Source organism: Arthrobacter sp. efr-133-TYG-104 (assembly GCF_030208915.1).
Taxonomy (GTDB): Bacteria; Actinomycetota; Actinomycetes; order Actinomycetales; family Micrococcaceae; genus Arthrobacter.
Genome location: NZ_JARVTA010000036.1, coordinates 1 through 46,676, shown reverse-complemented (window position 1 = coordinate 46,676; position 46,676 = coordinate 1). Strand labels below are relative to the sequence as shown.

Genomic DNA, 46,676 nt, shown 5'->3' with positions numbered 1-46,676 from the left:
CACCTTGGCAAGGTGGTGCTCTACCAGCTGAGCTACGTCCGCACATGTTGTTTGCTGGAAAACCGGCACTCAACAACAAACAAGTTTCCTTGTTCTGGTGGGCGATACTGGGATCGAACCAGTGACCTCTTCCGTGTCAGGGAAGCGCGCTACCGCTGCGCCAATCGCCCATTCTCCCGACGTGAGCCGGAAGGCATGGATTAACCGAGGTGGGTACGGGATTCGAACCCGTGTAAACGGCTTTGCAGGCCGCTGCCTCGCCTCTCGGCCAACCCACCGTGTAAGCAGATTCCGGGGAATTCGTGCCTTGACAGTGCCTTGCGAGCGGACGACGAGATTCGAACTCGCGACATCCACCTTGGCAAGGTGGTGCTCTACCAGCTGAGCTACGTCCGCAGTGCCGTTTCGGCGGGCAGCCCAGTGGGCATTCCGTCGCTTTCCGACGAGTAAAAACTCTATAGGAGGTTGCATCAAACTCCAAATCGCACGGGATTTTGGGGTGGACGGAAGTGGTGCGACGGCGGCAAATGGCGCGTATTCACGCGGTTCCCGCGAGTTTCATCATTGTAATTTCACCGATGTTGTTCAGTGGTGGCGTCTAGTCACCATTGGCTATCTGGGTGGTTTTGCATTCGGGCCTGTGTCCGTTAGTCTTCTATATGCACCTGGGCCTTGAGGCCGGATGTGCCGAAAGGCTGGTGCACAGGGGCGATTGGCGCAGTGGTAGCGCGCTTCGTTCACACCGAAGAGGTCACTGGTTCGAACCCAGTATCGCCCACCATCGGAGAGCCTGTCCGGACTGGAATACCTGGTATCGCAGTCCGGACAGGTTTTCCTTTTTAACTCCTTTTTAGCTTTCAGCTCGTTCTTAGCGCAGGATTTCCTTTCAGCCTCAGTACTTTTACGTCACGATGTCCGCATACGCTGCACATGCTGAGCGTGAGCGAACAAGAAGCCCAAACAGCTGGTCCTGTCCCTCTGCCGTATGCGGTGCCCGCTGACCTCGCCGCCAAGGCCCCCATCCTGGCGGCAAAACTCGAAAACCTGCCGGCCGGACAACTACTCATGCTCTTCCCGCCGGAGAATTCTGTCGGTGCCATGTGACACAGTCTTTGTATGACTGCTCCACTGCTTGCCCACGCTACTGACTACGGACGAATGTATGCCCGCTCCACCACTGAGCAATTCTCGGTCCCTTCCATCACCACCGTCATAGGACAACAGGCCCACGCGCTTGACGGGTGGTTCAGTTACATGGGTGCGAGCAGTCTTGCTGCTGATCCCGAACTTCCGGCGCTTCTTGGCAGCCCTGCCAGGATCCGTCAGGCCGTCAACAAAGCAGCGAAGGCTGCGGAGGCATACCGTGACCAAGCTGCTGCGCGGGGAGACCGCGTCCACACCTACTGCGAGCAAGTAGCACTGAGGGCCCTTGGCCTTCCCCACCGGATGCAAGATTGCCGGGAAGAGCTTGCCGCACACGGTGAGCAAGCCTTCGCCGCAAGGTTTGATGAATGGTGGGAGCTTTACCGGGTGGAACCGCTGGCACCGGAAATAACCGTATGGAATAAGACTGTTGGCTACGCGGGCACGCTGGACCTCGTGGCAAGGATCAACGGCCGGATCTGCCTGATCGATTACAAGACCAAGGGAACAACCCGTGAGGGCACCGTGAAGGCCTTGGACGACAAAGTCGTCATGCAGCTTGTCGCCGGGATGAAGGCGGAGGAGAGCTTGGTTGACCCCATTGCCGGCCAGTGGGAGCCCTGGGCGTATGGGGATAATCCCATGCTGCTTGCCGTTGCCATCGGGGAAACGGAGGTCCGGCCCCAACGTGCAAACCCTGAGATCCTCAAGCATCACTGGTGGAAGTTCTGCGCCCTCCGCCGCGTCTGGGAAATGAATGCGGATGTGGTGGCCGCTGGGCAGGCACTGCTGCCGGTCGCGCCGCCGGTCTACTCTGCGGCTAATCCGGCACCCGTGGACAGCGCCCGCCTCGTGTCCTCCACTAAACTGGCTTAGGCTCCGCAAGACCCGCGGCCTGCTTTGACGATCGTGAGGACTGACAGTACATGGCAATTTTGAGTATCAGAATCATTGGGGATCCGGTGTTGCGCACCGTGGCTGATCCCGTCACTGATTTCGGTCCCGAGCTTGCCAAGCTGGTATCAGACATGACAGAAACCATGGAGGACGTGGACGGCGCAGGCCTGGCCGCTCCCCAAGTCGGGGTGAGCAAGCGCGTCTTCACCTACCGGATCGGTGGAGTGGAGGGGCACATCATCAACCCCGTGCTCGAAAACAGCGAGGATTTCCAGCCCGACCAGGTTGAAGGTTGCCTCTCGATCCCCGGACTGGGATTCCCTGTCCGCCGATACCGGAGCACACGGGTAACCGGGGTGGACCTGCACGGCAATCCGGTGTCGGTGGAGGCTGAAGGGATGCTTGCACGCTGTTTCCAGCACGAGACAGACCACCTGGACGGAATCTTGTACACGGATCGGTTGGAGGGGGAGGACCGCAAGACCGCCCTGCGCGCCATCCGCCATGCAAACTATCACGCCATCACCGAGCAGACGGCCACCAAGCGGGCCGGTACCGTGGGCTCCAGCTTCGGTGGCGGCAGCTTCGGGGTTCCCGAGTGAGGGTACTTTTTGCCGGGACTCCCGCCGTCGCGGTTCCGGCGCTGAACGCACTGGTGAAGGCAGGGTTCGACGTCGTAGCTGTCCTGACCCGACCGGACGCGCCCGTGGGGCGCAAGCGGACCATGACGCCCTCTCCCGTAGCAGCGCGTGCAGAGGAACTCGGCATTGAGGTCATCCGGGCAGCAAAGGTGGATGCAGAGACCACCGAACGCATCTCAGACTTTGCCCCGGATGTCGCGGCCATTGTTGCCTACGGCGGAATTGTTCCCCCGGCTGCGTTGGCAGTACCCCGGCATGGTTGGGTCAACCTGCATTTTTCCCTCCTTCCGGCATGGCGCGGCGCCGCTCCGGTGCAGCGTTCCATCATTGCCGGCGACGACATCACCGGCGCGGCAACTTTCCAACTCGAAAAAGGCCTTGATACGGGGCCTGTCTTTGGCACCCTCACCGAAACGGTTCACCCGGAGGACACCGCCGGGCAGCTTCTCGAACGGCTTTCGGACAGCGGCGCAGTCCTTCTGAGCCAGACGCTCTCCGCGATCGATGCTGGACGAGCCGTTGCCCAACCGCAAGCGGGGGAGGTGTCCTTGGCTCCCAAACTGACGCTGGAGGACGGGCGCTTGGACTGGCAGCAGCCTGCCCTGGCACTGAATCGACGGGCTCGGGGCGTAACCCCGGAGCCTGGAGCTTGGACCACGTTGGAGGGCCAAAGGGTCAAACTTGAACCAGTTCGGCTAAGACCCGACGTCAAGGACCTTGCACCAGGAACCATCAAGGTGGACGCAGGCACGGTCCTGGTGGGCACTGGATCCCATGCAGTAGAGCTGGGCCGGATTCAGCCGGCCGGTAAGAAAATGATGTCGTCGGCCGACTGGGCCCGTGGCTTGGCAGCACCCGAGAGAGTGGTATTCGAATGAACGAGTCCGGCCGTCGTGGGCCCAGCAGCAGTGGCAACCGGGACGAACGTGGCAACCGGGATGCCGCTGGCAACAGCAGGCGGAACGCCCAAGGCCGGGAGCGTAACAGGGGCCCGCAGCGTGGCTTCTCGAACAACGCCCCGTCCCAGCGCACGCGTAGGGCAGATCCGGCCCGCCTGGTGGCTTTCGAAGTCCTCCGTGCCGTGGCCTCTGAGGACGCCTACGCAAACCTTGTTCTTCCCGCCCGGATCCGCGAGCACCGCCTCGACCGCCGGGATGCAGGATTTGCTACGGAGCTAAGCTATGGCGCCCTGCGGGGACAGGGTACGTACGATGCCATCCTGGCCCGTTGCGTTGACCGGCCGCTTGACCAGTTGGACCCCGCAGTTCTCGATGCGCTGCGGATCGGTGTCCACCAGATACTCTCCATGCGGGTCCCGGCCCACGCCGCCTTGGACCAAACCGTTGGTTTGGCGCGCGCAGTTATCGGAGCAGGCCCGTCCGCGCTCATTAATGCTGTTCTCCGTAAAGTCACGGCCCATACGTTCGACGAATGGCTCGGCATCCTGCTCCACGATGAAACGGATGAGACCAAAATCGCCGCCCTGCGCCATGCGCACCCCGAATGGATCGTGCGGGCGTTGCGCCAATCGTTGGTTAACCATGGACGTCCTAAAGCCGAGATTGACTCCTTGCTGGAGGCCGATAACGCTGCGCCCGTGGTGAACCTCGTGGCGTTGCCCGGGCTGGGCGACCTTGAGGAAGCCTTCGAGAACGGCGCCACTCCGGGTGAGCTCGTGGAAGATTCGGCACTCTCGGCCGGCGGTGACCTGGGTCGCTTCGAGTCGGTCCGGCGCGGGACCACGCGCGTTCAGGATGTCGGATCGCAACTCGTGGCGCGCGCCTTGGCTGGCATCAGCCTCGAGGGTGCCACACAGGGCGGGGAACGGTGGCTGGACCTGTGTGCGGGGCCGGGCGGAAAGGCGGCGCTCCTTGCAGCTTTGGCGTACCGCGAGGGCGCGACGCTCTTGGCGAACGAACCTGCGCCGCATCGAGCAAAACTGGTTCAACAAGCACTCTCGGCTGTGCCGGAGGAGGCATGGGCGGTGCGGACCGGTGACGGGCGGCAGGTCGGCGTCGAGCAGCCGGAATCCTTCGACCGCGTGCTGGTGGACGTGCCCTGCAGCGGCCTCGGGGCCCTGCGTCGGCGCCCGGAGTCGAGGTGGCGCCGGACGCCGAAGGACATTGCCGACCTCGGCCCATTGCAGCGTGAGCTGTTGAATTCCGCTGTTGACGCCGTCAAGCCCGGCGGGGTGGTTGCCTACGTGACGTGCTCTCCGCACCCGGCTGAAACAACCACTGTGGTGGGCGACGTCCTCGCGAAGCGGGCGGACCTGGAACTGCTGGATGCAGGACGAGCACTTGACCATGTCAGCCTCACAGGTAACTTGGGGGCCGGACACGAGCTCATGGCCCAACTGTGGCCCCATGTGCACCAAACAGATGCAATGTTCATGGCCATTATCCGAAAGAAGTCCTAACCGCAGAACGCCTTCTGCGGGGTCCGCGGCGCGGGCCGCGGCCGCCGTCGCTCCCGAAACCATTTACCTGAAGGGCCTGCCTTGTCCCAGTGCTGTATCAACCCGAGCATCCTGTCCGCGGACTTCGTCAACCTTGAGTCGGAACTGCAGCGGATCAGCAATGCCGATGCTGTCCACGTGGACGTCATGGACAACCATTTCGTGCCCAACCTGACCCTTGGCCTGCCCGTGGTTCAGCGGATACAAGCGGTCAGCCCGGTTCCGTTGGATGTCCACCTCATGATTTCCGACGCCGACCGCTGGGCGCCTGCCTACGCGGACGCCGGCGTCGCTTCCGTCACGTTCCATGCAGAAGCGGCCATGGCACCGGTCAAGTTGGCCCGTGAGCTCCGGGCCCGGGGATCCAAGGCAGGGATGGCGCTGCGGCCGGCCACTGCGGTGGAGCCGTACTTGGACATGCTCGGTGAGCTGGACATGCTGCTCATCATGACAGTTGAACCGGGTTTTGGCGGCCAGTCATTCCTGGACATGACCTTGCCCAAGATCCGGCGTGCACGCGCTGCGGTTGAGGGCTCGGGGATTGGCGTGGCCATACAGGTTGATGGCGGCATCACGGAGGAGACCATCACCCGCGCCGCAGAGGCAGGCGCCAACGTATTTGTTGCGGGCTCGGCCGTCTATGGTCACCAGGACCCGGCGATGGCGATCGAGCGGCTCCGCGCAGCAGGGCAAGCTGCCATCGCGCAAAGCGCCTGACCGGCGCCGCCACACATGTTACGCAGATCGCCGGGAATAGCCTGGCCGCGTTGGCAGTTGTGGCAGAATAGCAAAACACATACGTGCTCCGGGGTCGGTGTAAGTCCGAACCGGCGGTTATAGTCCGCGACCCGCGAGCCATCGGATTCCAAGTGATTGGAAGCCGACGGCGGACGGTTGAACCGGTGGAATTCCGGTACCGACAGTTAAAGTCTGGATGGGAGAAGCACGTACAGTCATGCTGTGGGCGCCCGTTGCGGGCGCTCCCGCAGTGCGCTGTCGTACACCCCCGGAGTCATCGCGGCTTACTGGGAAGGAACGGCATGGATTTTCTGCGATGGCTCTTCGAAGCACAGATTCCCATTGGGGGATCTGCGCTTGTTCTACGCGAAGTGCTTGGAAACATTTTTGGGCTCCTCAGCGCCCTTGGCGGTATGCGCCGTAAAGTCTGGGCTTGGCCCGTTGGCATTATTGGCAACGGCCTCCTGCTCACCGTGTTTCTCGGAAACATCTTTGGTGCTGCCACGCCAGCAACCCTGTGGGGCCAGGCTGCGCGGCAGGTCATGTTCATCGGGGTCGCCGGCTACGGCTGGTACCGGTGGCGCCAAGCACGCATCTCCGGCTCGGAAGGGCAAGCAATCGTCCCCGGTTGGGCGGGCAACAACGTCCGCATCGCCTTGGCGGGTGCCATGATCGCAGGCACGGCCGCGCTGACCCCGCTGTTCGGCGCCCTCGGTTCGTACCCGCCAGTCTGGGCAGATGCGTGGACTTTCATGGGTTCCCTGCTTGCCACCTACGGAATGGCCCGTGGATGGACTGAGTTCTGGCTCATCTGGGTTGCCGTTGACATTGTCGGGGTTCCCCTGCTGTTCAGCGCCGGCTACTACGCCAGCGCCGTCATGTATCTGTTCTACGGGTTCTTCACCCTCGCCGGGTTCTTTGTTTGGTGGCGGGCCGACAAACGCGAACACCGGTCTGTCGGTGCCGCCGCGGTGACGGTCGGAGCCGCCCTATGAATGCTGCCGACACCGCATACACCTCCGCTGAGCGTGCTGCCATGGGTTCAGCGCTGACCGCGGCCTTGCGCGGACCGCGCGGTGGAAACCCCTTGGTGGGCGCCGTGATTTTGAGCCCCAGCGGAGAGCCTCTGGCTACCGGTTACCATAGGGGCGCGGGTACGGCCCACGCAGAGGCTGACGCCATTTTTGAGGCAGCACGCCAAGGCATCGACGTCCGGGGAACCACCATGGTGGTCACCTTGGAGCCTTGCAACCACGTGGGCCGGACGAATCCTTGCGCGCAGGCCATCATCGGTGCCGGAATCGCGCGGGTTGTCTACGCCGTCGACGATCCCCACGACCCGGCCGCTGGTGGTGCGCGCACTCTGCGCGCCGCCGGAATCGACGTCCGATCGGGGCTGGAAGCGATCGAGGCCACGAATCTCAATCGCGAGTGGTTCGACGCCGTGGCCGCTAATCGCCCGTTCGTCACCTTGCACATTGCCCAGACGTTGGACAGCCGTATAGCCGCCGGCGATGGCACCAGCCAGTGGATCTCCAGCCCGGAGTCACTGGCTGATAATCATGGGTTGAGAGGCCTGATCGACGCGATCCTGGTGGGGACCGGGACGGTCCTTGCGGACAACCCCAGGCTTACCGCGCGCGAACCTGACGGCGGCCTGTCCGCCCGCCAGCCACTGCGGGCCGTCATGGGTTTGCGGGACGTTCCCCCGGATGCAGCCGTGCGCGGCGATGACGGCCGTTTCCGCCATCTGCCCACCCGGGATCCGGCGGAGGCCCTCAGCACCCTCTTCGCCGACGGCGTACGCCACGTCATGGTGGAAGGCGGCTCTAGTATCCTGAGTACTTTCCTGGCCGCAGGGCTGGTGGACGAGTTGATCGTCTACTTGGCTCCCACCCTGCTGGGCTCCGGGACTCCTGCCCTGAACGACCTTGGCATCTCCACGCTTGCTGATGCGCAGCACTGGTCCTGGGACGAAGCAGGAGGCGGGTCCGTCCGCACGCTTGGCAACGACCTTCGGCTCCATCTTCGACCCAACCACAGGGCCGCCACCCCACCAAAGAATTCCGTTCCGGGCGTTGAAGCTGCGGAACCTGTCACAGGAGGACACTGATGTTTACGGGAATTGTTGCCGAACAGGGCACCGTTGTGGGCATTGAGCACGACGGCGAGGCCAGCGCCACCTTGCGCCTGAAGGCGCCCACGACCACGGACGGTCTCGGCTTGGGTGGGTCCATCGCCGTCAACGGTGTGTGCCTCACGGCGACGCAGATAGACGGGCAGGACCTCAGCGTCGATGTCATGGGTGAGACGCTCGTGCGGACCACCATCGGTGAACTCGCCCCAGGTGACAGTGTGAACCTGGAACGCTGCGTCCAGGCGGGCGGGCGCTTGGACGGCCATGTGGTGCAGGGACACGTCGACGGCGTCGGGCAGCTTGTGGAGCGGGAGGCGCTGGGAAACTGGGATCGCCTACGGTTCGCCGTGCCCCCCAACCTTGCCCGGTACATCGCCGAGAAAGGATCGATCGCCGTCGACGGTGTATCCCTGACCGTTACCGCCGTCAGCGCAGCATCCGAGCCTGACCCGTGGTTTGAAGTTGGACTGATTCCCACCACGCTCGAGGAGACGGGCCTGGGCGCCAAGACGGTAGGAGGGCGTGTGAACCTCGAGGTTGACGTGCTCGCCAAGTACACCGAGAGGCTCTTGTCTTTTGCTCCGCAGGGAGACGCTCGATGAGCGCCATCACCACCCCGAGTGCGCTGGGTGCGCAGCGTCCCGGGCTCGACCCCGTGGAAGACGCGTTGGCGGCCATGGCTGCGGGCCGGCCCGTCATCGTTGTGGACAACGAAGACCGGGAGAACGAGGGCGACATCATCTTCGCCGCCGAACATGCCACGCCTGCCCTCATGGGGTGGACAATCCGTTATTCCTCCGGTGTGATCTGCGTCCCGCTGTCAGGCGAGCGGGCGGACGCCTTGGACCTGCCGCCCATGGTGGCCGTGAACCAGGACGCCAAGGGAACCGCCTACACAGTCTCTTGTGATGCTGCAGACGGCGTGAGCACCGGAATTTCGGCCACGGACCGGGCCCTGACGGCAAGGATTCTGGCCGATCCGGACAGCAGTCCTGCATCAATTACCCGTCCCGGGCATATTTTCCCGCTCCGAGCCGTTAATGGTGGAGTGCGTGAACGTCCAGGACACACGGAAGCTGCCGTGGACTTGTGTCGTCTTGCCGGGCTTGCTCCGGTGGGTGTGATCGCTGAGTTGGTACATGATGACGGTGAAATGATGCGCTTGGATAGCCTGCGTGCCTTTGCCGCCGAACACGACTGCCCCCTCATCTCCATCGAGGACCTGGTGTCGTACGTTGAGGCGGTAGAGTCCCAGACGGCACATCTTTCACGGGCAGACGAGGAGAAGCGATGACCGCAACCACAGCACGCAGCAGCGACCACACGGACCCTGCGCCCCAGGCGGTAAGCGGCGGCCCCGTCGTTCAGTTGCCCACGGCGTTCGGCAACTTCGTGGCGCAGGCATGGACGGATCATGAGACGGGCCACGAGCACTTGGCAGTGAGCTCGCCCAATCCGCCCAAGGGCGGCAAAGCTCCCTTGGTAAGGCTGCATTCGGAGTGCCTGACGGGTGATGTCTTCGGCTCCTACCGCTGCGACTGCGGCGAGCAATTGGCCTTTGCCTTGGAACTGATCCACGCCGAGGGCGGCACCTTGCTGTACCTCCGCGGGCAGGAAGGACGGGGCATTGGCCTCGCCAACAAAATCAAGGCGTACGCGCTGCAGGAGGCCGGCTTCGATACCGTCGAGGCCAATGAGCAACTGGGCCTCCCCGTCGATGCGCGGTCCTACACCGCGGCCGCGCAGATCCTTGCGGAGATGGGCCTGCACGAGGTCCGGCTGCTGAGTAACAACCCGGATAAGCAGGACCGCTTGGCCCAAGCCGGGGTCACGGTTGTGGAGATGGTTCCCACCGAGGTTCCTTCCCGGGAACAGAATTTGCGTTACCTCCAAACCAAGAAGGACCGCATGGACCACCTGCTGACCTTGGACACCGCTCCAGTCGGCAACGGCAAGGCGCCGGCTGTCCGCCCCTTCGATACCCAACACGACTGAACGGATCCACAACCCAATGAGCGGACACGGCGCGCCCACTATCGACCTGAGCACCCTCAACCCGGAGGAAACATCGCAGCTTCGGCTGGCCATCGTGGCGGCAAGCTGGCATACCCAAATCATGGATGGATTGGTGGACGGCGCTTTGCGCGCGGCGAAGGAAGCCGGCATCGCCGAGCCTACGCTGCTGCGGGTTCCAGGCAGCTTCGAGCTCCCTGTCGCCGCCGCACGCCTGGCCCAGCACTTCGACGCCGTCGTGGCTCTTGGTGTGGTCATCCGCGGCGGAACACCGCATTTTGACTACGTCTGCCAAGCCGCGACGTCGGGCCTTACGGACGTCAGCGTTCGCACCGGCGTCCCGGTGGGCTTCGGCGTCCTGACGTGCGACGACGAACAGCAGGGCCTGGACCGTGCCGGTCTTCCCGGTTCCAAGGAAGACAAGGGCCATGAGGCTGTGACGGCCGCCCTTGCCACGGCTGTGACCCTGAAGCAGTACAGCTAAGACGAAGGGATGTGAGTGTGTTCTCACTCACATCCCTTTCGTCATGCAGGGCCCCAACACGCGGGCAGCGGCCCGGAGCAAGTAGTCTGGAGGGCGTGAAGAATTTCGAGACGCTGTTCGCAGAACTGAGTGAGAAAGCAGCGACCCGCCCGGCAGGCTCGCGTACTGTGGCCGAACTGGACTCCGGAATCCACGGCATCGGCAAAAAGGTGGTCGAAGAGGCCGCCGAAGTCTGGATGGCCGCCGAGTACGAATCCGATGAAGCAGCTGCCGAGGAAATTTCCCAGCTCCTTTATCACCTGCAGGTGCTCATGCTCGCCAAGGGCCTCAGCCTGGAGGACGTTTACAAGCATCTCTAGCCACGCCACTCCGCTCACAGCATGCGGTGTCTGTTGCGTGGCCAAGGTGCCTGAAACCTCCCCTCCTAAAGAAAGCCAGTCCAATGCTCCGTGTAGCAGTCCCCAACAAGGGATCCTTGTCAGAAGCAGCCTCCGCCATGCTTTCCGAGGCCGGCTACCGCCAGCGCCGTGACTCCCGCGAGCTGGTCATGGTTGATCCTGACAACGATATTGAATTCTTTTTCCTCCGCCCCCGCGATATTGCCGTTTATGTAGGGCAGGGCACCTTGGACGTCGGCATCACAGGCAGGGACCTCCTTCTGGATGCCCAGGTGGAAGCCGAAGAGTTGCTTCCGCTGGGCTTCGCTGCCTCGACGTTCCGCTTCGCCGGTCCCGTAGGTGACTTCACCGCCGTCGAACAGCTTGAAGGCAAGCGGCTGGCCACCAGCTACGACGGGCTCCTGCGCGACTACCTCGGTGAGCGTGGCGTCAACGCAACAGTGGTCCGGCTTGACGGTGCTGTGGAATCTTCCGTGCGGCTGGGCGTCGCCGATGCGATCGCCGACGTCGTTGAAACCGGCAACACGCTCAAGGCCGCGGGCATGGAAATCTTCGGCGAGCCCATCCTCAAATCCGAGGCAGTACTGATTCGCCGCACCGGTTCAGGGGGCGCTGCCAATGGCACCGCCAAGGAGATCGACATCCTGATCCGCCGCCTGCAGGGTGTGCTGGTGGCACGCCAATACGTCCTGATGGATTACGACATCCGCAAGGACCTCGTTGAAGATGCTGCCGCACTGACCCCCGGACTTGAATCGCCCACCGTTTCGCCGCTGCGCGATTCGGAGTGGGTGGCCGTCCGGTCGATGGTTCCCAAGAGGGAAACCAACCGCATCATGGACGAGCTGTACGACCTTGGGGCGCGCGCCATCCTGGTCAGCAGCATCCACGCCTGCCGCATCTGATCCACTGATCGGATCAGTGTATTGGTCGAGCAGAGCCCAGCAGAATTGAGGAGCAGCACATGGCTGTAGCCGTACGCGTCATTCCCTGCCTGGATGTCGACGCCGGTCGCGTCGTCAAGGGAGTCAACTTCGAAGGGCTGCGCGACGCCGGTGACCCGGTGGAACTGGCCCATCGTTACGATAACGGCGGCGCCGACGAGCTGACGTTCCTGGACGTCACGGCGTCTTCCGGCAACCGCGAAACCACGTTCGACGTCGTCCGCCGCACCGCCGAGGAAGTTTTCATCCCCCTGACCGTGGGTGGAGGTGTTCGTGGCGTGGCGGAGGTGGACAAGCTCTTGCGCTTCGGCGCCGACAAGGCCTCCATCAACACCGCGGCAGTTGCGCGGCCAGAGGTCATCGACGAGATCACCCGCCACTTCGGTTCCCAGGTGCTGGTGCTCTCCGTGGATGCGCGCCGGACCCGGGCAGGTGATGTCCCGACGTCGTCTGGCTTTGAGGTGACAACGCACGGTGGCCGGACCGGTACCGGGATTGACGCCATTGAGTGGGCCAAAGAAGCCGCGGATCGGGGAGTGGGGGAGATCCTCCTCAATTCCATCGACGCCGATGGCACCAAGGACGGGTTCGACCTTGAGCTCATCAAGAAGGTCCGGGCGTCGGTCAACATTCCGATCATCGCCTCGGGCGGGGCTGGCGTGCCGGCCCATTTTCCGCCGGCGGTGCAAGCAGGGGCCGACGCCGTGCTGGCAGCGTCCGTCTTCCACTTTGGCCCTGACGACATGATCGCCCAGGTCAAGGCCGCGATACGGGCGGCCGGATTCGAAGTCCGCTAGTCAGAGGCCGATGTCAGCGGTTTGCAAAAGCGCGACGGCGTCCGGCTGGCCTTCGAAGGTGACGAGGGCCTGGCCGGTACGCCCGTGGGCGTGCATCAGCAGCTCCCCGGGTTCGCCGACAATCGCCACGGAAACCGGAGCGCGTTTGGCTACGTGCCGGGGGCCGCTGGGGCGGACAAGCACAATCCCCAAATCGACGCCGCGGTAAAGGAAAGCTGCGCGTTTGATCAGGTCGTCCCACAGGGCGTCCGAGTACGCTTCATCCAGCGCCCGGGGAGCCCAGCGATCACCTGCGCGCCGGATGTCTTCGGTATGCACAAAGTATTCAATGAGGTTGGACGTCTCATCCAACGCTTTGATCTTCATGGGTGACAGGGCAGGGGGCCCGGCCCGGAAGGTCTTGATCAACCGGGCGTAGGCGTCCGGGCTTTCCAGCTTGGCTGCGAGCTTGGACGTTGCCTTTTCCGATGCCTTACCCAAGCGCGGGATCATCAGGCCGACGCCGACCGCGATCTTCCGCTCCCGCAGGTACAAGTGTGCAGCGAGGTCCCGCGTGCGCCACCCTGCGCAGAGCGTGGGGGAGTCAGGTCCGGCCGCCAGCAGGGTTTCAGCCAGTACTTCTCGGGAAGGTTCGACGAAATGCATCACTTGTGAAAGTAGCACGATCCGGGCCCTCTTGCGCAGTGGAACCGCCGCAGAAAACGGGTCTCGCCGCAGGCACTAGACTTGATCTGATGTCAGAGCAGTCCGCCTCCAGTCCCGCTCCCTCCGTGGAGCTTTCCAGCGACCCCTCAAGCCCGTTGCCGCAGGAGATTGCACGTGCCTTGAAGCGTGACTCCGCGGGGCTTGTTGCCGCCATTGTCCAGCAGCACGACACCCATGAGGTGTTGATGCTCGGTTGGATGGACGATGAGGCGTTGCACCGCACTATGACCACGGGCCGAGTAACTTTCTACTCCCGTTCCCGCCAGGAGTATTGGCGTAAGGGTGATACGTCCGGACACGCTCAGTTCGTCAAGTCTGTTGCCCTCGACTGCGACGGCGATGCCCTCTTGGTCCGTGTGGACCAGGTCGGCGCAGCTTGCCACACCGGAACCCGCACCTGCTTCGACGGTCGCGATTTCGATGTCGTCACGGGCAACCGCGACTGAGGCATTCTTTACGTCCCACTGAAGCAGCACCGCAGAACTAAGGCACCCCACAACTAAGGCGCCCAGAACTAAGGCACCCAGACCAAAGGCGGAGAACAATAGCCATGCAGGACCTTGGAATCATCAGCCCGGGCCTGGAAGAGTTCCGTGAACTCGCCGTCCACAGCCGTGTCATCCCCGTGCGGCTTAAGGTGCTCGCGGACGCAGAGACGCCCATAGGCCTTTACCGGAAGCTCGCCAAGGGCCAGCCAGGCACGTTTCTGCTGGAGTCCGCCGCCGTGGGCGGTGCATGGTCACGTTACTCCTTCATCGGTGCCAAGTCGCGCGCTACGTTGACCACTAAGGACGGCCAGGCGCACTGGATCGGGGAGCCTCCCGTTGGTGTGCCGGTGTCCGGGAACCCGGTTGAAGCCGTTCGCGACACCGTTGCTGCCCTGCAAACTGACCGCTTTGAGGGACTTCCGCCGTTCACCTCGGGCTTGGTTGGCTTCCTGGGGTGGGAAGCCGTTCGGCACTGGGAGCGGTTGACCAGCCCGCCTGAGGATGATCTGAACCTTCCCGAGATGGCACTGAACCTTGTCACTGACATGGCAGTTCACGACAACGTGGACGGAACAGTCCTCCTGATCGCCAACGCGATCAACTTTGACGACAGTTCCGAGCGCGTGGATGAGGCTTGGCACGACGCCGTTGCCCGGGTAAAAGCCCTCTTGGACCAGGTCAGTACACCTGTGGCGCAGCCGGTGTCCGTCCTCCAGGGCGCAGCCTTGGATTTCGCCTCAAGCGTGCAGGAACGCTGGGATGAGGCCAAGTACTTGGAGGCGATTGATCGCGGCAAGGAAGCAATCGTCGACGGCGAAGTCTTCCAGGTGGTCATTTCCCGCCGCTTCGAGATGGAGTGTGCGGCTGATCCCCTGGACGTCTATCGAGTGCTCCGCAATACCAATCCGAGCCCTTACATGTACATTTTCAGCTTGGCTGACGCCGAGGGTCGCGAGTACTCGATCGTTGGATCCTCGCCGGAGGCTCTGGTCACCGTCACGGGGGATGAAGTGATCACCCACCCGATTGCGGGGTCACGTCCGCGGGGGAAGACGGTGGAAGCCGACAAGGCCCTGGCCACGGAACTCCTCGCTGACAAGAAGGAACGTGCCGAGCATTTGATGCTGGTTGACCTATCCCGTAACGATCTCTCCAAGGTCTGCGTTGCAGGAACTGTTGACGTCACCCAGTTCATGGAGGTGGAGCGTTTCAGCCACATCATGCACCTGGTTTCAACGGTGGTGGGTGAACTTGCTCCTCAAGCCACGGCTTACGACGTCCTTAAGGCCACGTTCCCAGCAGGCACCCTCTCCGGTGCGCCCAAGCCACGTGCCTTGCGTCTGCTCGACGAACTCGAACCACACCGGCGCGGCATTTATGGCGGTGTGGTGGGATACCTGGACTTCGCCGGCGACATGGACATGGCGATTGCCATTCGTTCCGCACTGCTTCGCGAAGGGCGCGCCTACGTCCAAGCGGGTGGAGGGATCGTAGCCGACTCGCACAAGCCGTCCGAAGCACTGGAGACCGTCAATAAGGCCGCAGCGCCGCTTCGCGCCGTCCATACGGCCAGTTCACTGCGGAACGTTACGGCTGAGCCCGCCCCTGACGGCCCTCTACTCGACGACGGGACCCCCGCCTCATGAAGCCAACGGCAACGGTCACTTCACGCAGCACCAAGCCTCCGCGTTGGGCCCGAAAATCAATGCTGGTGCTGGCCATCACCGTCCTTGCCATCGCAGTCTTCGGGACCAGCACCCAGACATGGATCGAGGTCCAACTGGATCCGGCAGGTGCCTCCAGCAGCGCGCTCCACGTACAGGGCAACAAGGCAGCAACCGCGGTGACCGCACTGGCACTCGTGGCGTTGGCCGGGGGTTTGGCAGCTTCCATCGCCGGTAGGGTGGCCCGTTGGATCATCGCGGCGCTGATCACCCTTTCCGCCGTCGGCATTGTTGCAGCGGTGATCTCCGTCCTGGCGAACCCGTTAGGCGCGGCCCAAGGCTCCATTGCCGGGGCAACAGGGGTATCCGGCGGTCAGGCCAACGTGGCGCCTACGGCTTACCCCGTCATCGCGTTGGTGGCCGGCGTCCTCTTGGCGATCATCGCCGTCGTGCTTCCGCTGGCTGGCCGCTACTGGAAGTCCCGGACAAAATACGACGCCGGTCCCGCCGGTGCCGGGCCGGCAAGCGGACCAGTGGATGAGATCGACAGTTGGGACCGCCTGTCCCGCGGCGAAGACCCCACCTAAAGCGTCATGAGGGCCCAGGGCACGCCCAGTAAAACAACAGGCGCGGCACTTGGTGAATGTCCCAGCCGCCCTCAAAAAATGGCAGAATGTAAGCAGTATTCATCCTGAGGAGATTTCACATGAGCAAAACCACAGTGTCCGATCACCAAGCTGCTTCAGCGATGGCCAGCCACAGCGATGCCATCGGTCACGGCAACAGCCCGGCAGCGTGGACGTGCGTCATCGTGATGCTGGTTGGCGCCCTCATTTCCTCCATCGCTTTCGTCATTGCCAGCACCCCGATCTTCATCGGCGGCGTAGTGGTACTGGTCATCGGCCTCATCGTAGGTTGGGTCATGCGCAAGGCGGGCTACGGAGTGGGCGGCAGCAAGCTGCAGAACAACGGCCACTGACGGTGACCGTTCTTGACGACATCATCGTTGGCGTCAAGGAAGACATGGAGGCACGCCGCGGCCTCGTCTCCCTTGCCGAGCTGAAGGATAGGGCAGCCGCTGCGCTACCAGCCCGGGATGCCTGGGCCGCGTTGGGCGGTCCGGATGCCAGCCGCACCGATCTCAAGGTCATCGCAGAGATCAAGCGTCGCAGCCCGTCCAAGGGCGAGCTCGCCTCCATCGCGGACCCCGCTTCGCTGGCGGTGCAGTACTCTGACGGCGGTGCCTCCGTGATCAGCGTCCTCACGGAACAGCGCCGGTTCGGCGGATCCCTTGCGGACTTCGATTCGGTGCGCGCCGCCGTCGAAACGCCCCTGCTGCGCAAGGACTTCACGGTAGACGAGTACCAGATCTGGGAAGCCCGCGCACACGGCGCTGACCTGATCCTCCTCATTGTCGCGGCTCTTTCTGATGCCCAGCTCGCGGAGTTCAGCGCACTTAGCCACCACTTGGGCATGAACGTCCTGGTGGAGACGCACACTGAGGACGAGATCGAGCGTGCCGTGGCGGCGCAAGCCAGGATTATCGGAGTCAACGTCCGCAACCTCAAGACGCTCGACGTCGACCGTTCCGTTTTCGGATCGCTGGCCGGGTTGATTCCGGCTGAGGCAGTCGTGGTGGCAGAGTCCGGCGTCCGTGGTGCAAGCGATGTTGCGGACTACGCAGCCAAGGGGGCCAACGCCATCCTGGTGGGGGAAGCCCTTGTGAGCGATTCAACGCCTCAGGAACGGATCGCCGAGTTTAAGGCCGCGGGAGCCGCGGCCATCGCCGTCAGGAGCTGACTGGCAAGACTGGGCTGGAATACCGCGGTGGCGCATTCACTGACGTGACCGCCGACTCGTGGAACACCAAGCTCGTGGAAATACCCGATGAACTAACGTGAACAGGACGGTGAGACCGATGGTCGACGCGCCAACACCCACCCCGAACGTGGATGCCGCTGACGCATTCCTGCAAGGTGGCCCTTCGCTGCGCAACGCCTCCGGGCCGTACTTCGGCAGCTACGGTGGCCGTTGGATGCCCGAGTCGCTGATCGCCGCCCTGGACGAGGTGCAGGACACCTTCGAGAAGGCGAAAGCGGATCCCGATTTCATCGCCCAGCTCAAGGACCTCAACAAAAACTATTCGGGCCGCCCCTCCCTGTTGACTGAAGCCAAGCGTTTCTCCCAGCACGCAGGGGGAGCACGGATTTTCCTCAAGCGCGAAGACCTGAACCACACGGGATCTCACAAGATCAACAACGTTCTGGGGCAGGCACTGCTTGCCAAGCGCATGGGCAAAACCCGCGTGATCGCTGAGACCGGAGCTGGCCAGCACGGTGTCGCCTCGGCCACGGCAGCTGCCCTGTTGGGCCTCGAGTGTGTTGTCTACATGGGGGCCGAGGATTGCCGCCGCCAAGCTTTGAACGTGGCCCGGATGCAGTTGCTCGGAGCCACCGTTGTTCCGGTGACGAACGGTTCCCAGACGTTGAAGGACGCCATCAACGATGCCCTTCGCGACTGGGTCTCGAACGTGGAGCACACGCACTACCTCTTGGGGACAGCTGCTGGAGCCCACCCTTTCCCGGCGATGGTCCGTTACTTCCATGAAGTTATTGGTGAAGAGGCCCGCAGCCAGATCCTGGAGCAGACAGGGAGGCTTCCGGACGCCATTTGTGCCTGCATCGGTGGCGGGTCGAACGCCATTGGCCTGTTCCACGCCTTCCTGGACGATGCGTCCGTGAAGATCTATGGCTTTGAAGCCGGTGGCGAAGGTGTGGAGACCGGCCGGCATGCGGCCGCGATCTCACTGGGCCGTCCCGGGGTCTTGCACGGCGCCCGGTCCTACTTGATGCAGGATGAGGACGGCCAGACCATCGAATCCCACTCCATCTCGGCAGGTCTGGACTACCCGAGCGTCGGTCCGGAGCACTCCTACCTGGCTGACATCGGAAGGGTGTCCTACGAGGCAATCACGGACACCGAGGCCATGGATGCCTTCAGCCTGCTGTGCCGGACAGAGGGCATCATCCCGGCCATCGAGTCATCCCATGCCCTTGCCGGTGCGATCAAGCTCGGGAAACGGCTCACCGAGGGTAAGGACACGGCATCGGACGTGACCATCATCGTGAACCTTTCAGGGCGCGGAGACAAAGACGTGGAGACCGCTGCGGCCTGGTTCAACATGCTGGATTCGGAAGGCCACGTCAAGGGCACCACGTTGTCCACGCGTAAGCCCAAGGGACCCACGGATCGGTCCTCCGATGCAGCTTCCCATCACAGCGAGGACCAGAACCGATGACCGAAGAATTTGCCAGTAAGTCCGCAGCAGCGATTGATCGCGCAGCAGCAGAAGGCCGTGCCGCGTTGGTGGGCTATCTGCCCGCAGGCTACCCGTCGGTTCGGGAGAGTATCGCTGCAGGGATCGCGTTGGCCGAAAATGGCGCGGACCTCATCGAGATCGGCATCCCCTATTCGGATCCCGTCATGGATGGGCCCGTCATTCAGGCCGCCACCACCGAAGCAATCGCCGGCGGGTTCCGCGTCGCTGACGTATTCGACGTCGTCGCAGGCATCACTGCCGCGACCGACGCCGCCGTCTTGGTCATGACGTACTGGAATCCTGTGATGCGCATGGGGGTGGACGAGTTCTCCCGTCGCCTCGCCGAAGCCGGGGGAGCAGGGCTCATCACGCCGGACCTTATTCCCGACGAGGCTTCCGAGTGGTTCGAGGCTTCGGATAAGTACGGGCTTGACCGTGTTTTCCTTGTGGCACCTTCCTCCACCCCTGAACGCCTCGACATGACCGTCAAGGCCAGCCGCGGGTTTGTTTATGCCGTCTCCATCATGGGTGTCACCGGAACCCGGCAATCGGTCAGCAGCAGTGCCGAGGCCGTGGTTGCCCACGCCCGGGCAGCCGGGGCAGCGCGTGTTTGCGTGGGACTGGGCGTTTCGAATCCGGATCATGTCCGCGAGATTGCAGCCTACGCCGATGGAGTGATCGTGGGTACTGCCTTGGTCGCGGCCCTCCGCGATGGTGGCGTGGACGCCGTCGGGCAACTCACCAAGAACCTCAGCGCCGGCTTGGGCCGCGCAGCTGTGGAAGCCTAAGAAAAAGGAACATCAGCCCTTATGCACACGGTTCTCCAAGCAGCGGCAACTGTCCCTATGAGCATCCCCAGCCCATCGTGGTCCGGCTTCGACATTCCGTTGCCGTGGGGCTCGCTCAGGGTTCACGCTTATGCCCTGTGCATTCTGGCGGGGATCATCGTTGGCCTGTGGCTGACGTCCGCGCGCTGGAAGCGTCGCGGTGCGCCTGAGGGCAGCTTGTGGGACATCGCCATCTGGGCCATCCCGTTCGGCATCATCGGCGGCCGCCTCTACCATGTGTTCTCCTCGCCGGACGCTTATTTTGGTCCGGGATTCAACGGTACGGGAGACCTTTCACTGATACCGCAGATCCAGCGCGGCGGCCTTGGGATTTGGGGGGCTGTGGTCCTCGGTGCCGTAGGAGCCTGGATCGGCTGTCGCCGGTCCGGTGTCAAGCTCACAGCCTTCCTCGACGCCGCTGCGCCCGGGCTCTTGTTGGCCCAGGCAATCGGCCGGTGGGGGAACTGGTTCAACCAGGAACTTTTCGGTGCTCCCACTACTCTTCCTTGGGGCCTCCAGATCGATCCGGCCAACGCAAACTTTCCTGCCGGGATGCCGGCGGACACGCTCTTCCACCCCACGTTCCTTTACGAGTTCATCTGGAACCTGATTGGTGTGGCGCTGCTGCTGCTCCTGGACCGGAGATTTGGGTTCCGCCGCAGCCGCTTGTTCTGGTTGTACGCCATGTACTACACCGTGGGCCGCGTGTGGATCGAGGCCCTTCGCATTGACGATGCGGAGCAAATCTCCCTCTTTGGCATCACTACCAGGCTCAATGTCTGGACCAGTATCTTCGTGTTCATCGCTTCGCTGGTGATATTCCTGGTCCTCACCCGCCTGGGACGCCCAGTGCCGGATACCCCCTATTTGCCGGGACGCGAGCCCAAAGATGCGCCTGCGGAGGAAGGCCGTAGCGTGACGAGCGTCACCAGTCACGATGTGGACGCATCTGTCTCAGATGGTGATTCGCGTGGTAATCTCCCAAATAACCAAAGCGATCCGGGTCACGTTGACGAGCCGCAGGATGCTGCAGGGAAAGTCGGTCCTGGCGCTACGTCCACACCGGCTTCCCCAACTACAGCAACTGCCGTGAGGAAGACTCCCGGGTCCTCGCCGGAAACAGGCCGCACCACGTAGTCGTTTTCGTCAAAGGGGCAACAGAGTCACCGCTCGTAGGGCCCAGTCCACAGCGTCGTGGCACCCCCGGAACCCGGATCGCATCATACCGATGATCCATGGTCAAGCCGGGGCCAGAGGTTCCCGTAACCGTTAGTTGCGCGAGATCGGCTGGCCTACAATTCCAATAACTAGCGCTTTGTTGTGCCCGTCACCGGGCAGGCAAGGTGGGGCCAACGTTGTCCCTTCCATACGCACGATCTCGAGGAAGGACGTCTCCCATGACCCATCTTCATACCCCCGGTTGGTCCGAACACATCGAACCTCAGGGTGCCATGTCTCCCTTCAAGCGCTTCGCTGCGCTCCCGGAGTCCCAGGGTCTATACAACCCTGACCAGGAGAAGGATGCCTGCGGCCTGGCCATTATCGCCACGCTCCGCGGGGAACCGGGATACGACATCGTGGAAGCGGCATTGACGGCCCTCCGCAATCTCGAACACCGCGGTGCTGTGGGTGCCGATGAAGGCACCGGCGACGGCGCAGGATTGCTGATGCAGGTCCCGGACGAGTTCTTCCGTTCCGTTACTGAATTTGAGCTGCCTGCACCCGGGCAGTACGTCGTGGGCACGGCGTTCCTTCCGGCAGAATCCCGCGAGGCAGATAATGCCAAAGCCGGCATTGAGGCACTCGCCGTCGATGAAGGCTTGGTTGTCCTTGGCTGGCGCGAGGTTCCCGTGGTCGCGGACCTCGTGGGCGCAATGGCCCGGGCTTGCATGCCGTATTTCTCCCAGCCCTTCTTTGCATCGGCCACCGGCGAGCAGTTGGAACGGAACGAACTCGATTCCCGAGCTTGGCGCATCCGAAAGCGTGCCCAGAACAAGTTCGGCGTGTACTTCCCGTCGCTCTCCTCCCGCACCATCGTTTATAAGGGAATGCTGACCACGGCTCAGCTTGAACCGTTCTACCCGGATCTTTCGGATAAGCGTTTCAAGACCAAGCTCGCGATCGTTCACTCCCGCTTCTCAACGAACACCTTCCCGTCGTGGCCGCTCGCACAGCCTTTCCGGACCATTGCGCACAATGGTGAAATCAACACCGTCAAGGGCAACCGGAACTGGATGCGTGCCCGCCAATCGCAGCTGGCCAATCCGCTCCTTGGCGATACTCCCGAGGAACTGTATCCAATCTGCACCCCGGGTGCGTCCGACTCGGCGTCGTTTGATGAAGTGGCCGAGCTTCTGTGGTTGTCCGGCCGCCCCATCACCCACTCGATCATGATGATGATCCCGGAAGCGTGGGAAAACCATGCCACCATGGATCCCGCACGGCGGGCTTTCTACGAGTACCACTCCCTGCTCATGGAGCCGTGGGACGGACCTGCCGCTGTCTCCTTCACCGACGGCAATCTCGTGGGTGCAACCCTGGACCGCAACGGTTTGCGTCCGGGCCGCTACTGGATCACCGAAGACGGCCTGATCATCTTCGCGTCAGAAGTTGGCGTGATTGAAGTCGAGCCGTCCAACGTCGTGAAGAAGGGCCGCGTGGCTCCGGGCAAGATGTTCCTGGTGGACACCGAGGCCGGACGCATCATTGACGACGCCGAGGTCAAGGCTGAGGTGGCGGCAGCGAACCCGTGGGCCGAGTGGCTCAAGGACAACCTGATCGACATCAACAAACTGCCTGAGCGTGAGCACGTGCTTCACACCGCGGCCTCAGTGAACATCCGGCAGCGGACGTTCGGCTACACCACGGAAGAATTGAAGATCCTGCTGGGCCCGATGGCCCGCACGGGTGCTGAGCCCTTGGGAGCCATGGGTTCCGACACCCCGGTAGCGGTACTTTCCAAGCGCCCGCGCCTTCTGTTCGACTACTTCGTGCAGTCCTTTGCCCAGGTCACCAATCCGCCGTTGGATGCCATCCGTGAGGAGCTCGTGACGTCGCTGAAATGCGCCATTGGCCCCAACGGCAACTTGTTGGATGGCAAGCGGGTCCGCCAGCCGCAGATTTCCCTGCCGTTCCCGGTGATCAACAACGATCAACTGGCCAAGATCGCCAACATCGAAAGCGCCGACGGCGATCGCATCGCCATGAAGGTCCGCGGCCTTTACAGGCCTGAAGGCGGCGAAGCGGCCCTTCGTGCGCGCTTGACCGAGATTTGCGAGCAAGTTTCCGGTGCCATCAACCGCGGTGTGCAGTACATCGTGCTCTCGGACCGCGATTCCAATGCACAGTGGGCGCCAATTCCTTCGCTCCTGCTGGTCAGCGCGGTCCACCATCACCTGCTTCGGAGCGCCAACCGCACCAAGACCGCCCTCGTGGTCGAGGCCGGCGATGTGCGCGAGACGCACCACGTGGCCGTCCTAATCGGTTATGGCGCCTCCGCCGTCAACCCATACCTCGCCATGGAGTCAGTGGAACAGCTGATCACCGAGGGGGACGTCGTGGGCGTGACGCCCGAAGACGGCGTGTACAACCTGATCAAGGGACTCGGTAAGGGTGTCTTGAAGATCATGTCCAAGATGGGCATCTCCACCGTGGCGTCCTACACCGGTGCCCAGACGTTCGAGGCACTGGGCCTGTCCCAGGAACTCGTGGATGAGTTCTTCTCCGGCACCCACTCGCAGTTGGGTGGCGTGGGCCTTGATGTGATCGCGGCCGAAGTTTCTGCCCGGCACAAGATGGCTTACCCCGAGAACGGGATTGAGCTGCCGCACCAGCCGCTTTTGGGTGGCGGAGAGTACCAGTGGCGGCGTGACGGTGAGCCGCACCTCTTCAACCCTGAGACTGTCTTCAGGTTGCAGCACGCCACGCGTGAACGGCGCTATGACATCTTCAAGTCCTACACCAAGGGCGTTGATGATCAGTCCGAGAACCTGATGACCCTCCGTGGTCTTCTCAAGTTCAAGGATGGCGTCCGGCCGGCTGTTCCCTTGGAAGAAGTGGAGCCGGTTTCCAGCATCGTCAAGCGTTTCTCCACCGGTGCCATGAGCTATGGCTCCATCTCCAAGGAAGCCCACGAGACGCTCGCCATCGCCATGAACCGCTTGGGCGCCAAGTCCAACACCGGAGAAGGCGGCGAGGACGTTGACCGCCTCCTGGATCCGGAGCGGCGCTCGGCCATCAAGCAGATCGCGTCCGGCCGTTTTGGCGTGACCAGCCTCTACTTGACCAACGCTGACGACATCCAGATCAAGATGGCGCAGGGTGCCAAGCCCGGCGAAGGCGGACAGCTGATGGCGCAGAAGGTTTACCCGTGGGTAGCCCGGACCCGTCACTCGACTCCCGGCGTCGGACTTATTTCACCGCCCCCGCACCACGACATCTACTCGATCGAGGACCTCGCCCAGCTCATCTACGATGCCAAGCGCGCCAATCCTTCGGCCCGGGTGCACGTCAAGCTTGTTTCGGAAGTCGGGATCGGCACAGTGGCGTCCGGCGTCACCAAGGCGAAGGCCGACGTCGTGCTTGTTTCAGGTCACGACGGCGGTACCGGCGCCTCGCCGCTGAACTCGCTCAAGCACGCGGGTGTGCCGTGGGAACTTGGCCTCGCCGAGACCCAGCAGACCCTCATGCTCAACGGTCTCCGCGACCGTGTTGTGGTCCAGGTTGATGGCCAGCTCAAGACCGGCCGCGACGTCGTCATTGCTGCCCTGCTCGGTGGCGAGGAGTATGGCTTCGCGACCGCTCCGCTGGTGGTTTCCGGCTGCATCATGATGCGCGTCTGCCACTTGGATACCTGCCCGGTGGGCGTTGCCACCCAGAACCCGGAACTCCGCTCAAGGTTCAACGGCAAGCCGGAGTTCGTGGTCAACTTCTTCGAGTTCCTCGCGGAAGAAGTACGCGAAATCCTCGCCGAGCTTGGTTTCCGCAGCTTGGAAGAGGCCATTGGCCACGCCGAGATGCTCGACACCCGTGAGGCAATCGACCACTGGAAGGCAGAAGGGCTCGATCTGGACCCGATCCTCCATGGCCTCGAGTTCGACGACGACGTGCCGTTGCGCAACATGACCGGCCAGAACCACGAGCTGGACAAGCACTTCGACCAGCGGCTGATCACCATGGCGCAGGAAGCGCTCAGCGATCGCATGCCCGTCAAGATCACCTTGGACGTCATCAACACGGACCGCTCCGTGGGCACCATGCTCGGCCACGTGGTGACCAAGACATTCAGTACCGATGTCTTGGCGACGGACACCATTGACGTGACGTTGAACGGAACGGCGGGGCAGTCCCTCGGTGCTTTCCTGCCGGCCGGTATCACGCTGCGCCTCTTCGGTGACTCCAATGACTATGTGGGCAAGGGCCTCTCCGGCGGACGCATCATTGTCCGGCCGGACCGCACCAACGTGTTCCCAGCCGAGCGAAATGTCATCGCCGGCAACGTCATAGGGTACGGCGCCACAAGTGGTGAGATGTTCCTGCGTGGACAGGTGGGCGAACGCTTCCTGGTCCGCAACTCAGGTGCCACCGCCGTCGTCGAAGGTATTGGCGATCACGGATGCGAGTACATGACCGGCGGACAGACGCTGATCATTGGCCGCACCGGCCGTAACTTCGGCGCAGGCATGTCCGGTGGAACCGCGTACGTGCTTGATTTGCACCCTGAGCGCGTGAACAAGGCAGCCCTCGATTCCGGCGAACTCCAGTTGTTGGAGCTCGACGCCGAGGACCGCGACATTGTCCACGGTCTCCTGGCCAAGCACCTTGAAGAAACTGAATCCGTGCTGGCCGGCCGTCTGCTCGAGAACTTCGACGACACCGCCGCCCGCATCACCAAAGTACTGCCGCGCGACTACGCTGCAGTCCTGCAGACCCGCCTCGATGCCATCGAAGAAGGCCTTGATCCCGATGGCGAAGAAGTGTGGTCCCGAATCCTGGAGGTAACCGGTGGCTGATCCACGCGGATTTTTGAAGGTCCGGCAGCGCGAGACGCAGCCACGCCGCCCTGTTCCCGTCCGCATCATGGACTGGAAAGAGGTTTACGAGGCGCAGGAAAAGGGCGTCCTGAAGAGCCAGGCCGGGCGTTGCATGGATTGCGGCATCCCGTTCTGCCACCAGGGCTGTCCGCTGGGCAACCTTATTCCTGAGTGGAACGACCTCATGTGGCGGGACAAGGGAGCCGAAGCGATTGAACGCCTTCACGCCACGAATAACTTCCCGGAGTTCACGGGCCGTTTGTGCCCGGCTCCGTGTGAGGCCTCCTGTGTGTTGGGGATCAACCAGCCTGCTGTGACCATTAAGCAGGTGGAGGTTTCCATCATTGATGAAGCGTTTGATAACGATTGGGTCCAGCCCCTTCCGCCGGCGCGCCTCTCGGGCAAGACAGTCGCCGTCGTGGGTTCCGGACCGGCAGGCCTGGCTGCTGCACAGCAGCTGACGCGGGTGGGCCACACTGTTGCCGTCTACGAGCGGGACGACAAGATCGGCGGACTGCTCCGCTACGGCATCCCCGACTTCAAGATGGAGAAGGAACAGGTTGACCGCCGGCTGGAGCAGATGAAGGCCGAAGGCACCCGCTTCCGCACCGGCGTCGCCGTGGGAACCGACGTGACCTGGGAGCAGCTGCGGCGCCGGTACGACGCCGTCGTCGTCGCCACCGGGGCTACCGTCCCGCGCGACTTGCCCATCCCGGGCCGCGACCTTGAAGGTGTTCATTTCGCCATGGACTACTTGGTTCCCTCGAACCGGGTGGTGGCAGGGGAGAGCCCTGAGAACCACATCGACGCCAAGGGTAAGCACGTGGTGATCCTTGGCGGCGGCGACACCGGGGCCGACTGCATCGGCACCGCCCACCGCCACCAGGCAGCATCAGTGACCACCCTCGCCATCGGCAAGCAGCCGCCGTCGGAGCGTGCCGCGCACCAGCCTTGGCCGACCTTCCCCACGCTGTTCGAGATGGCCAGCGCCCACGAGGAAGGCGGTGAGCGCACCTACCTTGCTTCCACCGTTGAGTTCGTTGGTGAAAACGGCAAGCTCACCGGAGTCAAGGTTGCCGAAACCGAGTTCGTGGACGGCAAACGCCTGCCCAAGGCAGGTACGGAGCGGATCATTCCCGCTGATTTGGTGTTCCTGAGCCTCGGCTTTACCGGCGCTGAACCAGCTGGCCTCACCGAGCAAGTCAGTGCAGAATTCGACGGTCGGGGCAACGTTGCCCGCGACGGCCACTACATGACGAACACTGAGGGAGTGTTCGTCGCCGGCGATGCCGGCCGTGGCCAGTCCCTGATTGTGTGGGCCATTGCGGAAGGCCGTGCTTGCGCGGCTGCAGTGGACAAGTTCCTGATGGGAAGCACCATCCTCCCGGCACCGGTCGCCCCCACCGACCGTGCCATTGCGGTCTTATAGCGCCAGCAGGAACGAACTTTAACTCAATCAGCTCCAGACTCCTTAGGGTAGGTATATGAGACGCGCGAAAATTGTGGCAACTTTTGGCCCGGCTATTTCCAGCTTCGACAACACCCTCGCGGTGCTGGAAGCCGGCGTCGACGTTGCTCGCATGAACATGAGCCACGGCGACTACTCCGTGCATGACACCACTTACGAAAACGTCCGCAAGGCTGCTGCGCAGTTGCACAAGCCTGTTGCCATCATGGCCGACCTGCAGGGCCCCAAGATCCGCTTGGGACGCTTTGTGGACGGACCGCATGACCTCGCTGTCGGCGATACTTTCACCATCACCACCGAGGATGTCCCGGGCACCAAGGACATCTGCTCCACCACGCTCAAGAGCCTTACCGAGGACGTCAACGTTGGCGACGCCTTGCTGATCGACGACGGCAAGGTCGCGTTGCGCGCCGTCGAGGTTGACGACGTCAAGGTTGTTACTGTGGTGACCGTTGGCGGCAAGGTCTCCAACAACAAGGGCATCAACCTTCCCGGTGTGGCCGTCAATGTTCCTGCGCTGAGCGAGAAGGACGAGGACGATCTCCGCTGGGCCCTCAAGCGCGGTGCGGACCTGATCGCGCTGTCTTTCGTGCGGGATGCCTCCGACATTGTCCGCGTTCACGAGATCATGGAAGAAGAAGGCCGGCGCGTGCCGGTAATCGCCAAGATCGAAAAGCCGCAGGCCGTGGAGCAGTTGCACGAGATCATCGACGCCTTCGACGCCATCATGGTGGCCCGTGGCGACCTCGGCGTGGAACTGCCGCTCGAAGAGGTGCCGATCGTCCAGAAGCGCGCCATCGAACTGGCACGCCGTTGGGCCAAGCCCGTCATCGTTGCAACCCAGGTTCTCGAGTCCATGATCGACAACCCGCGCCCGACCCGCGCTGAGGCTTCCGACTGCGCCAATGCAGTCCTCGACGGCGCCGACGCAGTGATGCTCTCCGGCGAAACCTCAGTGGGCGCGTACCCGATCGAGACCGTCAAGACCATGGCCAGGATCATCGAGTCCACCGAGGTCCATGGCCTCGAGCGCGTTCCCCCGCTGGGTACCAAGCCCCGCACCCGTGGCGGTGCCATCACACGTGCCGCCGTCGAAATTGCGGATCAGCTGGATGCCAAGTACATCTGTACGTTCACGCAGTCCGGTGACTCGGCCCGGCGCCTGTCGCGCCTGCGCCCGGTCAAGCCGGTCTTCGCCTTCACTCCGGTGGAGCACGTCTGGAACCAGTTGGCCCTCACTTGGGGCATCCAGCCGGTTTTGGTCCCGATGGTGGGCCACACCGACGAGATGACTGCACAGGTTGACCGCAGCCTCTTGGATATGGAATTGGTGGAGGAAGGCGACCTTGTTGTCATCGCTGCCGGTTCCCCTCCAGGACAGGCGGGTTCCACGAACTCGCTTAAGGTCCACAAGGTAGGAGACCTCGCGGACACGTCCAGCGTGGACGCCTCGCGCAAGGAGCCGGTTGGTCCTTGGCCCGAAAAGAAGTCCAAGACCAAGGCGTAACGCCTCGGTATCACTGGAGTGAAGCGGGTCCCGCCAATTTTCAGTTGGTGGGGCCCGCTTCATTTTTGTTTTACGGTGCTCACGACGGCGGCTGCGAACCTCACATAAGGTTCGCAGCCGCCGTCGTACTTGTTTGCTGGTTAGTTGACCTGGTTGATGATGGTTTCCGCAACCTCGCGCATGCTGAGGCGGCGGTCCATGGAGGTCTTCTGGATCCAGCGGAACGCTTCCGGCTCGGTGAGGCCCATTTTGGTGGTCAGGAGGCTCTTGGCACGCTCTACGAGCTTGCGGGTGGCGAACTGCTCCTGAAGGTCGGACACCTCGTTTTCGAGCGCCTTGATTTCCTCGTGGCGGCTTAGTGCGATCTCGATGGCCGGGATGAGGTCCGCGGGGGAGAAGGGCTTAACCACGTACGCCATGGCCCCGGCGTCGCGTGCACGCTCCACGAGTTCCTTCTGGCTGAAAGCAGTCAGCAGGACAACGGGGGCGATCCGGGCCTTGACGATCTTCTCTGCCGCCGAGATGCCATCCATCACGGGCATCTTCACATCCATGAGGACCAGGTCCGGCTTGAGCTCCTCAGCAAGCTGCACAGCCTTCTCGCCGTTATCTGCCTCACCAACGACGTCGTACCCCTCGCCTTTCAGAATCTCGATAATGTCCAAGCGGATGAGCGTCTCATCCTCGGCAACGACAACTCGGCGGGCCGGCTGGCTTGTGGACGTGGACTCCGTCTGTTCGGTCACAGGATCTCCTTGAAAAGGTTCGGCGGGTTCATATCCATCTTAGTGTGGGCGGCTGTGGAGCATGATTTTCTGCCACCCGCGCGCCCGGTTCTTTGAATCAGCCTATCTGCATGTAGAGTAGTTTCGCGTGCTGGGAACGGATCGCGTTGATCACAGGAATGTGAGCAGTCAGCGAGAATTAACTTCCCGGTAATCCGCGCCCGAGTGGCGGAATTGGCAGACGCGCCGCACTCAAAATGCGGTATCGAAAGATGTGTGGGTTCGAGTCCCACCTCGGGCACGGCATACCCCCTCGTCAGAGGGGTTTTTGCTTTAATGTGTGGACAAGGCTTGCGGTAGCGTCCCTCTGACGCTAGGTTCGCGGGCTGTGGCCTGGCCGCCGCGTTGGCCTCTTCAGGTGTGTGGGGTGGCGGGTTCAAGTCCCTGGCTGGTGGGCCTTCCGCGTGCTGTGGCTGGGTTTGTGCGATTCCTCGTTCCGGTTCTGTCGGGTTGGTCGGGGGTGGCCAACACCTGTTCATGGGGATGGGGTGCAGGTACGACGTGATGAAACCGATTTTGTTGGGGAGCGGTTCTCGGAAGGTTGCTCGTGGCCATCCGGGGAACTGTGTGGGTGAGTTGGTCCTGTCAAAGCGAGTGTGGACACTGTCAACACTCATGTCTGCTTTATCGACGTGGCGATGAGGGTTGGCCATCCTCTGGGCACTTTGAATACTGGTGGGTATGGTTCGCTCAGGCCCCTCAGAGGTATCGCCATCTCCGGATTGTCCCGTGTAACACTCAGGTCATCGGCTTCGGCTCGCTGCGCGCGATCGTGACGGCCGGTTCATCATCAACCGAAGAGGCACTCGGCGAGGTGGGGTCTTCCGTGAACAGGTTCGCGACGATTTCGGGTTACATTGCCTGCCTGCATGAAACCCCGAGGCTGCGGGGAAGCCACCAGCACCACCCACCTCACCACAGTCACTGGCGATACAACAAAAGCTCCGTTTCGCCAAAGTTGCTATAGGAGGTGGGTATCAAAATCCCCGGAATGACGTGGGTTATGGCCTAGTCTGGACATCGTTATGGCACAGTAACGACCTATCTCCTTTAGTAACGTTGGTGGCTCATTTTTCGCCGTGACGGGCGCGATGGAATGAGGCCGGAGGCGTCCTCGCTGCATGTAATTGAGGATCTCGCCAGGGTGTTTCTCGTCTGAGTCAGCCCGTCGACCGCGCCGACGTCGGAGCCCCTATACGAGGCGACGGCCGCAAGGGCTAGATCGCAGCGTTCGCTCCGCGCAGCGAGGGCCTGTCGCTGCAACGAGAGCGGTGCAGCAAATCCTGTACTGGCCGCTCGTCCGGGGTGTCGGGGTAGAAGCGACGCAGCCGGTGTTTGTCCAAGTGGTATTCCCGGGCGTCCATCAGTGCCTGACGGAGCCAGTGGAATTCCGCCGGAACGTGGGCGCGGCCAAGGATGAGGTGACGGTTCGGGTCCAGGGCGAGGTCATAGGAGTCGCCGTGCCGGTCGATGATGCATGAGGCCTCACCGACATATTCAAACGCGGCTAGCAACACCGGTTCGGAGCCGTGATACGTAAACGCCCCGCTGTCATCGATGGCGACGAAATCCTTGACGCCGTTGGCGGTACCGGAGCATCCGGGACGTTGGGTACAGGTCGGGGTGTGGTGTCCATTGCCGTTTCGCTCCTGCCGGGGATCATTTCTGCGACCATTGCCGCCGCGGTGACCCTCTTTTCTCCATGGTGACCCTCTTTTCTCCATGACATAACGGTCCGGGCCGCTCCGGGACTCTTCAAGACGTTTCTCTTGCTGACCGCCCAACGCAATCCGCATCTGTGCGGTTCTGGTACGAAGCGCCGCTTCCAGCCCGGGATCTGCGTCCGAATTCAGCACTTCGTCCCGATGTGGTGTGGGAAACGAATCCGTGTTCCAAGCGGGGGCGGCCAGACAAGTGATGCGCGCTCAGTTCACTTCCACCAGCTTGATCATCTCGTTGTCCCGCTCCAGATCCTTGGACCAGTAACCGGGATCTTTCACCATCAGCCGGTACTGCGGCAGGATGTCCCGGAAGAGCTGAGCGAGCAGCGCGTCATCGTTTTCCACCACGCGGCGGACCGTCTCCACGTCCAAGGGAACATCCAGAAGCCGGGCGGCGGGGACGATGACCTCTTGGACAGTGTTCTCGTACCGGAATCGGAACGAGTACTCGATAGCGAGTTTCATGGCCGTGCGCCCTTTCGTCTTGGGTAGCCTGCGATCAGCCGAAGATGCCGGCAAAAACTACACCTGCGCCCAATGTATGCGGGACGGGCAATGCTACGGAAGACCGACCTGCGGAGGCTGGCTATACTCAGCTGGCCCGGCGAATCGTGGCCTCGCGTGGACTTGGTCTCCTGGCCAGAGAAACCCACGGAGGGCGCCTTCTCGGTTTCGCACAACGTCGGAGGCCCGCTCCACATCCCAGGTAACTGGAACCGCCGGGGCTGGTCCTTCAAATACCAGCGCACAAATGACAGTGGAACGTGGCTCACCTTCGCGGTGCCGATGATGCCCCTGGTGCCCTAATGCCAGTGAGGATTCCGGATAGTCACGGTGGGTTTCAGGGATCGGCTGGCGTCCTCCAACGAATCATCCGGCCTCCTTTCGGGAGTCTGAAGATCTAGATTCGCTTTGTGCTCGACTCTCTTTCGGTATCGGCGGCTCCACGTATTCGCAGTGGGAATCGGCGCTGTTTTTATCGAGGGGATCATTGCCGGGTTTCCCGGGCCCCGACGCCCGGTCCTAGAAGATCGGGGCGGCATTCGCGCCCTCAGGGTCGCCGGGGCGATGACAGTGCCAGGTCCCTTCCGGGTGTGGGTGCGAGACCGGGAAAGTGTACCGTGAGAAGGCGTTAACGATTGGTGCACGGCGCTGGACCGTGAGGTTTAAGGGCCATTCCCGAGGTGTCCCGACATGCCCCTTTTGGGGCAGGAAGCCGTTATGCGCGGATCGTTTGTGGTGGACACTGGAATACCGGATCCCGGAATTTATCTTGGGTGGGGGAATTTCCTGATTCAGTTCGGGAACCTAATCGTCATCGTTCTGATGATTGTGCTCAGCCTGAACGGGACACTGACCTTCACCCGGGCATCGGCGCGAGCGGTGCCTGACGTCGTTCCTGCCCCTACGGAATGGCTTGCGACTGAACCGCGGACCAGGTCCTGGATTCCGAGCAGGTCACCTTGGGGGGTTTGTTCCCGGCAGTCGTCGACGGAACCCTGGTGGGGACAGTTAGGCCGCTTTGATGGGTACCTTGCCGTTGGAGGACGCGGCGGCCTGGTTTTCGCGGGCCAGGAACGCGGAGAGTTCGCCGATGGTGCTCATCAGAGGGGCGGGGAAGACAACAGTGGTGTTTTTATCGACGCCAATCTCGACCAGTGATTGCAGGTTCCTGAGTTGCAGGGCCAGCGGGTGGGCCATCATGGTGTCGGAGGCGTCTCCCAGTGCTGCTGCGGCGATGGCTTCGCCTTCGGCGGCAATGATTTTCGCCCTCTTTTCGCGTTCGGCTTCCGCTTGGCGGGCCATGGCGCGTTTCATGCTTTCGGGTAGCTGGATGTCCTTGAGCTCCACAAGGGTGACTTCGACGCCCCAGTCGATGGTGAGCACGTCGAGGATTTCGCGGATGTCGACGTTGATTCGTTCGGTCTCGGACAGGGTTTGGTCCAACGTGTGCCGGCCGACGACTTTCCGCAGGGTGGTTTGCGCGATCTGGTTGATGGCCGCGGCGACGTTTTCGATCGCGACGACGGATTTAACGGCGTCGACGACCCGGTAGTAGGCGACGGCTGAGACGTCGACGCTGACGTTGTCCTGTGTGATGATGCCTTGGGATTGGATGGGCATCGTCACGATCCGCAGGCTGACCAGGGGGAGACGGTCGATGATGGGGATGATCAGCTGCAGGCCAGGTTCTCTGACTCCACTGACCCTGCCGAGCCGGAAGAGCACGCCCTTTTCGTATTGGCGGACGATCCGGATGGACATTTTCGCAACGATGAGCACGAGAATGCCGACGATGATGAGAACGATAATGGTGGTGGGGTCCATCAGGATCCCCTCCTGGTCCTTTTTGAGCAGGACTGGCCGGCGCCGAGTTGGCGCCGTGACTGGGGTCCTAGTTCGATTGTCCCACCAAAGAGCGGAAAAGAGTCCTGAGCGGGATCGGTGAACTTCGGCAGGGACGGAGGGAAGCCGACGCCCTGTGACCTCCGATACGAGACCTCCACCGGTCCTCCCGTCACTTCCAGGCCCCTGGCTCCCTGGCTCCCGGCAGACTGCGGGACCGGGACCGCGCGCCGTGGGCTGCCGGGATCAAAAAGAAACGTGTGGCGGTGGGTATGAGCAACGGGCGCTGCGTGGTTTGATGTGGGCATGACTGGTACGGGGTCAGAGGCGTGGCACGAAGACGAACCGCACCGTGCGGATGTGGCCGCACGGCTGAACTGGTTGCGGGCCGGCATTCTGGGAGCAAACGACGGCATCGTATCGGTGGCCGCGATCGTCGTGGGGGTCGCTGGAGCAACGGCCGGCACCGGCGCTGTCCTGACGGCGGGCGTCGCTGCCCTGGTCGGCGGGGCAGTGTCGATGGCACTGGGAGAGTACGTTTCGGTCAGCAGCCAGCGTGACAGCCAGAGGGCTCTTATCGCTAAGGAACGTGCGGAGCTGGCCGAACAGCCCGAGGAAGAGCTCGCTGAGCTCACGGCCCTCTATGAGCAGAAGGGCCTGACGGCCGACACGGCGCGCCGTGTGGCTGAGGAACTCACGGGCCAGGACGTGCTGGCGGCCCATCTGTCAGCGGAATTGAATATCGACGAAAACGAGATCGTCAGCCCCTGGCATGCGGCGTTCGCCTCTGCAGTGAGCTTCGCGATCGGCGCTGTCCTGCCCCTGGTTGGGATACTCCTGCCTCCCGCGGCCTGGCGGGTTCCCGTGACGTTTGTTGTGGTCCTTGTGGCTCTTGCAGTGACCGGGGCCCTGGGCGCCCGGATCGGCGGGGGCTCGAAGAGGCGGGCCGGGCTGCGGGTTGTTATCGGCGGAGCCCTGGCTCTGGCTTTCACGTTTCTCGTGGGCCGGCTGCTAGGCGCGTCCGGCGTTGCCTGAGAAACGACCGGTCTTTGCCTGGCTGACCGAGCCGGTGAGCACCAACTGCTCACCCACGGACGGTTGGGAAGCCCAAGGATTTCGACCGTGACGTTCAGCAGCACAAACGGGAGGCAAGATGAACGTTCTCAGGGACGGAAACACCGGACGGGTGGGGGAGCCGTGATGGTTGTTTTAGTTGTTGCCGGGCCGCCGCTGATGGTTCTGGGGAGCTTCGCGGGACGGGACATTCCCGGTTGGTGGGAGTGGACGTGCTTTGCGTCCCTTTTGTACTGGGGACCGTTTTTGCCGTCTACCGGTTGACTATGAACCGCGGCGAATAGACCTGTGGAAGTACCGTCTGGAGGAATTCCATCAGTGGATGGTAAGGGATACACCACCAGATGCTCCCTTTGCAGCATCCCTTACGAAATGCCGCCCCTCGGCTGGGCCAGGAACATGGGAATGGACTGGCCACGAGTCAAATGGAAGTCAGCGCCAGCACCAATTGGTTGAGGACGCCGATTGGGCCGACGTTGCGCACTTGTGGAACTGCTGATGGCCTGGGGTCTCGGGCGCAGGGTTTCCTTTGTTCTTAGAGGAAGGGCCGGAAGGGGATCAGGACGATTTCCCGGCAGCGTGCCACGGTGTAGCGTTGCTGCCATTCGTCCAAGGCCAGTATCCGGCAGTTGGTGCTGTCCGTGCCGAATATTTTCCGCATGTCAGTTGCGAAGCCGGTGTCGTTAATTGCCAGGTTGATTTCGTAGTTGCCCCTTAGGCTCAGCCTGTCGATGTTGCGGTGCCTACGGTGGACCAGTTGCCATCGATTGTTGCCGTGTTGGCGTGGATCAGGGCGTTGCGGTACAGCAGGATGGTTATTCCGTCCTGGAACAGCGATGTATAGAACCCGCGTGAAAGCCAGTCAGCGAGGACGTGGTTTGAATCCTCCGGGAGGATCAGCCGGCCGTCCACGCCCCGGCGGCTTGCCGCCAGCAACGCCCGCAGAATCTGTTGGTCCGGGATGAAATAGGCCATGGTGATGTAAATGTGGTCCTGGGCGCGGCTGATGGCGTCCAGATACACTCCGCGGATCGGGTACGCAAGATCATTGCCCTGGCCCTGGGCAGCGTTACGCTGTCCTGGCTCCTGGTGCAAACGCTCTTCACGCTGCGGTACGCGACCATTTACTACAGGGAAAGCGATGGCGTGGACTTCAACGAGAAAAAACCGCCGCGGTACATGGATTTTGCCTACCTGTCCTTCACCATCGGCATGACGTTCCAGGTCTCGGACACGAACCTTACAACGGACGCCATCCGCTACACGGCGCTCCGCCAGGCACTGCTCTCCTACCTTCTGGGTGCCATCGTGCTCGCAACGGTCATCAACCTTGTCTCCGGACTCGTTCACTGACCCCAATTGTCTGTAAGGGGATCCTTGGATTCTTGCGGTGATTGCAACACTTAGCGGATGGGTGTTGTTTTGGCGGGGTATTCAATTCATTTGAGGCCTGATCTCTTGCAGGTTTTTTGGGCCGGGATGCGGGCGGATGATTTCATCACCGAAGCCGTGGCTCCGATCAATACGAGCCGGCGTACCTGGCGCAGGGTCTTGCATGAGGCCGGTGGTGTCAGGCCCCGGCGGGGCCGTGATCTGAAGGGCCGGTGCCTGACGTTCGCCCAGGTCAAGGAGATCGCAATACTGCGTGCCCGGGGCAATCTCTGCGGCAGATCGGAGTCGTGGTCTGCAGAGCGGCCTCCACGGTTTCCAGGGAGTTGCGGCGTAACTTGGTGGCAGGGAGGCCCTACCGGGTGACTTCAGCGCATTCACTGGCCTATGAACGGGCCTCGCGACCGAAACCAGCGAAACTGCACACGAACACGGTGCTGCGGGCGGAGGTGGAAGCGGACCTGAGAAAGAAGTACTCACCCGGGCAGATCGCAGGACGACTCCGGGTTGAGTTCCGAGATGAGCCGGGGATGAGGGTGTCACCTGAGACGATCTACCAGTCCCTTCACGTGCAGTCCCGTACTCGTCCATAGTTATGAGACAGGTGAGAGGGTTGTCGTCGGTAGTTTATTAGTGTGACGCCAACGGAATTAAAACACTTTCTCGGTCCGGATAGCCTAGCGTCTTGAAAAACAAAAGGGTTTCTGAGACAGCAGCCGCGCGAGGGGTGGTGCTGTTTGACCGTGGGATCACTCAGCTCGCAGTATCTCGTTAAGGCGCCTCAGGGTGAGCTGTCTCAGCAGACTAGTTGGGGTGTTTTTAAGGCCATGATGGTGTGGTTGAGGCCGGTAGGGTATCCGAGTCGGGCGTACGATCACGTTATGAGTGCGGCAGCCGGAGCCGGTTATAACAATGGTCTAGGGACTACTTGAAGGAGACACGATGTTCACGAAAAAGGGTGACGCGGCCGTCCTCGCTAAACTCGGTGAAGCCCCCGCGCATTACCGCGAGATAGGAGAACGCCTCCATAGCATCATCCGGGAGGCCGGGCCGTCGTTGGAACCGATCGTCCGCTGGGGGCTACCTTTCTACGTGAAGGACGGAAAGGACGTCTGCTACATCAAACCGGATAAGGACTTTATCGCGTTCGGCTTCGGTGAGGTTGTGAACCCTGCCTTCGAGGAAGGCGTACACATGCACCCGGTTGCCTGGAACATCACCTCGCTGGATGCCGCGACCGAGGCAAAGATCCGCAGCCTTGTCGAGAAAGCGGTTGCCTGACCCGAACGCGTTCAGGATGTGGTTGTTTGCCGTGCCCAACGCGAAACAGTTCCCGGCATTTGAAACCCTAATGCGCGTCGAATGACTGCTCCTTCCTGTCGTGGCCGCAGCGCGGGGGTGGTGTTCCCGCGCAGCTCCGGCTCCTCGGTCGCTGATCCGGAGTGTCTTGGTGGTACTGGGCACCCGCACCACGTCTTTTCACTGGGAAGGTGATCGGTGAACCGGCTGCTTTTGCGGACGTCGAAGGCAGCGACCTTCGGTTGGCTCTTCGGATTGAAACGGTTGAGCACCCCCATGAGGACCTGAAAGCGGTGATGGCCACCAGGGCAGGGATCGATGTCGCCTGCGGGGTGGTCATGGTCCTGAACGGTTGCTTACACAATAGGAAGGAACGTGCTTACTATGGGCGAACGTGAGTGTTACCGTGGGCCCGTCAGCAGTTGTTCGATCCTGGAGGCGACGATGACGGCTGATAGTCGTGAACAAGTTCCCGCCAAGAGCGGGGAGGCCGGTGCCGATGGTTTGGGGCGGGATGGCCTCGTTCCGGACCCGGCAAGGGGTGCGGGCATGGAGCTGAACTCTTTCGAGCCGGAGGAAGAGCCCGAAGCCGTCGCCCAAGGCACAGAGGACATGGGGGACAGCTCTGCGGAGCCCTCCGTTGCGGGCCGATAGAAAGCCGATAGAAATATGTCCGGGTGCGACGGACTCCTTGTTGAAGGCTGTGCGTTAGTGGTCGTATCCCTTTCTGGAACGATGGACACAACGGGCAGAACGAGGCGGGCGATGTCCGGGCATAGCGCGTACGAGGACTGACCATAGGTGGCACGGTGTTCAAGGGGAGCGGGTCATGGAGAATGAATTAGACGGCGTACCCGCCCGCGAGGTTATTGAGCGGGTCGTGGTCAGGGAACGGGGTTCAGCGGAGACCCCGGTGATAGCATCCGGGCACCGGCGGAGGGTCAATCCCTTCGTCGTTGTCCTGTGGTTTTTAGCCGCGATCCTGGGCTCGGTTGGCTGCGTAGGTGCTTACGGATCCATGGCCTACTCATCTTTTGCTGGCTACTCCAGCGCTTTCCAGCAGGAACTTCCACCGCCGTGGTACTTCTATCTCGGACAGTTCACTCCGTTCTTCCTCACGGGTGCAGCGTTGGCGGTGGTGACTGCGCTGACGCTCCACGCTTTGATCTGGGAGGCGCGGCATCGGTCTCACAGCCTTGCCCAAGACACGCCGTCGGAGGAAAGATCCTGATTACCACCGAGTTCAATTGAGCTCGGGCGCGGGGCAGCCGCTCCGGGTACAGGACCGAAGCGGCCAGTGTTGACGGGGGAGCGGCTGCCCCGACTGCGTTCCAAGTGATCAGGAGCTGGCCCGGGACCGGTATGCACAGGAGCTTCGCCGCCGGCGCGTTTCAGTAAAAGCACTGGAAGTGGGCGGGCTTCACCTCGATCAGAATGGGCAGCGCCAGCTGGACGGGGGTGTTGCCGACGGGCTCCTCGAGCAGTTCGTTGATCGAGCTCTGCCCTTGAAGTTCCCCGAACGCGTCCCTTTCCATGCTTGAACCCGAGACACGACCTGGCAGCGTCGGGTCCAGAGACACGCGGGGCGGGCTTGAGGGGTGTCACCCATCGGTCTGTGGCCGCTCGGGCTGGCGTGAACCATACGCTTGTCACGCACCACTTCGGTTCCCTGGAAGGACTTTTGACTGCCAACATGAGTGGGCCGTTCAGCGTTCCATGCAGGAGACCGGTCTGGCCGGTATCGCGGACTTCGATGAAGGATTCGCTGACTCGCTCATAACTACGGTGTCGGCTGAACCTGAACTGCAGCTGTTCCAGTTCGAGATGCTCCTGGAGTCCAGGCGAAACCCCAAGACCCTGTCGATGGTGGAAGGGCTGTACGAGACCTACGTGGGAACCGTCGAAGAGGCATTGAGCCAACGGGGACTTGATACCACGGGCGGAGCCTCCTTGGCGATCTTCGCCGCCCTGGATGGCCTGATGCTCCAGTTCCTGACTATCACCAACCCCACGAAAATCAGGTCGGCCGTCATCCAGGTGGGAAAGCTGGTATCCGGACTCCCGAAGTCCAGCGACACCGCCGGACGAAGCGCGGCGCAAGGGCCTCGGTGAGATATCCATGGCGGTGCATGGGCCATGTTTCTCAGACAGGGGATCTGCCGTCCGGTCATGGTAGGCGACGGCCGAGAACCTCCGCATCAGTCATCAGCAGGTCGAGGGCAGCCTGCCCCTGAGCACGGTCCTTGCATCGAGCCGTGGGGCGTCGGGGCCAAAGGCAGCTCTACTGACGGCGCCTTTGACCTTTTCGCCCCAGTTCCCGGCATCCTCGAATTACGCCTACCCGCCGGATGGGATCTTTTCATCGCTTCGGCCAGCCCTGCCGTGCTGGAGTTGGAACGCGCTGGTAACGAGGGCAAAGTGACTGAATGCCTGCGGGGTGTTGCCCAGTTGCCGGCCGCCTTGGACGTCCCATTCCTCACTGAGCAGTCCGACGTCGTTGCGTAGCGCGAGAAGCCGTTCGAAGAGTCTTGTGGCCTCGGCTCGGCGGCCGGCCCCGAGGAGCGCGTCGACGAGCCAGAAGGAACAGGCCAGGAACACGCCCTCGCCGCCGGGCAGCCCGTCGTCGCTGTGTTCAGTCCTATACCGCAGAACGAACCCGTCCTCCGTCAGTTCACGCTGGATCGCATCAATAGTGCCCAGAACGCGGGGGTCGTCCGGCGGCAGGAAACCGACGCGGGGGATCAAGAGTAGGCTCGCGTCCAGTCCCGTGCTCCCGTAGGACTGGACGAAAGAGTTCATCTCCGTGTTGAAGCCGTGTTCCATAACGTCCGCGTGAATGGCGTCACGGAGCTCCTCCCACCTGTCCGCCGGTCCAGGGAGGTGGAACTGGCGCACCCCTTTGATCATGCGGTCCACTGCCACCCATGCCATCACCTTGGAATGGGTGAAATGCCGGCGCGGACCGCGTATCTCCCAGAGCCCGTTGTCGGGCTCCTGCCAGGCGCCTTCAAGGTGGTCCATGAGTGCGATCTGGATGTCCCAGGAGTTGTCCGCATCGTGTTGTAGCCCGAGCGCGTTGCGTGTGAGGGAAAGACCATCCAGGACTTCACCCCAAACGTCCAACTGGAGTTGGTCAGCGGCCGCGTTGCCGGTCCGGACCGGAGTCGATTTTTCGTACCCGGCCAGCCACGGCAATTCTGCTTCGGGAAGCCGGCGCCGGCCGTCGATGGAGTACATGATCTGCAGGTCTGCAGGGTCACCCGCGACGGCGCGCAACAGCCATTGCCGCCACGCCTTTGCTTCGTCCGTGTACCCGGCGGTGATGAGGGATTGGAGTGTCAGCGTCGCATCCCGCAGCCAGCAGTACCGATAGTCCCAGTTGCGCGGGCCGCCGGGCTGCTCCGGTAGCGACGTCGTCGCGGCCGCAACGATCCCGCCGGTCGGGGCGAAGGTCAGTGCTTTCAGCGTGATCAGTGAACGCTGGACGGCATCACGGTAGGGCCCGGTGGCGAGACTGCGGGCAGACCACTGCTCCCAGTAAGACACCGTCCTGGACAGGGCCTCCTCGGCGTCCGCCGACCGCGGAGCCCGAAGGTGGCTTGGCGCCCAGGTCAGCACAAAGGGAATGCGCTCACCCTCCGTGATGGTGAATTCGCTGACCGTGCGCAAGTGTTGGCCGTGCATGGGAACCGGTGAGGACATAGTGACAGAGTCCGGGCCAGCAACGGCGTGGATTCCCTTTTTGGTCCGCCGCACCCAGGGGACAACGCGCCCGTAGTCGAAACGCAACGCCAGTTCACCCCGCATGTCCACCGTTCCGCTGACGCCCTCCACGATCCTTATGATGTCGGCGGCCTCGTCACGCGGGGGCATGAAGTCGATCACCCGGACCCGGCCGCTCGCCGTCTCCCAATCGGTCTCAAGCACGAGCGTGTCCGGACGGTACTGCCGCCGGGTGCACGTGCCCCCGGCGGTAGGGGCAAGCAGCCAGCGGCCCGCCTCGGGGGTGTCAAGCAGCGCCGCGAAGCAGGCCGGTGAGTCGAAGTGCGGCAGGCAGAGCCAGTCGATGGAGCCGTCCGTTCCGATCAGGGCAGCTGTGTGAAGGTCACCGACGATTGCGTAGTCTTCGATGCGTGTCACGTCAGTTGCCCTTCACTTCGAGGACGACTTTTACGTCCGTGTCCTGCCGGCGGAACGCGTCTTGGAAGTCGGTGAGTGGCACCCGGCGGGTGATGAGGCGCTGCAGCCATCCGCTGTCTGCCTTCTCCAGGGCAGCCGCCGCGGCTTCGTAGTGGCTGCGGTTGGCGTTGACGCTGCCGAATACGGATTCGTTGCCCAGCACTAGGGCCCGGTTGAGGGCACCGACGTCCACCTGTTCAGTTTTGCCGGTCGAAGACACACCCGTCAGGCACGTTACGGAATCCAGAGCCCGGCAGGTGACCGATTCCATCACCACGGAGGCGACGCCGGTGCATTCGACCAAGACATCGGCTTTGATCCCTGACGCGGTGAGGCTCTCTGAGTGGTACGTCGCCCCGAGATCCCGGACCAGTTCGGGTTTCGGACCGGATGTCATCCTGTCGAAGACGTGGACGTCAAGATCGCGCTGCACGCCCAGCAGTGCGGCGAGCAGGCCCACCGGGCCCGCTCCTGTGACGACCGCCGTCTTAGGCTGGAAAAAAGCGCGGGAGCCGATCGCGTCGATGTGCTGCCACGCCTTGGCGACGATCGTGGTCGGCTCCAGCAGGACTCCGACGTTGGTCAGTGATGGGCTGAGCCGGACCAGCGCGTCGGGATCGGCGCGATAGCGGTCACGGGCAAATCCATGCAGACCTTTGATCCCGTGCTCCGTGTAGCGGCCGTTACGACACATATCCCACTGGCCGGCGGCGCAGGCCGGGCACGGGACGGGGTCCGGCCGCCGGACGATACACACGACCAGATCACCTCTGCTGAACCCTGAGGCCTCCGGAGCCTCAAGGACCCGCCCGAGGTTTTCGTGCCCCAGGACAAGGAAGGGCGATCCCTCGGGCGCCTCTCCGTACTCTCCGGCGATGATTTCCAGATCCGTGCCGCAAAGCCCGACTTCCAGGGTCTCGATCAGGACCTGCCCGTCAGCTTGTCCTGGCTCGGCAACATCCCTCAATTCCAAAGAATCCTTGTTCTCGGGAACAACAGTCAAAGCTCTCAAGGTTTCCTCCGCACTCGATTGCCGCCCAGCGGCGGCCCAGCCAACGGTTGACGTCACACGAATAGCCCGCATTGCCAACCTAACAGCAAGGCCTAGGAAGGAACCCACGATAGGGCCGGGCACTGCCCCGGAGAGACGCATAACGCCGGACGAGTTTGTCCGCACGGGGCCTCTGCGTGTCAACCTGATCTCCAGGCCGTTTCCGCTAGTTTGGTGGCGTGGACACCGCGGCCAGGCAGCTTGAGGGGCAGAAGTCGATCAACGACCTCTACCCACCGGATTTGATCGCTGTGAGTAGGGCCGTCCCGTCGGGGCTACCGAGTCCGGTACAGGGGTCCCAGCCGGAGGCCGCCTGATAAGTGCCAGGTACCGGACCAACAACATCCCCTACGTGAACTCTGCATCCATGTCCGTAGAAGAAATATGCGCCACCGTCGTCCAACGCATGCAACTACACCACTGATCAACAGCCACCGACTTAGCTCAACAGTCACCGACTTAGCGATCGTTGAGGAGGGGGACCTGAGGAGGCCTGTTCCTCGAATCGATTATCAATCGATTCATCAAATGAATCAGTATGACAAAACCGCAGCTCACAGGTGCTTCTCGTAACGGCATGCACGGAGTGCCTCAAGGAGGCTGGACCGCTGATGGATGATGGATCCTGAGCGTATAAAATCGCAGGTCAGGGCTTCCAAAGGAATTGGTAATGGGAGGGGACGGGCGGTGAAGGCTCCTCGACTCCTGAAGGAGGGAAGAACGTACGATGCGCACTGCTACTCGGAACGCGCCGGCGCGCCGCACCGCCAGCGTCGGCTTTGCCTTCATTGGTGTTCTGGTCATTGCAGTCAACCTTCGGGTCTCATTTGTCAGCGTGGGACCGGTCCTCGCGAACATCAGCAGTGACCTGGGCCTGTCCAGCCCGGCAGCAGGATTCCTGACAGGTCTTCCGCTCATTGCTTTCGCCGTCTTCTCGCCCGTGGCGCCCCGTTTCGCTTCCCGCCTGGGTCTGGACCGCGCGCTATGGATGTCACTGTTGATCCTCGCCTTGAGCATCGTGCTCCGCTCCCTACCCGTGCCCGGCTTCATTTGGGCCGGCACAGCACTGATCGGCTTGGCTATCGCGTTTCTCAATGTTCTCGTCCCCTCGCTCGTGAAGCGTGATTTTCCGACGAGGGTCAGCCGGGTCACTGGGTTCTATACGGCCACGCAGGCCGCCTTTGCCGCTGTGGGGGCCGCCGTCGTCGTTCCCGTTGCACAGACGTCGCCGGAAGGGTGGCGGCTTGCCCTCGGGGTTTGGGTGGGTCTGGCCCTCATCGCCTTGGCCGTGCTCATGCCGTGGCTGCGCCGGCACGGGATAAGCACCACGCATGGCACCGCGAGGGACCCCGCCTCCTACCGGTCGCCCTGGGCCTCCGCCTTAGGCTGGCAGGTGACGATCTTCATGGGACTGCAATCGGTCGCCTTTTACGTCCTCATGGCATGGCTTCCCACGATCGAACAAAGCCGCGGTGTCCCCGCTGCCACCGCTGGCATCCACCTTTCCGTTTTTCTGCTCATCAGCGTCTTTGCCAGCCTTGCCACAGGGGGAATCCTTCACCGGGGTTCGGACCAGCGGCTCGTATCCTTCACCAGTGCCGCGCTCACGTTCGTAACGTTTCTCGGGCTCGCACTCGCGCCGGACCTCATATTGCTGTGGGTCCTACTGGGGGCAATCGGGTGCGGAAGCCTCATTGTCATCGCCCTGTCTCTCTTCAGCCTGCGAACCGTGAACTACCCTCAGGCAGCGTCGCTATCGGGCATGGCGCAATCCGTGGGCTACGCACTAGGTGCAGCGGGCCCAGTCATCTTCGGTGGTCTTCGCGACCTAGGCGGAGACTGGGCACTTCCGCTGCTCTTCACCGCGGCCATTATGGCGGTCCTCGCCGTGACGGGGGTACTCGCCGGACGTAACTCGGTGATCAGCAGCTAAGCAGGATTCCATGCGGCATCAGTCGGGAGGGAGGCGACCAGGTTTTCACGCGGTCGTGGATTTCATCGCGGATGGCACGGACGGTCTCGAACGTCTAGACGACGGGTGGTGAGTTGCCAGTCTTGCTGGCCTCTGCCGGGGTATATCGGGCGGGAGTCACCGCAACCTATGGTGATGACCACGTCGCAGGCGGGGACGACGTCGTCGGTGAGGGGCTTGGGGTATTCCATGCCGCGGCCATCTGGGACCGGCCTGCGTCCTGCACGCAAACAAACAACACTTCCGCGACTTCGGAGGCGAGGGAGCCTTGTGACTTGGCCAGCGGTGTAGGGCGTTAAAGGCGTAGCCTTGGACGGTTTCTGCGGCGAAGATCCCCGCATAACGCCCGGCGAGCCGGCCACTGATGCAATGGAGTACTTCGGTGATGTCGCGCGAACCCAGCGTCCTTTCCCGGTCTTCGGTCTTGACACTGCCCCAATGTTTGGGTTTGGATGACTGGCCTTTAGTTGTCAGTGCCGGAGCGGCCGTGCGCGAGCCCACTCGGGAAGCCCACGAATGCCGGTTCCGGCGCGGCGCAACACCCCGACTCAAGCTCTTGCGACGCAGTGGCGGCTGCGGCGGGGACGTCGCAGCTGGTGCCGACGTTGGCGGAGCAAACCCCTGTTTCGGGCAGTTCAAGGTGGACGGTGTCCGCGGATGCCTGGTCGCCCGCGAGGGCTGCGGCGACGGAGCGGACCTGTTCGTAGCCGGTAGCGAGCAGGAAGGTCGGGGCCCGGCCGTAGGACTTCATTCCGACGATGTAGAAGTCCTTTTCGGGGTGGGCCAGAACCTTCGCACCGTGCGCGGGGACGGTGCCGCAGGAGTGGAATTCAGGGTCGATCAGCGGGCCGAGTTCGGTGGGGGCTTCAACGGCGGGGTCCAGGTTCAGGCGCAGTTCGCGCAGGATCTCCAGGTCCGGGCGGAAGCCGGTGCAGGGGACGATGACGTCGGCGTCGATGGTTCGTCCATCGACGGATTCGACGCTCAGGTGCGAGTCGAGGTTTCTCAGGGCGGCGATCCCGAAGCCGGTGTGCAGTTCGATGGTGCCGGCTTCGACCAAGCGGCGAAGGCGGGAGCCGAGCTGGCCTCGCGCAGGGAGCCCGTCGGCGTCCCCGCCGCCGTAAACTTTCTCGGCTGAGTTGCCGCGGACGGCCCACAGGATACGGGTGTCGGGCTCTTCCTTGGCCAGGTCTGCGAGATTGATCAGGGTGTTCGCGGCCGAGTGCCCGGCTCCGACAACCAGGGCGCGGCGGCCGGCGAAGGCGCCCCGGTCCCGGCCAACAACATCGGGCAGGGGCGAGGAAATCCTGTCAACGGCAGTGGTCTCGCCGATGGCGGGCAGGCCGGAGGTTCCCAGCGGGTTGCGGGTGGACCAGGTGCCGGAGGCGTCGATAACGGCGGCCACGGTGTGGTCCCTCGTCTCACCGCCGTCGTGCTCGACGCGGACAACAAAGGCTGTGGCGTCGCGGTCGCGGACGTGGGTTTTGTCCATGCCCTGCCGGGTCACGGCGATGACTCGGGCACCGGTCTGGAGCCGGGAAGAAATCTCGGACGTTGAGGCCAGCGGGGTGAGGTAGTTGTCGATGAGTTCGCCACCGTAAGGCAATGCGGTGGGGCGCGGTGATTCCCAGCCGGTGGGTTCGAGCAAGCGGACGGCGGCGTCGTCCAGATTGAACCGCCATGGGGAGAACAGCCGGATGTGGCGCCATTGTTCGATGGCTGCGCCGGAGGTTGGGCCGGCTTCGAAAATCACGGGTTCGAGTCCGCGTTCGAGCAGGTGGGCCGCAGTGGCCAGCCCTACCGGGCCTGCGCCGATCACTGCGATGGGAAGGTTTTTCACTGAATCCATGCTGTCCTCTTGTTTCATCCGTTGGTGTGCGGGTCGGGCGGGGTGCCTGCCGGTCCTTATGGGGCCGGCTGGCCGGGGCGTCGCTGTTCAGCAGCAGTCCAGATCGTCCTCGTCGCAGCAGCCCGTGTCGATGCAGCATCCGGTGTCCATCCAGTTCACCCCCTCCCGTTTCGAGTGGTTAGGCGTGGGTTGGTTCTTCGACCAGGGCCGTGGCGATGCTGTCCGCATCCTCCAGCGCGGCGAGGAACCGTTCCGCGTCCAGCGCGGCCGCGCAGCCCGTTCCGGCCGCGGTGATGGCCTGGCGGTAGCGGTGGTCGACGGCGTCTCCGCAGGCGAAAACGCCGCTGAGGT

45 protein-coding genes, 5 tRNA genes, 2 pseudogenes and 1 riboswitch are annotated in these 46,676 nt (G+C 62.6%); of the genes and pseudogenes, 37 read left to right on the top strand and 15 right to left on the bottom strand.

What is annotated here, in order from left to right; translation table 11 throughout:
• Nucleotides 1–95: 95 nt before the first annotated feature.
• From QRN04_RS17765 to QRN04_RS17755, 3 genes are all read right to left on the bottom strand, one after another.
• Nucleotides 96–170: transfer RNA gene (locus tag QRN04_RS17765), tRNA-Val, on the bottom strand.
• A 37-nt stretch (nucleotides 171–207) separates the two neighbouring features.
• Nucleotides 208–278: transfer RNA gene (locus QRN04_RS17760), tRNA-Cys, on the bottom strand.
• 45 nt (nucleotides 279–323) lie between these two features.
• Nucleotides 324–396 (bottom strand) — tRNA-Gly (locus tag QRN04_RS17755).
• A 310-nt stretch (nucleotides 397–706) separates the two neighbouring features.
• Between QRN04_RS17755 and QRN04_RS17750 the strand changes: the two genes are divergently transcribed.
• The 16 genes from QRN04_RS17750 (at nucleotide 707) to hisF (ending at nucleotide 12,650) form a co-directional block, all read left to right on the top strand.
• Nucleotides 707–781 (top strand) — tRNA-Val (locus tag QRN04_RS17750).
• 158 nt (nucleotides 782–939) lie between these two features.
• Nucleotides 940–1,104, top strand: coding sequence for a hypothetical protein (locus QRN04_RS17745; protein WP_284977349.1), 165 nt, complete (start codon nucleotides 940–942; stop codon nucleotides 1,102–1,104).
• 12 nt (nucleotides 1,105–1,116) lie between these two features.
• Nucleotides 1,117–2,019 carry a cytochrome gene (locus tag QRN04_RS17740; RefSeq protein ID WP_284977348.1) on the top strand — a complete coding sequence of 301 codons (903 nt, stop codon included), beginning with the start codon at nucleotides 1,117–1,119 and terminating at the stop codon, nucleotides 2,017–2,019.
• Nucleotides 2,020–2,069: 50 nt separating this feature from the next.
• Complete coding sequence (gene def, locus QRN04_RS17735) at nucleotides 2,070–2,642, top strand: peptide deformylase (protein ID WP_284977347.1); 573 nt, start codon at nucleotides 2,070–2,072, stop codon at nucleotides 2,640–2,642.
• On the top strand, nucleotides 2,639–3,559 hold the full coding sequence (gene fmt, locus QRN04_RS17730) for a methionyl-tRNA formyltransferase (RefSeq protein ID WP_284977346.1): 921 nt from the start codon (nucleotides 2,639–2,641) through the stop codon (nucleotides 3,557–3,559). The genes def and fmt overlap by 4 nt, the downstream gene beginning before the upstream one ends.
• On the top strand, nucleotides 3,556–5,100 hold the full coding sequence (locus QRN04_RS17725; protein WP_284977345.1) for an RsmB/NOP family class I SAM-dependent RNA methyltransferase: 1,545 nt from the start codon (nucleotides 3,556–3,558) through the stop codon (nucleotides 5,098–5,100). The genes fmt and QRN04_RS17725 overlap by 4 nt, the downstream gene beginning before the upstream one ends.
• A gap of 81 nt (nucleotides 5,101–5,181) precedes the next feature.
• Nucleotides 5,182–5,856 (top strand): ribulose-phosphate 3-epimerase, encoded by a 675-nt coding sequence (gene rpe, locus QRN04_RS17720; protein WP_284977344.1) that lies wholly within the window; start codon nucleotides 5,182–5,184, stop codon nucleotides 5,854–5,856.
• 79 nt (nucleotides 5,857–5,935) lie between these two features.
• A riboswitch (FMN riboswitch) is annotated at nucleotides 5,936–6,090 on the top strand.
• Nucleotides 6,091–6,179: 89 nt separating this feature from the next.
• On the top strand, nucleotides 6,180–6,872 hold the full coding sequence (gene pnuC, locus QRN04_RS17715; RefSeq protein ID WP_284977343.1) for a nicotinamide riboside transporter PnuC: 693 nt from the start codon (nucleotides 6,180–6,182) through the stop codon (nucleotides 6,870–6,872).
• Nucleotides 6,869–7,990, top strand: a complete 1,122-nt coding sequence (gene ribD, locus QRN04_RS17710) for a bifunctional diaminohydroxyphosphoribosylaminopyrimidine deaminase/5-amino-6-(5-phosphoribosylamino)uracil reductase RibD (RefSeq protein WP_284977342.1) — start codon at nucleotides 6,869–6,871, stop codon at nucleotides 7,988–7,990. The genes pnuC and ribD overlap by 4 nt, the downstream gene beginning before the upstream one ends.
• The gene (locus tag QRN04_RS17705; protein WP_284977341.1) at nucleotides 7,990–8,616 is read left to right on the top strand and encodes a riboflavin synthase; all 627 of its coding nucleotides are present in this window, start codon (nucleotides 7,990–7,992) and stop codon (nucleotides 8,614–8,616) included. Before ribD ends, QRN04_RS17705 begins: the two co-directional genes overlap by 1 nt.
• Complete coding sequence (ribB, locus tag QRN04_RS17700) at nucleotides 8,613–9,308, top strand: 3,4-dihydroxy-2-butanone-4-phosphate synthase (protein WP_284977340.1); 696 nt, start codon at nucleotides 8,613–8,615, stop codon at nucleotides 9,306–9,308. The genes QRN04_RS17705 and ribB overlap by 4 nt, the downstream gene beginning before the upstream one ends.
• Nucleotides 9,305–10,009 (top strand): GTP cyclohydrolase II, encoded by a 705-nt coding sequence (gene ribA / locus QRN04_RS17695; RefSeq protein WP_284977339.1) that lies wholly within the window; start codon nucleotides 9,305–9,307, stop codon nucleotides 10,007–10,009. The genes ribB and ribA overlap by 4 nt, the downstream gene beginning before the upstream one ends.
• Before the next feature lie 16 nt (nucleotides 10,010–10,025).
• Nucleotides 10,026–10,511, top strand: coding sequence for a 6,7-dimethyl-8-ribityllumazine synthase (ribH, locus tag QRN04_RS17690; protein ID WP_284977338.1), 486 nt, complete (start codon nucleotides 10,026–10,028; stop codon nucleotides 10,509–10,511).
• Between the two features lie 95 nt (nucleotides 10,512–10,606).
• A complete protein-coding gene (locus tag QRN04_RS17685) occupies nucleotides 10,607–10,870 on the top strand; it encodes a phosphoribosyl-ATP diphosphatase (RefSeq protein WP_018778638.1) in 264 nt (87 codons plus the stop codon).
• An 83-nt stretch (nucleotides 10,871–10,953) separates the two neighbouring features.
• On the top strand, nucleotides 10,954–11,814 hold the full coding sequence (hisG, locus tag QRN04_RS17680) for an ATP phosphoribosyltransferase (protein WP_284977337.1): 861 nt from the start codon (nucleotides 10,954–10,956) through the stop codon (nucleotides 11,812–11,814).
• A 59-nt stretch (nucleotides 11,815–11,873) separates the two neighbouring features.
• Complete coding sequence (gene hisF, locus QRN04_RS17675) at nucleotides 11,874–12,650, top strand: imidazole glycerol phosphate synthase subunit HisF (RefSeq protein WP_284977336.1); 777 nt, start codon at nucleotides 11,874–11,876, stop codon at nucleotides 12,648–12,650.
• Here hisF and QRN04_RS17670 read toward each other — a convergent pair whose 3' ends face one another.
• Nucleotides 12,651–13,295, bottom strand: a complete 645-nt coding sequence (locus tag QRN04_RS17670; RefSeq protein ID WP_284977350.1) for a TIGR03085 family metal-binding protein — start codon at nucleotides 13,293–13,295, stop codon at nucleotides 12,651–12,653. It abuts the gene before it with no gap.
• A gap of 89 nt (nucleotides 13,296–13,384) precedes the next feature.
• Between QRN04_RS17670 and hisI the strand changes: the two genes are divergently transcribed.
• The 11 genes from hisI (at nucleotide 13,385) to pyk (ending at nucleotide 28,660) form a co-directional block, all read left to right on the top strand.
• The gene (gene hisI, locus QRN04_RS17665; RefSeq protein WP_284977335.1) at nucleotides 13,385–13,801 is read left to right on the top strand and encodes a phosphoribosyl-AMP cyclohydrolase; all 417 of its coding nucleotides are present in this window, start codon (nucleotides 13,385–13,387) and stop codon (nucleotides 13,799–13,801) included.
• Nucleotides 13,802–13,905: 104 nt separating this feature from the next.
• A complete protein-coding gene (locus tag QRN04_RS17660; RefSeq protein ID WP_284977334.1) occupies nucleotides 13,906–15,489 on the top strand; it encodes an anthranilate synthase component I in 1,584 nt (527 codons plus the stop codon).
• Nucleotides 15,486–16,094 carry a Trp biosynthesis-associated membrane protein gene (locus QRN04_RS17655; protein WP_284977333.1) on the top strand — a complete coding sequence of 203 codons (609 nt, stop codon included), beginning with the start codon at nucleotides 15,486–15,488 and terminating at the stop codon, nucleotides 16,092–16,094. Before QRN04_RS17660 ends, QRN04_RS17655 begins: the two co-directional genes overlap by 4 nt.
• 119 nt (nucleotides 16,095–16,213) lie before the next feature.
• Nucleotides 16,214–16,486 (top strand): HGxxPAAW family protein, encoded by a 273-nt coding sequence (locus QRN04_RS17650; protein WP_284977332.1) that lies wholly within the window; start codon nucleotides 16,214–16,216, stop codon nucleotides 16,484–16,486.
• Between the two features lie 2 nt (nucleotides 16,487–16,488).
• Nucleotides 16,489–17,307: an indole-3-glycerol phosphate synthase TrpC gene (gene trpC, locus QRN04_RS17645; protein ID WP_284977331.1), complete on the top strand. Its 819-nt coding sequence runs from the start codon at nucleotides 16,489–16,491 to the stop codon at nucleotides 17,305–17,307.
• A 118-nt stretch (nucleotides 17,308–17,425) separates the two neighbouring features.
• Complete coding sequence (gene trpB / locus QRN04_RS17640; protein ID WP_284977330.1) at nucleotides 17,426–18,805, top strand: tryptophan synthase subunit beta; 1,380 nt, start codon at nucleotides 17,426–17,428, stop codon at nucleotides 18,803–18,805.
• Nucleotides 18,802–19,614 carry a tryptophan synthase subunit alpha gene (gene trpA / locus QRN04_RS17635; protein WP_284977329.1) on the top strand — a complete coding sequence of 271 codons (813 nt, stop codon included), beginning with the start codon at nucleotides 18,802–18,804 and terminating at the stop codon, nucleotides 19,612–19,614. Before trpB ends, trpA begins: the two co-directional genes overlap by 4 nt.
• 21 nt (nucleotides 19,615–19,635) lie before the next feature.
• The gene (gene lgt / locus QRN04_RS17630) at nucleotides 19,636–20,790 is read left to right on the top strand and encodes a prolipoprotein diacylglyceryl transferase (RefSeq protein WP_284977328.1); all 1,155 of its coding nucleotides are present in this window, start codon (nucleotides 19,636–19,638) and stop codon (nucleotides 20,788–20,790) included.
• A 260-nt stretch (nucleotides 20,791–21,050) separates the two neighbouring features.
• A complete protein-coding gene (gltB, locus tag QRN04_RS17625; protein ID WP_284977327.1) occupies nucleotides 21,051–25,664 on the top strand; it encodes a glutamate synthase large subunit in 4,614 nt (1,537 codons plus the stop codon).
• Nucleotides 25,657–27,114 (top strand): glutamate synthase subunit beta, encoded by a 1,458-nt coding sequence (locus QRN04_RS17620; RefSeq protein ID WP_284977326.1) that lies wholly within the window; start codon nucleotides 25,657–25,659, stop codon nucleotides 27,112–27,114. Before gltB ends, QRN04_RS17620 begins: the two co-directional genes overlap by 8 nt.
• A 55-nt stretch (nucleotides 27,115–27,169) precedes the next feature.
• Complete coding sequence (gene pyk, locus QRN04_RS17615; protein ID WP_284977325.1) at nucleotides 27,170–28,660, top strand: pyruvate kinase; 1,491 nt, start codon at nucleotides 27,170–27,172, stop codon at nucleotides 28,658–28,660.
• A gap of 140 nt (nucleotides 28,661–28,800) precedes the next feature.
• Here pyk and QRN04_RS17610 read toward each other — a convergent pair whose 3' ends face one another.
• Complete coding sequence (locus QRN04_RS17610) at nucleotides 28,801–29,406, bottom strand: ANTAR domain-containing response regulator (RefSeq protein ID WP_141282080.1); 606 nt, start codon at nucleotides 29,404–29,406, stop codon at nucleotides 28,801–28,803.
• 198 nt (nucleotides 29,407–29,604) lie between these two features.
• Here QRN04_RS17610 and QRN04_RS17605 point away from each other — a divergent pair.
• A tRNA-Leu gene (locus QRN04_RS17605) sits at nucleotides 29,605–29,686 on the top strand.
• A gap of 976 nt (nucleotides 29,687–30,662) precedes the next feature.
• Here QRN04_RS17605 and QRN04_RS17600 read toward each other — a convergent pair.
• The 3 genes from QRN04_RS17600 to QRN04_RS17590 form a co-directional block, all read right to left on the bottom strand.
• The gene (locus QRN04_RS17600) at nucleotides 30,663–31,301 is read right to left on the bottom strand and encodes a hypothetical protein (protein ID WP_284977324.1); all 639 of its coding nucleotides are present in this window, start codon (nucleotides 31,299–31,301) and stop codon (nucleotides 30,663–30,665) included.
• Between the two features lie 69 nt (nucleotides 31,302–31,370).
• Nucleotides 31,371–31,631, bottom strand: coding sequence for a hypothetical protein (locus tag QRN04_RS17595; protein ID WP_284977323.1), 261 nt, complete (start codon nucleotides 31,629–31,631; stop codon nucleotides 31,371–31,373).
• A 1,047-nt stretch (nucleotides 31,632–32,678) separates the two neighbouring features.
• The gene (locus QRN04_RS17590) at nucleotides 32,679–33,494 is read right to left on the bottom strand and encodes a slipin family protein (RefSeq protein ID WP_284977322.1); all 816 of its coding nucleotides are present in this window, start codon (nucleotides 33,492–33,494) and stop codon (nucleotides 32,679–32,681) included.
• A 324-nt stretch (nucleotides 33,495–33,818) separates the two neighbouring features.
• On the opposite strand from QRN04_RS17590, the gene QRN04_RS17585 reads away from it, so the two are divergent.
• Entirely contained in the window at nucleotides 33,819–34,547 is a 729-nt protein-coding gene (locus QRN04_RS17585; RefSeq protein ID WP_284977321.1) for a VIT1/CCC1 transporter family protein, read from the top strand.
• 574 nt (nucleotides 34,548–35,121) lie between these two features.
• Here QRN04_RS17585 and QRN04_RS17580 read toward each other — a convergent pair.
• Complete coding sequence (locus QRN04_RS17580; protein WP_284977320.1) at nucleotides 35,122–35,247, bottom strand: hypothetical protein; 126 nt, start codon at nucleotides 35,245–35,247, stop codon at nucleotides 35,122–35,124.
• Nucleotides 35,248–35,306: 59 nt separating this feature from the next.
• Nucleotides 35,307–35,681 carry a phospholipase D-like domain-containing protein gene (locus QRN04_RS17575; RefSeq protein ID WP_502868824.1) on the bottom strand — a complete coding sequence of 125 codons (375 nt, stop codon included), beginning with the start codon at nucleotides 35,679–35,681 and terminating at the stop codon, nucleotides 35,307–35,309.
• On the opposite strand from QRN04_RS17575, the gene QRN04_RS17570 reads away from it, so the two are divergent.
• The 5 genes and pseudogenes from QRN04_RS17570 to QRN04_RS17555 all read left to right on the top strand — a co-directional run bounded on the left by QRN04_RS17570 (nucleotide 35,676) and on the right by QRN04_RS17555 (nucleotide 38,505).
• On the top strand, nucleotides 35,676–35,939 hold the full coding sequence (locus QRN04_RS17570; RefSeq protein WP_502868823.1) for a DUF1345 domain-containing protein: 264 nt from the start codon (nucleotides 35,676–35,678) through the stop codon (nucleotides 35,937–35,939). The two genes, QRN04_RS17575 and QRN04_RS17570, sit on opposite strands and share 6 nt — an antisense overlap.
• Before the next feature lie 57 nt (nucleotides 35,940–35,996).
• A pseudogene (locus tag QRN04_RS18195) lies at nucleotides 35,997–36,556 on the top strand (transposase); the annotation flags it as partial.
• Nucleotides 36,557–36,917: 361 nt separating this feature from the next.
• Complete coding sequence (locus QRN04_RS17565) at nucleotides 36,918–37,256, top strand: DUF1801 domain-containing protein (RefSeq protein ID WP_284977318.1); 339 nt, start codon at nucleotides 36,918–36,920, stop codon at nucleotides 37,254–37,256.
• Between the two features lie 462 nt (nucleotides 37,257–37,718).
• Nucleotides 37,719–37,928, top strand: a complete 210-nt coding sequence (locus tag QRN04_RS17560) for a hypothetical protein (protein WP_284977317.1) — start codon at nucleotides 37,719–37,721, stop codon at nucleotides 37,926–37,928.
• Nucleotides 37,929–38,103: 175 nt separating this feature from the next.
• Nucleotides 38,104–38,505, top strand: a complete 402-nt coding sequence (locus tag QRN04_RS17555) for a hypothetical protein (protein WP_284977316.1) — start codon at nucleotides 38,104–38,106, stop codon at nucleotides 38,503–38,505.
• A 160-nt stretch (nucleotides 38,506–38,665) separates the two neighbouring features.
• On the opposite strand, the gene QRN04_RS17550 is transcribed toward QRN04_RS17555, so the two are convergent.
• Nucleotides 38,666–38,809 (bottom strand): hypothetical protein, encoded by a 144-nt coding sequence (locus QRN04_RS17550; protein WP_284977315.1) that lies wholly within the window; start codon nucleotides 38,807–38,809, stop codon nucleotides 38,666–38,668.
• Between the two features lie 80 nt (nucleotides 38,810–38,889).
• On the opposite strand from QRN04_RS17550, the gene QRN04_RS17545 reads away from it, so the two are divergent.
• Both QRN04_RS17545 and QRN04_RS17540 read left to right on the top strand, forming a co-directional pair.
• Nucleotides 38,890–39,054, top strand: a complete 165-nt coding sequence (locus tag QRN04_RS17545) for a TetR/AcrR family transcriptional regulator (protein ID WP_350224951.1) — start codon at nucleotides 38,890–38,892, stop codon at nucleotides 39,052–39,054.
• Entirely contained in the window at nucleotides 38,991–39,386 is a 396-nt protein-coding gene (locus tag QRN04_RS17540; RefSeq protein WP_284977313.1) for a hypothetical protein, read from the top strand. Before QRN04_RS17545 ends, QRN04_RS17540 begins: the two co-directional genes overlap by 64 nt.
• A 225-nt stretch (nucleotides 39,387–39,611) precedes the next feature.
• On the opposite strand, the gene QRN04_RS17535 is transcribed toward QRN04_RS17540, so the two are convergent.
• Both QRN04_RS17535 and QRN04_RS17530 read right to left on the bottom strand, forming a co-directional pair.
• Nucleotides 39,612–41,414 (bottom strand): glycoside hydrolase family 15 protein, encoded by a 1,803-nt coding sequence (locus tag QRN04_RS17535; protein ID WP_284977312.1) that lies wholly within the window; start codon nucleotides 41,412–41,414, stop codon nucleotides 39,612–39,614.
• 1 nt (nucleotide 41,415) lies between these two features.
• Nucleotides 41,416–42,522: a glucose 1-dehydrogenase gene (locus QRN04_RS17530; protein WP_284977311.1), complete on the bottom strand. Its 1,107-nt coding sequence runs from the start codon at nucleotides 42,520–42,522 to the stop codon at nucleotides 41,416–41,418.
• A gap of 709 nt (nucleotides 42,523–43,231) precedes the next feature.
• Between QRN04_RS17530 and QRN04_RS17525 the strand changes: the two genes are divergently transcribed.
• Nucleotides 43,232–44,437, top strand: coding sequence for an MFS transporter (locus tag QRN04_RS17525; RefSeq protein WP_284977310.1), 1,206 nt, complete (start codon nucleotides 43,232–43,234; stop codon nucleotides 44,435–44,437).
• Between the two features lie 502 nt (nucleotides 44,438–44,939).
• Here QRN04_RS17525 and QRN04_RS17520 read toward each other — a convergent pair.
• Together QRN04_RS17520 and QRN04_RS17515 are read right to left on the bottom strand one after the other, a co-directional pair.
• Entirely contained in the window at nucleotides 44,940–46,325 is a 1,386-nt protein-coding gene (locus tag QRN04_RS17520) for an FAD-dependent oxidoreductase (protein WP_284977309.1), read from the bottom strand.
• A gap of 178 nt (nucleotides 46,326–46,503) precedes the next feature.
• Nucleotides 46,504–46,676 (bottom strand): annotated as a pseudogene (locus QRN04_RS17515) (thioredoxin-disulfide reductase); the annotation flags it as partial.

Excerpts from the sequence above, each read along its gene's own strand:
- QRN04_RS17595 (WP_284977323.1), bottom strand. The coding sequence starts at position 31,631 with ATGAAACTCGCTATCGAGTACTCGTTCCGATTCCGGTACGAGAACACT.
- hisI (WP_284977335.1), top strand. The coding sequence starts at position 13,385 with ATGTCAGAGCAGTCCGCCTCCAGTCCCGCTCCCTCCGTGGAGCTTTCC.
- QRN04_RS17740 (WP_284977348.1), top strand. The coding sequence starts at position 1,117 with ATGACTGCTCCACTGCTTGCCCACGCTACTGACTACGGACGAATGTAT.
- QRN04_RS17590 (WP_284977322.1), bottom strand. The coding sequence starts at position 33,494 with ATGGACCCCACCACCATTATCGTTCTCATCATCGTCGGCATTCTCGTG.
- QRN04_RS17660 (WP_284977334.1), top strand. The coding sequence starts at position 13,906 with ATGCAGGACCTTGGAATCATCAGCCCGGGCCTGGAAGAGTTCCGTGAA.
- QRN04_RS17555 (WP_284977316.1), top strand. The coding sequence starts at position 38,104 with ATGGAGAATGAATTAGACGGCGTACCCGCCCGCGAGGTTATTGAGCGG.
- ribB (WP_284977340.1), top strand. The coding sequence starts at position 8,613 with ATGAGCGCCATCACCACCCCGAGTGCGCTGGGTGCGCAGCGTCCCGGG.
- QRN04_RS17580 (WP_284977320.1), bottom strand. The coding sequence starts at position 35,247 with ATGCGGAAAATATTCGGCACGGACAGCACCAACTGCCGGATACTGGCC.
- QRN04_RS17670 (WP_284977350.1), bottom strand. The coding sequence starts at position 13,295 with ATGCATTTCGTCGAACCTTCCCGAGAAGTACTGGCTGAAACCCTGCTG.
- QRN04_RS17725 (WP_284977345.1), top strand. The coding sequence starts at position 3,556 with ATGAACGAGTCCGGCCGTCGTGGGCCCAGCAGCAGTGGCAACCGGGAC.
- lgt (WP_284977328.1), top strand. The coding sequence starts at position 19,636 with ATGCACACGGTTCTCCAAGCAGCGGCAACTGTCCCTATGAGCATCCCC.
- QRN04_RS17520 (WP_284977309.1), bottom strand. The coding sequence starts at position 46,325 with ATGGATTCAGTGAAAAACCTTCCCATCGCAGTGATCGGCGCAGGCCCG.
- QRN04_RS17560 (WP_284977317.1), top strand. The coding sequence starts at position 37,719 with ATGACGGCTGATAGTCGTGAACAAGTTCCCGCCAAGAGCGGGGAGGCC.
- QRN04_RS17540 (WP_284977313.1), top strand. The coding sequence starts at position 38,991 with ATGCAGGAGACCGGTCTGGCCGGTATCGCGGACTTCGATGAAGGATTC.
- hisF (WP_284977336.1), top strand. The coding sequence starts at position 11,874 with ATGGCTGTAGCCGTACGCGTCATTCCCTGCCTGGATGTCGACGCCGGT.
- QRN04_RS17525 (WP_284977310.1), top strand. The coding sequence starts at position 43,232 with ATGCGCACTGCTACTCGGAACGCGCCGGCGCGCCGCACCGCCAGCGTC.
- pnuC (WP_284977343.1), top strand. The coding sequence starts at position 6,180 with ATGGATTTTCTGCGATGGCTCTTCGAAGCACAGATTCCCATTGGGGGA.
- QRN04_RS17655 (WP_284977333.1), top strand. The coding sequence starts at position 15,486 with ATGAAGCCAACGGCAACGGTCACTTCACGCAGCACCAAGCCTCCGCGT.
- hisG (WP_284977337.1), top strand. The coding sequence starts at position 10,954 with ATGCTCCGTGTAGCAGTCCCCAACAAGGGATCCTTGTCAGAAGCAGCC.
- ribD (WP_284977342.1), top strand. The coding sequence starts at position 6,869 with ATGAATGCTGCCGACACCGCATACACCTCCGCTGAGCGTGCTGCCATG.
- trpB (WP_284977330.1), top strand. The coding sequence starts at position 17,426 with ATGGTCGACGCGCCAACACCCACCCCGAACGTGGATGCCGCTGACGCA.
- ribA (WP_284977339.1), top strand. The coding sequence starts at position 9,305 with ATGACCGCAACCACAGCACGCAGCAGCGACCACACGGACCCTGCGCCC.
- trpA (WP_284977329.1), top strand. The coding sequence starts at position 18,802 with ATGACCGAAGAATTTGCCAGTAAGTCCGCAGCAGCGATTGATCGCGCA.
- QRN04_RS17585 (WP_284977321.1), top strand. The coding sequence starts at position 33,819 with ATGACTGGTACGGGGTCAGAGGCGTGGCACGAAGACGAACCGCACCGT.
- ribH (WP_284977338.1), top strand. The coding sequence starts at position 10,026 with ATGAGCGGACACGGCGCGCCCACTATCGACCTGAGCACCCTCAACCCG.
- QRN04_RS17650 (WP_284977332.1), top strand. The coding sequence starts at position 16,214 with ATGAGCAAAACCACAGTGTCCGATCACCAAGCTGCTTCAGCGATGGCC.
- pyk (WP_284977325.1), top strand. The coding sequence starts at position 27,170 with ATGAGACGCGCGAAAATTGTGGCAACTTTTGGCCCGGCTATTTCCAGC.
- QRN04_RS17705 (WP_284977341.1), top strand. The coding sequence starts at position 7,990 with ATGTTTACGGGAATTGTTGCCGAACAGGGCACCGTTGTGGGCATTGAG.
- gltB (WP_284977327.1), top strand. The coding sequence starts at position 21,051 with ATGACCCATCTTCATACCCCCGGTTGGTCCGAACACATCGAACCTCAG.
- QRN04_RS17565 (WP_284977318.1), top strand. The coding sequence starts at position 36,918 with ATGTTCACGAAAAAGGGTGACGCGGCCGTCCTCGCTAAACTCGGTGAA.
- def (WP_284977347.1), top strand. The coding sequence starts at position 2,070 with ATGGCAATTTTGAGTATCAGAATCATTGGGGATCCGGTGTTGCGCACC.
- QRN04_RS17550 (WP_284977315.1), bottom strand. The coding sequence starts at position 38,809 with ATGGAAAGGGACGCGTTCGGGGAACTTCAAGGGCAGAGCTCGATCAAC.